Here is a 53796-nt window from a genome sequence, read left to right on the forward strand (position 1 = left end):
TGGTAGGTGTAGTCCGCGTGCGAAGGGCGAAATTTTTCCTTCATCTCCGTGTAGGCCTCGGGACGGTGGTCGGAGTTGGGGACGGTGATGGCGATGGGGGTGCCGAGGGTCCGCCCTTCGTACACGCCCGAGACGATAGTGGCGGTGTCGGTTTCCTTGCGCGGCGTGGTGATCTCGCTCTGGCCGGGACGGCGGCGGTCCAGTGCGGGCTGGATGTCGTCCTGCGCGCTCAGGGGCAGGTTGGGCGGGCATCCGTCGATGACGACGCCGATGCCGCCTCCGTGGCTTTCACCCCAGGTGCTGATGCGGAAAAAGTTACCGAAGCTGTTACCCATGCCGCCACAATGACGATGCCCCCCGGCGGGTAAAAGTCTAAAATCACCGCCGGATGAGGCGGTCGAGTTCGCCCTGAAGTTTTTCCAGCTCGGGGCGCGAGCGGTGGCGAAGCAACCCGGCCACGCGCTGGAGGAAGTCCTCAGGGGCGTAATTAGCCGTCTCCAGCAGGAAAAGCAGGACACCGTCGCGGTGTATCTGGTAGGTTTTGCGCCGGACCAGGACGGAACGGGCGTTGGAGGCGTGGCCGAGGATGCGCTGGTTGTCGAAGGCGTCCCGGACGTATTGGTCGGATTTGCCGATGATGGCGGCGACTTCTTTGGGGGAGAACCACTCCTGGTTTTCAGGCAGGAGAAAGGAGAAATGGGCGTTGGCTTTCATCGTAGCAAGGGAGGGCTCAGCGCAGGCCGGCCGGGCGCCGGGAGGCGGAAAAACGCATGGCCAGTTTGATGGCATGCGAGCGTTTCTCCACGTCGCGCAACTGGCGCGCCTGCTCCCGCAGTTGGCAAGCCATGGCTTCACTGGGAAGAAACTCGGCCAAATCCTCGTAAAGATCTGCCCGGCTGGCGACGGGTTCTGTTTCAAGTTTACTCAGTATATAATCTACGAGTCTGTTCGCGGCTGTGCGGTTCATGACGGACTCAGAGCCACGGCTCTGGAATTGGGCTTCGAGTTTGTAATATGACGTGTTATGAATACGTTTTTTGTTGTCTTGGAATGATTGAAGACGATACTGAAATGAATTGTGTTGTAAATGAAAAAAGTGGAAAAATTCTACTTTGTGATAGAAAAAATCCATAGTTATGTCGCGAACATCCTCCACTCCCAGCGTTGACGCGCAACAGTTCAGCCTGCGCTTTCGGCTCCTCATGAGCTACCATGACCTGACTCTCAAGGACATTGCCAATCATACTGACAGCGCCGTTTCCACGGTAGGGACCTGGAAAAATGGCCGCGTCCCACCCTCGCCGGAAACCCATGAGAGTCTGGCCGCTCTTTTTGGTGTTAGTGTGGAATATTTATTGTACGGCTCCCCCGATAGTGGAAAAAATACATACACAGATCCGGCTGGTAATATCCTGAGTGAAATTGAACTGGTCATGGAAGAAATCGATATTCCTTCCGGGATGAGGGAACCTGAGGAACGCTTCCTGGGCCCTGTGCGGCCCGAATCCGTCGAAGATAGCGGGGCGCCTTTCCGCCGGTCACGGATCGAGGGGTACCTGCGCCAGTTCCTTGACCGTGCGGAGGCCGAGCCGGGTGGATTGGCCCATACCTGGTACCACCTGAAACGGGAATTCCCGCTCGATTTATTTTCACGGCTGGGATGAAAGAGCGCTTTATCGGCTGTCAACGGTCCGTGACTTCCCGCTTGTTTTTTAGGGAGCGGGTGGCATAGGGTAGATGCATGCCCCGAGAAGGAATGGATACGCCCCTGAGCATGATCCGCCGGAATATGTCCGGCGGGGCGAAGGGGGCGCTCTATAAGGCGGTTAGACCAGCCTTTGAGAGTTTTTTCAGGCTCGGGGGACTTGATGATGCGTATTTGCGAGTCGTTGACGACCAGAGTACGCCGAATTTCTTCCAGCGGGCGATGCGTTCGATGGATATTTCCTATGAAATCTCGGACGAGGACCTGGAGCGTATCCCGCGAGAAGGCCCATTGCTGGTCGTCAGCAACCACCCTTACGGCGGGCTGGATGGCGTGGTCCTGGGGGCGCTGCTGACCTCGGTGCGCGAGGACGCCAAGCTTCTGGCCAACTACCTGCTGGAGGTAATGAATGAGATCAAACCCTGGCTGATCCCGGTGGATCCCTTTGACCGGCCGGAGTCGGCTCGGTTCAACGTTAAGGCGATGAAGGAGACCATTCGCTACCTCTGCAACGGCGGCTGCGTGGGGACGTTTCCCTCGGGGACGGTTTCGCATTTCCGCTGGAAGGAGCGGCAGATCACGGACCCGGCCTGGTCCCCGAATACCGCCCGCCTGGTCCACAAGGCGAAGGCAACGGTCGTGCCCTGCTACTTCGAGGGGGGAAACGGCATGCTTTTCCACTTGGGGGGGCTTGTCCACCCGCGCCTGCGCACGCTTATGTTGCCACGCGAAATGATCCGGATGATCGGCAGCACGCTGCGCCTGCGGGTCGGTAACCCGATCCCGTACCGGAAGCTGGCCGAGTTCGGCACGAATGAGGAACTGATCCAGTACCTGCGGCTGAACACCTATATCCTGGCCAAGCGCGCGCAGGATGATGTACCCCGGCGGCGATTCCACTTCCCCCGCGTGCCGCGCAAGCCCGGGGTCGAGCGTCCGCTGGCCAAGGCGGTCCCGCCGGAGGTGCTGCAGGAGGAGATTTCCCGTGTGCCGGAGGACCAACTTCTGCTGGAGCATGGCAGTTTTCAGGTGTACTACGGTTTTGCTTCCCAAATCCCGAACATCCTCGACGAGTTGGGGCGGCTACGTGAAAAAACCTTTCGCGAAGTGGGAGAGGGGACGGGCGAGCCTTCCGATACCGACCGGTTCGACCTGTACTACCGGCACCTCTTCATGTGGGACCGCAAGGAGCAGAAAATCGTCGGCGCCTACCGTGTCGGTCTGACGGACGAGATCTTGCTCACCCACGGCAAAAATGGTCTTTACACCTCGACACTCTTTAAATTCAAGGCGGGCTTTTTAGAAAAGCTCGATCCGGCGCTGGAACTGGGGCGCTCGTTCATTGTCTCGGAGTACCAGAAAAAGCACGCATCCCTCTCGCTTATCTGGCGGGGCATCGGCCGCTTCGTTTGCCGCCACCCGCAGTACAAGACGCTTTTCGGCCCGGTCAGCATTAGCCAGGAGTACAATTCCATTTCCAAGGACTTGATGGTTAAGTTCCTTCGAAAGAACAAGCTGGACACCTCGCTGGCTCAGTTCGTGAAGGCCAAGAACCCCCCGCGTGGCGGTTCGAAAATCCGGGGTACTGAGAAGCAGGCGCTGTTAGAAGCAGTTAAGGACATCGACGATGTGTCAGCGCTGATTTCCGAGATCGAGACCGACCACAAGGGGGTACCGGTGCTCCTGCGGCATTACCTGAAAATGAACGGCAACCTGCTGTCGTTCAATGTGGATACAGACTTTGGGCACTGCATGGACGGGCTGATCGTGGTCGATCTTACCCAGGCTGATCCCCGCTTGCTGCGCTCTTACATGGGGGAGGAGTCTTACCGCGAGTTTATGGAGTTTCACCAGGGTAAGGTAGGTGCGGGCGGACTGGAAGAGTAGGCTGGAGTCGGCATGCTAATGCAGCCTGTTTGGTACTGAAGGATAAAAACGCAATTAAAAGCTCCAACCGCGGTCTGGAAAACAAGGTCGCGACTGGTCGGTATTCCTCGTTTGCCGCTTGGTTTCGATCAGTCTTAGCTGTCGAATAAATCGTCCGCAGGCCGTTGGCATGCAGGAGGATGCGCATTATTAAAATGGCAGGCCCGCAGGGATTCGAACCCCGACAAACAGAACCAGAATCTGTCGTGCTACCGTTACACTACGGGCCTAAGTTGAAGCAAAGACAGCGCATGCTTGTTCGTCAAGGAGTATAATCCAAAAAAATCAAAGGAGTGAGCTCGGCGCTATGATTGAGGGGAATTGTGGAGTCCTCTGTCTTTTTATTTGAGTGGCTGGTTGCTAATTCTTGATTTTTCTCGCTTGAAAATACAACCCGAATGGCCGACAATGAGCCTTTGTTCTTTGAGAATGCCCTTAGGCGTGCTCTGCGTGATTACTATCGCAGATTTGCCTTTTCCCGCATTTCTCAAATGCTGAATTGTGGGGGTGTTCCGGATTCGACCCGGAGCCGTAGGGCCTGGCTGCATGCCGGAGATGATGGTTGGCTCCGTTATCAAATCCATCACACATATAAATGGCGAAACTGAATACGCCATGGCTGCCTAATTAACGCAGTCACGCAGAAGGGCTGATACCTGTTAGGCCTGGAAGCGATCATCTAGCAGGCATAGTCTGATCCGGGGATCCGGGATCGGGCCGTACTCCAACAGGGTTCTCGCGACTGGAAAGCGCGCTTCATCGCGTTCCTGCCGTTAAATCAAACATGAGGCTATGTATGTAGACGCCTTGCTTGAAACCTCCGGACACGCGGGTTCGACTCCCGCCACCTCCACTTTTTATTTGTCCTAAATGTCTAACATTACGCAACTTGCGTAATTTAAACGCCTTAATTCGCGACAGAAACCCTGTCCGAATACCCCTCAATACGACTCAAATCCCCCGTTTTGCCTTAACTGGCTTTAACTGAGGGTTGACCGGGGACAGGTTTTGAACCGGTGTATATTTGTTGACCGGTTTCAGTATTTTACAAAGCTACTAGATACTGATTTAAATCATGCAATGAAGGGGGCTTTGTGAGCATCTCAAGACCAACCATCAAGCGGCTATTCGCAAAGTCTAATAATCAATGCGCATTCCCAAAGTGCGCTGCACCGATAATTGTAAACGGCGTTGTCGTAGGGGAAATATGTCATATCCGTGCTCGCCGAAAAAATGGCCCAAGGTATGATTCGAGTCTCTCCCTGAAAGATAAGGATGATTACCCAAATCTTTTGCTTCTCTGTAGAACCTGCCATAAGCGGATTGATTCAGATGAGGCTACGTTCACGCCTGAACTGCTGGCTGAGATAAAGGCTCTCCACGAAGCAAACGGGATTTGTGAGATAACTCCAGAGGTTGCCCGTGATGCACTTTTGCTAATCGATTCAAAGCAGAATTCTCAACGCGTTACTGCAAAATCTAGCGGAAATGGTGTTTCGATCGCAGTGAATGGTGACGTAAATGCACCAATCAGCGTAAAGCCAACTCGCGAGCGTCGTGCGCCAAAGTCAAAATATCCAAGCAATGCTATCGGGGCAGACGCCAACTTGGCGGGGTATGTGGACTATTTGTTTGGCTTAGCTGTTGATTACTGGAAAGGCGTAGAATCAATGACCCCGGGGCGCTTGGGCAGGAAAATTAAAACAAAGTTCCGGTTGAAGACGCGAACTCGTCACCATCTACCGGTGGAACGTTTCAACGAATTGGTTGATTTTATTATTCAGGATATTCTTATTCCATCACCAGTGGGTAAGAAGCATGTTCGTGATGGGACGAAGCTGTGCAGTAGCTTCAATGAATGGCGGGGACTCTGAGATGTTTATTCTTAACGATTTAAAAGTCAACGTCTTGCGATTCTTTGACTTAGACCTATGATTGTCCGCTCACTCTGGTAGAGTTAGAGTGAGATGGAAATACGAACAGCCTACCAATCGTATCGCAAGAAACCCTACGTCGCCCGTTGGTCGGAAAATGGCAAGAGCCGTAACCGCTTCTTTGCCACAGTGAAAGACCGGGCGCAATTCATCGAGAGCTTCCAGCAGAACGCCACTCGCCAGGATACCTCGATCCCGCTCATCGAACCGCGCAAACTGATTCGCTGGCAGGAAGCGGTCAAACTCGATCCTGCCGCCGACCCTGTGGAGGTTTACCGCTTCTGGCTCCAACGCAAACCTGCCCAAGCCCGGCAGATACTGCTCTCGGATGCCAGCCAAGCCTACCTGCGAATGATGGTGGAAGTCGGTCGGGACGTGAACTACACCGGCCACGCCCGCAAGGCACTTGAAGATTTCCGGGGCGGGGCAGGGGACAAGCCGATTCACACCTATGATGCCGAAGCGCTCCGGGAACACCTTTACGGTCTGCCCTACGCCGCCGTGACGATTCGCCACCGGCGTAGCCACCTTCTCTGCGCCTTTGCCTGGTGGGTGGAACAGGGATGGCTTGCGGAGAACCCGGTTGAAAAGGTGAAACGCCCACAGGTCGTCACTGATGAGCCGGGCATTTTGAGCGTGGACGACATGGCCCGTCTCTTTCGAATCAACCAAAGGGTCGATCCGGAGATATGCGGACTGCTGGCCCTCGGGGCTTTTGCAGGGATGCGAACCTCAGCCATTGCCAAGGTGGACTACGAGGAAATCGACTTTGCCCAGCGCGGCATCCTAACCCCGGCCAGTAAGACCAAGAAACGCCGCCGCCAGTGGATCGAGGGACTGCCGGATAATCTCTGGAAATGGCTGAAACGCACGCCTAAAGAGGCTTTTGATATGGACCAACGTCAAATCCTGCATCGCCGGGCCGAAGCCTACAAGCGGGCGGGCCTACTGGTGGAGTCTGACGACATCGCCTATGAAAATCGTAAACGGCAGGAACAGAGCAAGCCTCTGGTGAACTGGAAGCCCAAGTTTCCTCCGAAAAACTGCCTGCGCCACAGCTTTGCCACCTACCACGTCGCCCTGCACCGCGACCCCGGCAAAACCGCTCTCATCCTCAGTCACCGCAACCAGGAAGTCCTCTACCAGCACTACCTCGGCATCGCCACGCAGGAACAGGCAGAACGCTACTTCTACATTGTACCTAGGCGCTGATAAGTGTTTTAGAGGGATACGAATCTTTTGATTCGACGAGCAATGGCATCTTCATTCCTCAATTTGCATTCCCACACCGTAAGGACACTGTAGCCGCGCTCTCTGAGCTGTCTGGCATCGCGTCGATCTTTCTTTTTGTTGTATGCGATTTTCTCGCGCCAAAAACGTTTGTTGGTCTTTGGGGGCTTATAACAGTGGGGACATCCATGCCAAAAACAACCATGAACAAAGATGCAAACACGTTGCTTGGGGAATGTGAAGTCGGGTTTTCCTGGAAGGCTGTGCAGGTGACGCCTCCAGCCAGAAATGCCGTTTTTTACCAGAAGCTTCCTCAGCCGTTCCTCCGTTGACAGATTGCCGCGCCCCTTGATCGCTGACATAATTTGAGAGCGCTTTGCTCTGTCATATATATCAGCCATGCTCCAAATTTGGCTCGCTGCTGCCTAATGGGCAACGACAAACAATCCCGGCTTTATGCCTGGATGATTTCAGTTCAACGAATTGATTACATCTGTTGCAATGGCCTTCCCCATTTTGTAGGGGACGCAGTTCCCTATCTGCCGTGCACATTGGTAGATCGTTCCGGTGAAGTGGAATCCGTCCGGTACGCTTTGCAGGCGAGCAGCTTCTCTAATCGAAATCAAGCGGTCATATTCCGGATGCGCGTAGCGTCCTTTTGACAAATGTGGGAAGCTGGCTTTGACAGTTTTGGAAGGCCCCTCCCAGCTTAGCCGTCCCCAAATGTCGATGATTTTGCTCCTTACTTTCCACCATGACTTAGGAACCAACTCGGGCGCTTTCTCTGCGATATTTCTGATGTCCCCGCCTGGTGGCACATGGGATAAGCGTTCAAGAGCCAGTGGCGTTGGCTGAAACCATACATGCTGCATCTCCGGCTTTTCTCTGGCGCCTAACCCATCGAAGGCATCCCTCACTGTCTTTCGTTTGAAGCGCCTGGGGCGTGCGAGGTTGGGGATATCGTTCTTCGAGCAAATTGTAATCGACCTGGCACGGTTCTGGGGCACACCAAAATCAAGTGCGTTAACTAGAAATGCCTCAACGTGATATCCCATTCGTTCAAAGGTGTTACGGTTTTCCTCCCATACGGCTGACTTTAGGTACGGTGCAACATTCTCAATGACGATAACCTGCGGCTGGAGCTTTTCGGCCCATATGGGAACGATACGGCTTAGTTGGTTGCGCGGATCGTCAGCCGAACGCTTGCCACTGGTCGAGAATCCCTGGCATGGGGGCCCAGCAATAAGAATGTCGCATCTGCCTTCCGGGTGAGCGGCCTTTACGTCGCCAACGACTATGTGATCTCCCAGGTTTCTTCGATAAGTGTTCGCCGCAGCTTCGTCGAGTTCGTAAGCCCGGACCAGCTGCGCCCCTGCATCCTGAAATGCGAGGCTGAACACGCCTGCCCCCGAGAACAAATCAACCACGGTAGGATTTGATAGAACGCCACTCATAAATTACTAAAATCATAATATTTTTTTGACTTTGCAAGATAAATTATGTTTTACGTAATTTAATGGCCATGAAAAGCAAAAATCGATTACGTGCGGTCAAGCTGGTCAACGCACTGATCGGTCAGGTACGAGCGTCGGAAGGTCGCAACATTACAGGCAAAGAAATCGCCGAAAGAATCGGAGTTCAGGCTGCGACAATATCCCGTTGGGTGAACGGGAAAACATCGTTAGATCAAATCGAGTATCTGCTAACACTACTCGAAAGTGTCCCTCCTGAGAGGTGGCAGAGCGAACTTAGAAGTGCGCTATCAAGCAAATCTCGTAAAAAGTAAATCGCTATTCAGAGTCATCGGCACTCTCGGCTTTGCTGTATATGTCGACGAGTTCTCGGTGCGCATTTTCTGATCGTTCCAACACGTCAAAAATATCGTAAACCACCCAGTCGGCCCCGTCCGTGCGATCTTCTTCTTCCTGTTGGAGTCGTTGTATCTTAAGTGCTTTGGACTCGGGGTTTCTGCAACCAATTAGCATGCCAGTTACGTTATAGCTACTTTCTGACTTGTGAGCTTTTAGCCAGGTTCTGCTCATTCTGATATAATCTTTAAGTTGCATCAGATGGTCGTGATTTAAGCTTACATTAGGAGCTTTTAACTCAACTATGACTATTCTTTTTAATGAGTCATTATTGAGAAGGAACACTAAATCGGGCCTCCGGTTTTCGCCGCCGTCTTTTACTTCGTCATCTGAATCCGGATCGTATCCTGCTTCAACGTAATCGCCTATTTTCAGGGACTGAGCCAACTTTTGGTTAACCAAGTCTTGACGTTGGTCGGCTGACATAAACTGGAAAAACGTCGGATCAATTAGCCATGGATTATCCTCAAATAATTTTTGAAGCTCTTTTTCTTTCTTTGACTTTTTGAAGTCCTGAGCCTTGCAGATTTTTTTCAGGGCGACAATCCCATCTATACGCCCCTGTGCAAACGAAAGAAAATCCCCGAATTCTTGTTTTGTCAGCTCAGTGATTTCCTTCACCACGGGAGATAGGTCGGGTAATTCGAGTGCCGCCAAACTTGAGATTGTGTCAAGAATGTCCCCCTTTCCGAGGCCTTTAACTACCAATGGCAGGGCCTGCTTGTAATACTTAGCTTGTGTCCTTTCACCAGTCGCTTTAGCTAATATTACAGCAATCTTGTAGGCTAAAGTTTCTCGATGCTTTGGTAAATTCGCAGAATCTATCGTTTCTTTTGTGAACAAATCCTTTCGGACTTCTCTGGCGGCGGATTCGTCACGGCTCTTGGCAAACTCGTTCAATGCATTGAGAATTTGTGTTTGTAATACAGAATGGAGGGGCTTTAAAAACTGAGTTTCCCATCGTAATCCTTGCCTGTCGGTTGCTATATAATCAATCGGCTGTTCGTCGATAAAGTCGGCGATACAAACTCCGTCCATGTAGCTTGTGTATTGATACCCATTGGCACTGCTTTTTACTTCAAACAATGACGGAGCGGCAGCTAATCTACCATGGGCATAGATTCTTATGCCGCGTTCGTTTTCCCGGAGTTGCCCTTTCGGTGGAGTAAAGCGTATCCTGTATTTGATCGTATATTTTTTCTCGTCACCAAGCTCGACTTCCAAGGAAACCATTTCTTCAAAGTCGTCATTCTCATTATCTCGTTCGGGAAACCCATAGACATAATCCCTCTTTCCTGCTTCGACTAAATCTTCAGAATTTCTATCCTTCTTCCATATGGAGAAATCGTTAACATCAACCATCCTGAAATACTCAGCAACAGTATTGATGGCAGCACTCTGAGCGCCAGTAGTCCCGGAAAATGTTAAGTTGTTTAAGGTGATGATTGTTCCTGAATCCCCCCCTGCCCATTCTTGATTATCTAGAGTGCGTATCGGAATACGTATGTCACCAGTTGAGTCGGCTGATAGCATTTGTTCATAGTCAAGGACTATCTCACGCGCGCAATTGTCCTTCTTTGACTTAGATGCGACGGTCATCTTATGAGCAATCCCAAATCCGGCTAGCTTACCAAGACCCTTCCGTCCCATAATAACACGTTTGCCTGGTGATCTCTGAGCCAAATCATTTCCCCTTCGCCTACGGCCTATTTCTAGAAATTTTTCCTGTAATTCTTGTCGTGTCATGCCATGGCCATCATCTTCGATCACTATCTTTATGGATTCGTCCAAGCTTGCTCGTTCTAAGGAGTTTCTAACATCCCCGTTTTTTGACTCCGCGTTTTTGAGTTCCCACTTCTTCCGAGCAACTTTTCGACCTTCCAGGATTTGGTTTGAGTCCATGTAGATCTTTGCATATGTTGCGTCTGCATCGTGTGAATTAGCTACAAATTCTACGAGGGCTTTGGATAGGCTTGTGTACAGATTTACACCCAAATCTTCAATCAAGTGGGGTTTTACGTTAAGATTGAGATAGTCTTGATCCATGGTATTGATCTGTCGGTTAGACGGCTGAAGGTGAGGTGTATCATTTATTGACCAAATTGTTTCGCAAAGTCAATGCCCCCAATACAGAAGGAGGTAATCCGATATCGCATCCTGTTTGACATGACCTGTTCTCTGTATGCAGGTCAAAGCACACTACCGAGAGGGGCGTCGGAGCCCTTGGGAGGCGCGTTGGTGGATCAACGGCAGGATGAAAACGCGTTTTTTCGGCTCGGAGCGGGAGCGGGACCGCTTCATCCGGACGTTTTCCCGGCAATTGGCTGAGCACGGTACGGATGTGTTCTCGATCGACAAGGCGCGGGTTCGGCGCTGGCAGGAGGCTGACGAGTTGACCGGCTTGGCGGACCCGGTGGAGATGGCCCAGTTGTGGGTCCGGGTGCAGGGGAGGCCTCGGCAGCGTACCCTCCATGAAGGCGTTGTCGCTTATCTGGAGCACTTGCGGTTGGCCGGACGCACGTCGGAATACATCGCTCACGCACAAAAGTCCCTCTACCGTTTCGCCGCCCAGTACGGTGGTCACGGACTGGACGCCATCACCGCCGAGCAAATCAGCGGGTATTTGGGGCAATTGCCGTTCCAGCCGATCACCCTCCGGCACGAGCGCAGCTATCTGGCGTCAGCCTTTAAGTGGTTTTATCGGCAGGAATGGATTGCCCGCAGCCCCGGGGATGCGGTGGCGGTGCCTGCTGTTGTCGGCGAGGAGCCGGGTATCTTGACGGTGGAGGAGACCGAACGCCTCCTGCGGGCCAGTGAGGGCGTTGATCCGGCCATTTGCGGTCTCTTGGCCCTCGGGGCCTTCGCGGGGATGCGTTCCTCGGCCATTGAGCGTGTGCGCTGGGAGGAAATCGACTTTGCCAACCGGGGCATCCTGATCCCGGCCGACAAGGCCAAGAAGCGCCGCCGTCATTACATTGAGGGCTTGCCCGACAACCTGTGGACCTGGCTGGAACGCACCCCGAAGGCGGCTTTTAGGCTGACACCCCGGCAGATCGCCAAAGCGCGTGAACAGGCCTACGAGAGGGCAGGGCTCCTCGTTTCCCGAGCCACCGCCCGCAAACAGGGCGTCTCGGCGAAGTTCCCTCCGAAAAACTGCCTGCGCCACAGCTTCGTCAGCTACCATGTCGCCCTTTACCAGGACCCGGGTAAGACGGCCTTGCTGGTCAGCCACCGCAATCAGGACATCCTCTGGCGGCATTACCTGGGGGTGGCCCACCGGCAGGCAGCCGAGCGGTATTTCTCGATTATGCCGGTTTGATAGAGCTGTGACCCCAGAAAAGCCCTTCCGCAGGCGCGGAGGGGCTTTTTTGTGCCCCAATCCGGGGCATCCGAAGGACAACGGAAGGACAAGGTACCTTGTCCTTTTTACTTTTTTCAAAGTTTTTTCGGCGGTCCTATCCCTGTGTTGATGCGGGCTGGCGGGCGTTTTGACGAGGGACAATCCGAAGGACAAGGGACATGTCCTCCATAGGGGGCGTGAGCAACGACACACAAACCCGAATCGAGGCCAAGCTCGATCATCTGAGCCGTCAGGTGGCCACCCTGAGCGAGCTTGTCTCTTCCCAACACACCCCGGCAACCAAATGCACCCTCATGGTGGAGGAACTGGCCGAGCGCTGGAGCCTGTGCCCGGAGGCCGTCCGCCGCCTGGTGCGTGACAAGCAGTTACGCTCCCTGCGCGATTTTCGGCCCTACCGCTTCACGCTGAAGGAGGTGCTGGATTTCGAGAACAATGACGCGCCCCGGATGCGGGGGCTCGGCTCAAAACGGAAAGGGGGCCGTAAGTGAACCGCCGCAACGAGGAACACCGGCTCCAGGTGGCTCTGTTCAAGTGGGCGAAGTACGCCAGCGCCCGGCATCCCGGCCTGAAACTGATGTTCGCCATCCCCAATGGCGGGGCCCGTGACGCCATCACCGGGGCCATGCTGAAGGCCGAAGGCGTCAAGGCGGGCGTCCCGGACATTTTCCTGCCGCTGTCGGCGGGCGGCTTTCACGGCCTGTTCATCGAGCTGAAGACGGCTCGGGGCCACCCCACACCCGAACAGCGCGAATGGCTGATGCGCCTGCGCCATCGCGGTTACGCCACCGTCCTGTGCCGGGGCCTCGATGAGGCACTTGACACCATCACCCGGTATCTGGGCGGCCAGTTGTCGCCCGAGAACACCGGATACGACCGGAACTTTAACAACCAGTAACATTATGCCAAAGAATACTGCAACGGGCCTGCCGCTCATTTCCGGCAAGGTCGAAAAACCTCAGCGGGTCGTCATCTACGGCCCCGAAGGCATCGGCAAGAGCACGCTCGCCGCTGCCTTCCCTGAACCGGTCTTCCTCGACACCGAAGGCGGCACCATCCACCTGAACGTCACCCGGTTTGCCCAGCCCGAGAATTGGGAGGATATCCTGGCCCTCGTCGCCCAACTGGGGCAGAGCGCCCACAGCTTCCACACACTGGTTATCGACACGGTGGACTGGCTGGAACGCCTGCTCATCGAGCATATCTGCCGCAAAGCCCACAAGGACGGAATCGAGGACTTCGGGTATGGCAAGGGGTACACTTACCTCTCAGAGGAGTTCTCGCGCTTCTTGCAGTCGCTCGAAGGGCTCCGTGGCCAGGGGATGCACCTGGTCATGGTGGCGCACTCCACCATCCGCAAGTTTGAGCAGCCCGATGCTGGCGGGGCCTACGACCGCTACGAATTAAAGCTCTCCAAGCAATGCGCCCCGCTGCTCAAGGAATGGTGCGACCTGCTTTTGTTCGTGAACTATTTCACGAAGGTGACGGAAACCGATGGCCGAAAAAAGGCGGTCGGGGGGAAGGAACGCCGGATCTACACCGCTCATTGCGCGGCCTTCGACGCGAAGAACCGCCACGGCCTCGACGATGTGCTCCCGATGGAGTTCGCGGCCATCGCTCATGTCTTCCCGGCCACGAGTCAGCAACCTGCCACCCAGCCGCCCGCATCGTTGCCTGCGAAATCTGAGGAACCTGCGAAATCAACGCCCGCTGACACTGGCAAGCCCGCCACCGGCCAGCAGATCAAGAACATCCAGGCCCTTTGGAAGACACTCGGCTACGGGCAGGAACAGATGGCGAAGCTCTTCCAGTGGCTCGATGCCGAGGTCCTGGCCGGTGCGGAAAGCTGGGACGATCTCACCATGGAACAGGCCGCCCGGGCCATCGGTTTCCTCAGCAAGAAGGCTTCGGACGGGGGGGCGTCATGATGGAGGAAGACTTTTACGCCTATGAGCAGCGGGCCGAGCGCCTCCGTGATTACGACCCTGACCTCAGTGAGTCCAGTGCGCTGATGCAGGCCCGCTTCGAAGCCCACGGCTCCGGTGCATCCCGAATGGGAGCCAAGGAAAGCGAACCGGCGACCCCGCCTCACGACACCGACAACAACCCTTCTTTAAAATCATGAAATACACCTCTCAAAACGCAGACAATCTGCCCCGCTTCGTGCCCAACGGCGATTATCTTGTCACTGTGATCGAGGCTTCTGAGACCCTCTCGAAAGCCGGTGACGACATGATCAAGCTCAAGCTTGAGGTCGAGGGGCATGGCGTCCACCTCTACGACTACCTCGTCGCCACCGAAGCGAGCTTTTGGAAGATCGACACCTTCCGCAAAGCCATCGGCGATCGGGTGGTTGAGGGCGAGGAAGTCGAACTCGCCGCCGCCGCTCTCGAAGGGCGTCAGGGCCATGCCCGGCTCCGCATCGAAGAGTACCAGGGTAAAAAGAGCAACAAGGTGGAACTGTGGATCACGGACCGTGTGCCGACTGCCACCCTCAAGGCAACCCCGCCCGCTACCGCGCAGGCACAACCGGAGGTTGACGACGATGTCCCGTTTTGACCTTCGCCCCTACCAGCAGGAGTTCCTGTCGGCGGTGCGCCGCGATTTCCGGGAGCATGACCACATCCTTGGCGTCGCCGCCACCGGCGCGGGAAAGACCATTCTCGCCTCGGACCTGATGCGCGACTGGAAGGGCAACTGCCTGTTTCTGGCCGACGCGCAGGAGCTGGTCCGCCAAAACGCCGAGAAGTATTTCGGGTACGCCGGGGAATTTGCCGGAATCGAAATGGCCGACTCAAAAGCCCTTGTCGGGGATCGGGTGGTGGTCGCTACCACCCAGAGCATCTGCCGCAGGCTGGACAAGTGGCCACGGGATTACTTCGGCCTGGTTATCGTTGATGAAGCCCATCGCAACACGCTTGGGGCGATGGCGGCGCAGGTGCTTCTGCACTTCGACTCTGCCAAAGTGCTCGGGGTGACGGCCACCCCGTTCCGCTCCGACCGCCGCCAACTCGGCAGCTTCTACGAAAAGATTTCCGTCGAGATCGGGCTGGCCCGCCTCATCAAGGAAGGCTGGCTTTCGCGCATCGTCATCAAAAGCGTGCCACTGCCGGTGGACTTGTCGCAGGTGCGCACCACGGCGGGTGATTACAACGAGGGCGACCTGGGCGATGTGATCCAGCCGCACCTGCGTCAGGCGGCGCGGCTGATTGCCGAACATGCTCATGGGCGTCGCACCGTGGCCTTCCTGCCCCTGATTGCCAGCAGCAAGGCCTTTGCCGATGCTTGCCGTGAGGAAGGCATCCGCGCCGTCCATGTGGACGGCAACGACCGTGAGGGCCTGCGGGCTTACGAGCGGGGCGAGTATGACCTTGTGTCCAATGCCTCTCTTTTAACGACTGGCTGGGACCATCCGCAGACCGATTGCGTCTTCATCCTGCGCCCCACGAAAAGCCTGTCCCTGTTTCAGCAGATGGTGGGGCGCGGCACACGCATTGCCGAGGGGAAGGAAAACCTGCTCTTGCTGGACCCCTTGTTCCTGACCGACGATCATTCCCTCATCCGTCCGGCCCGTTTGATTGCCCGTTCGGAAGCGGAGACGACCGAATTGAGCGAACGCCTCTCCGGCGGCGGCGAAGTCGATTTGCTGGAAGCCGAGGAAGATGTAGAGGAAGTGCGCCAGTCGCATCTGGAGGAACGCCTCGTGAAGGCCGCTAGCCGGAAGGCCCGCACTATCGACGCCATCGAGTTTTGTCTCAGCCTCAAGGCGGTGGAGTTGGCCGATTACGAGCCGGAACTGCCCTGGGAGGGCAAGCCACCCAGCGACCGTCAGTTGATCACGCTGGCCAAGGCCGGGTTCGACACCGACTGCGTGAGCTGCCGGGGACACGCCTCGAAGATCCTCGACCTGCTGTTCATGCGCCGGGAGCACGGATTGGCCACCCCCAAGCAACTGAACTGGCTACGGAAGTTCAACTACCCCGAGCCGGAACTGGCCACCTTCGAGGAGGCGCAGGTTTTCCTCGACGAACACTTTAACTGGAAGGCGATGTAATGGCTTTTCGCTACACATCGAAAGGCGTTCTCGAAGTGCCATCCGATTTTCGGCAGGTGGCCGAGGACGTGGTGGGGCCGGTAGACTGGACCGATGAACACTCCGGCTATTGCCAGTGCCCCGGTGCCCATAAGCACACCACGCCGAGCCGGGAACGTGACTGCCGGGTCTATCTGGACGCCGACAATGGCTACGCCCCGACGATCCACTGCTTCCACGACAGTTGTAAGGAAGAAATCGCTGCCGCCAATTTCGCCCTGCGCTCGACTATCGGAAAAGTGGCGTTTCGGGCGGGCGAGCATTATGATTTTTCCCGTCGTCAAAACGGTTTTGACAGCGAAAGGCACCCCTTTGAGTCCTTTCTCAAGGCGTGCTTTAAGGCCGATGACATTCTCTCGCTTGCGCCGGGCACGTTGCCCGATGGGGAGACCCGCGCCATCCCCGAGCACGGCGGTATCAACGTCTTTACCCGCGACCAGTGGCTGGAGCGGGCTGCGGTCAAGGGCGGCATCGAACGCCTGTTCTCCACCCGGCACGGCCTCTACATTCGCATCAACCCCGTCACGCAAAAATCCAATGGCACGGACAAGGATGTGACGGCGTTCCGGCACACCCTGATCGAGAGCGACCGCATCCCGAAGTCCGAACAAGAGCGCATCCTGCGCGACAGTGGGCTCCCTATCGCCGCCCTGATCGACTCGGGCGGTCACAGTATTCATGCTTGGGTGCGGGTAGACGCGAAGACCCGCGACGAATACCACGTCCGGCGTGAACGCCTGTGGCAGTCACTCCCCGAGGGCTTTGTCATCGACAGCCAGAACCGTAATCCCTCGCGCTTCTCCCGCTGTCCCGGCGGGCGTCGCGGGGATGCCGTCCAGCGCTTGCTCGCCGTCAACCTCGGTCCAGCGTCCTTCGAGGCATGGGAACGTGAGGGCGACGGCCTGGGCCTGGCCGAACCCCTACGGGTGTCCCAACTCGGGGACTACGATACCGGCAACGACCCTAACAACGTGCTGGGCAACCGCTGGCTCTGCCGGGGCGGGAGCCTCGTCATTGTCGGCCAGTCTGGTATCGGCAAATCGTCCTTCTCCATGCAACTCGCCGTCATGTGGGCGCTGGGTCTGCCCGTGTTCAACATCCGGCCCGTGCGCCCGCTCAGGAGCCTCATCATACAGGCCGAGAACGATATTGGAGACCTCGCGGAGATGTACCAGGGCGTTCGCATCGGGATGGGCCTGAAAGACGATCATCGCCCGCTGATGGAGGAGAACATCATCTTCTACCGCGATACGATCCACAGCGGCGCGGACTTCGCCAAGGCCGCTGACGTGCTCATCCAGCGCCACAAACCCGACCTCGTGTGGGGCGACCCCTTGCTCAACTACATCGGAGACGACGCCAGCCAGCAGAAAGTGATTTCCGAATTCTGCGGGCGGCAACTCAACCCCATCTCCGAGCGCACCGGCATCATCTGGTGCTTCATGCACCATACCGGCAAGCCGCCGTCCGACTCGAAGGCCCGCAGTCATTGGACCGGCTCGGACTACGCTTATAGCGGCCTGGGCTCATCGGCGCTGACCAACTGGGCGCGGGAAGTAGCCGTGCTCATGAGGGCGAAGACGCCCGATGGCCAGCCGCCCACCTTCCGCTTCGAGTTGTGCAAACGCCGTCGCCGGGCCGGGATGACCGACACGCAGGGCAATGCGACCGAAGCCATCTTCGTTCGTCACGGCCAGACCGGTATCTGCTGGCAGCAGTGCGCAGAGCCACAGCAGGAAGAGTCGTCAGGGAGGTATACCGTCGGTGGCAAATCGTCCCTTGGAGGCCGCCCCAAGGCCCTTACGCCCATTGTCGAGTTTGAGCGCATGACCCGACTGACCCGGGAACGGGAAACGGTGCTGGCAGCGAAGTACGACATCTCCACTTCCACCGTTCGCCGTCGCTGGCGTGAACATCAAAAGGCTGAAAGTCAGTCTCGCAACCAGGCAAAATCGGGCTGCTGTCAAAACCCGTCGTCAAAACCCGACTCTATTTCGACACCGCCGCCGTCAAAACCCAATACTCCCCCTAGGGGGGAGAGTATTGGGGGTGATTTTGACGGCAGGCTAACCCCTAACCCCACCGTGACAGCAGCGGGAGGTTTTGACAGCGGGAAAAAATCGAAAGCGGAGGTGCGCGATGAGCCGTGGTGATTACGCCGAGCGTCAGCGCGACCGTGACCGCGAGTACGCCGAGGCCTGGGCCAAGCTCTCGGCCAAGGAACGCAGGCAGCTTGCCAAGGCTGGGATCGAGGGGCCGGACCTGCCCGTGTACCACACCGGTAAGCGCGACAGCGAAGAGTTCATCGAGCACCAGGCCGCCCCGGTGGAGATCCGCGATGAGGCCCCGCCTTCCGATTCCGGGCACAGCCTGATCGATGTGGCGCGCCGGGTCATTGCCGAGCTCATCTCGCAGGACAACATCCAGCTCACGACCGATTGCCTGGCGGTGGCGACCGGGATCATTTACGACGGCAACTCGATGACCGAGATCGCCCGGCGTCACGGCATCAGTCGGGCGGCGGTGAGCAAGCGCTGCGTGGAGATTTCCAACGCGTTGGACCTGCCTCCGACGCGTGCCATGCGCCAGTTGACAGCGCGCAGCGTGTATGAACGACGCGCCCGAAACTGCCATTCTCGCAATGCCCACTGATTCTCCAGCGTTTCGGCTCAGTCCTGTTGGTATCGAGTTCCTGGGTGACCTCGACCAGCAGGAGTGGACCGAACTGGGGACGAAGCTCGGCGAGGCCGGTCGTTCCATCGGTTTCCTGATTGGTGACTGGCTCAACTACGGCAACGGTCGGGGAGAGTGGGGCAACACTTACGAGAACGCGATGACGATCACGGGGCTCGATTACAACACGCTGGCGATGTACGCCCGAGTCGCGCTGAAAGTCCAATTTAGTATGCGCGTACTAAATTTGAGTTTCGAGCACCACCGCAAGGTCGCGTCCTTGAAAACAGACGAGGAAAAGAAGAAGTGGCTTAAGGTCGCGCAGAAGGAACGCGACAAGCAAAACGGCAAACCGATGTCCGCTCGTCGTCTGGCCAAGTCCATCCTGCTCGGACGCGTGGCCAAGCCCGAAGACATGTCGGTGCCGGAGACGGACCGGAAAAAGGAAAACATGACTTTCTTCGTCACGCGCATCGTCGTGCTCTGGGGAAAGTTCAAGCGCAAGGGCGTGGTCAGCCTCGATGACGTTGACACCATGCGCGATGTTATAGACGAGCTTCAGCCGGTCATCGATATCGTGCAGGAACTGCGCGAGGCCATCGCTGAGGCCGAGGGGCGATAAGGAATCTTTTAGCAGCGGCCACGGAGAGTAGGGTCCCTCAGCAGACCGGTCCGTTTGAGAGACACCTCGATTTTTTCATTTCCCACAAATTACAACCCTTCACCGCTCGCCAATCCGCATGGCCATTGAGGGGTGGTTGGAAAACAGATGGGAAATCGCTGTGGGAAATTTCCCACCTGTTTCCCGCCCGATTTCTGTCCTCTCGGTGGGTAAGTCGTTCCGAGCGAACGACCGAAAGATTACGATTACCCTAGACGTGATTTGTCACCCTGTCAGAGTGTTTATAGAATCGGAAACCTATGGACTCCAATGAATAACGAAGAATCAAACACGGAAGGGGAAGCCATGCGTCAGCAGATGCAGACGGCGCTGGACGCCATACACGCCATCGCGGAAACCATTCGCGAGTTGGGCGAAATTCCCTCGGGCGAACTCTATGCCCGTCTGATGGGAAAGATAGAATTACGGGATTACGACCTGATTCTCGACACCCTCAAACGGGCCGGTCTGGTGACGGAAACCTCCGGCCATCTTTTGAAATGGAACCACCCTGAACGCCATAAGCTATGAAGATCGACCTGTCCCAAGTCCCCGAACCGATCATGGAAACCGTGCGCCTCTTCGCCGAAGTCGAGGGCGTCACGCTCAACACGCCGGAGGACTATGTCCGCTATCTCCATGAGGACGAGGACGCGCTGGAAATTGTCCTGCCCTACATCGACCACGACTTTTGAACCTCACGACTCATAACCACCAACCCACATCAGACCATGAACAAACTATACTGGATCGTCTGCGAAGAAAATGACAAGACCCTGTATGAAGGCCGCTTCCTCGGACGCACGCGAGGAGCCGCCCTCAAGCACTTGAAGGAACAGCTTGGTCGGTCGAACCTGACCGGCCTTGTTTTTGCCATCACCGAGATCCCCGTCACGCTGATCCGCGAGCTCGTCGCCGAGTGCGTGTCCGCACGGGACACTGAGGGGCAGAGCCCCTACGGCACTTCGTGCCTACCCCAGCAACGGGCGAGCGAACCAAAGCCGAAGGCTGACAATATAGTCAGCGGCGACTTCGGCAGGAACGGCAGTCAGGGCGAACTGGAGATCACGCACGATGACCCGCCGCCGTCCGGGGCGACCACACGCAATCACAGCGACTACGACTGGACCTCGATCAAAGCCTGCTACATGGAAGGGCGCGGCCCCAAGGATGTCGCGGCGATCATGAACGTGCCGCTGAACACCCTGCGCGGACGCATCACCCGCGAAGGCTGGGCGCGGGAACGCCGGGAGGCATGAAAGGACGGGGAACCGTCCCCATGCCCACCCGCCGCCGAGGGCAGTCGGAGCCATTTCCGGCAAGTCCTGCGGCGGATGATCGAAACCGCCTCTGACTGGCCGAGAAAACCGGACCGCCAGTTGGAGATCGCGCCCCCCGGTCACGGCTGGCTCCTGCCGATCCTCCTGGAAGTGGAGAGCCGCTGTTGGGGCCGGTGGGACCACTGGACGCGCACGATGGAAGCCGGACACATCTTGGAGGATCCCATCCCCCGTATCGAATTTGAGCCGATGGCACCGCTGCCGCGCAAGATGCACGAGAAGTCCCTCGACTGCGTCTCCAGCTACGGCGGATGGCAGGGATGGGACAGTTGGCGACTGTTCGACTACTATCTGAACTGGCTGCTCTACGGCTTCGGAGACAGCCGCCAGAAAGAGCCGCCGCCTGAACCTGCCCCCGGCGCATTCAGCCGACTCTATCAGGTGTTTTGCCTCGAAGCCATGGTCGCCTGGCCCTGCGACACTTTCGGGGAATTAATGGCCGAAAACCGCTACGGGCGTGGGGCTGGGTTCTTTCCCACGCCCGAGCATGTGGTGGAAATGATGGTCCAGATGACGTTTCCTGAGGGAGACGATTACCGCCTCAAAACCGTCTGCGATCCCTGCGTCGGCACCGGGCGTATGATCCTTCACGCCAGTAATCACTCTTACCGGCTCTACGCCCAGGACATCAACCCGACCGTCATCAAAGCCTGCCTAGTGAACGGCTACTGCTTCGCCCCGTGGTTGGTTCGACCGTTCCCGTTCCTGGGAGATAGCTCCGCACAGGCCGTCAGCGAGCCGGAGACTAAGTTGCAGTCTCCAGAGGCATCCATGCCCCGTCCTGATTGAAACGTCCCCTCACATTGCCTCTCAAGCTATGTTGTTCGATGAGAATTGACACCGTTGCCGCAGGCATGAGCAAAGCGGCAATGCCCAAGGCGAAAGGACTGGCAGACGGGATCGAAGTGTGGTGCAGCTTCGACAAGCTGGTTTCGGTTGAGGATTTGAAGCCCAATCCGCGTAACCCCAATACGCACCCGGCACGCCAGGTTGAATTGCTGGCAAAGAACGTTCGTTACTTTGGCTGGCGTCATCCCATCACGGTCTCGAAACGTTCCGGCTTCATCGTGGCCGGGCATGGCCGATTGGAAGCGGCCCGCGAGCTTGGTGTCCAACTGGTGCCTGTGGATTACCAGGACTTTGCTTCGGACAACGACGAGATGGCCGTGCTGGTGGCAGACAACCGCCTGGCGGAACTGGCCAGTCTCGATCTGAATTCACTCGAAGGCATTATCGAGGAATTACGTGTGGCCGACTTCGACACCCTCCTGACCGGTTTCGATGAAACCGACCTGGACAGCCTCTTGCAGGGTGATGACACCGCGCCGGGCGACGACGATGGCGATGACGAACTGGACAAGGGCGACGTGACGATTGCTCTCGGCCTTTATCGCTTCAAGCTGACACAGGAAGATTACCTCACGTGGATCGACAGCGTGAAGCAGAACGTCGGCTTCGACAAGGAAGCTGTCGTCAAGGAACTACGCCGGAGACTGGGAGCATGAGCAACGTGACGCTGGAATCCATAGACGCGGTTCAGCCCAGCGCGTACAATCCGCGCAGTGCCGATGCCGAGCGGTTGGACCTGATTGAATTATCCCTTCGCAAGCTCGGCTTCCTTGCGCCCATCTTTGCCGACAGTAACGGGGAAATCCTCTCCGGGCACCAGCGCCACCTGGTAGCCTCGCGCATGGGGGCAACGCAGATCCCGGTTTTCCGCACCAAGTCGATGCCGATTGCCCAGCGCAAGGCGCTCAACATCGTCTTCAACCGGGCCACAAACGATTTTGACTGGCACACCACGCCGGAGAAAGCCACCCGTGAACTGGCCTCGCTCGATGTTCACCAGTTCGCCGAATCCATCCCGGACAAAGCGGTGGACTCGCCGGAATTCATTCGTTGCCTGCGTCCGAGTCTGGTCAGCGTGAAGGAACTGTGCCGGGCCAACGCCAACTGCTGGCTCCAGTACGCCCGCAACCTTGCCCGCACGCTTCATCGCCAGGGTATCCTGATGCCGCTGGTTTGTCGCCGCGATGGCACCGTGGTCAACGGCATCGGACGGTTGGAGATGATGGCGGAAAAGAAGTTCGAGACCGCCCCGGTGGTCTATGTCTCCGACGAGGAAGCCGACTTCGCCCGCGCCATGATGAACCTGCTCTCGATGGATTTTGACGTGCATACCCGTTACGCGGATTTGCTCCGCTACAATTCCTTCCGGCGTGCCCGCCGCGTGCGGGAGGAGTTGGGCAACGGCTTCATCTTCGCCGTCCACGGTTCGAAGCCCTGCCACAGCTTTGACATTTTTAATCCGAAGCAGCGTGCCGCCTGGGTGCGTGAGCACGGCACGAGCATCCTCGACTTCGGGGCCGGCCACTTGACCGAAACAAAGATGCTGCGCCGGGCAGGGCTGTCCGTGACGCCCTTCGAGCCCTACCACATCACCCGGACGGAAATAGACAAGGCCCGCAGCCTCGAACTGGTGCGGGAATTCTTGCAGGCCGTAGGGGAGGGGACCGAGTGGACTTCGATCTTTTTGGCCAGCGTGCTCAACTCCGTGCCGTTCCAGTCCGACCGCGAGCACATCGCCGTTCTGTTGACCGCCCTGTGCAAACCCCACACCAAGGTGTACGCCTGTGCTTCCAGCGTGGGTGAAACTGGCTGGCGACAGGTCAACGGCAAAGCGTTCCTCAACAAGTCGAACTCGGGCAATATCGCCTTTCGGCTCGACTACGAACCGGGCGTGCGCATCGGGGATTTTCAGGAAAAACCGAAGGTCCAGAAGTACCACACGCAAAAAGAATTCCATCAGCTATGGACTCCCTTCTACCGCTCTGTTAGCATCCGGGAGTTGAGCAACAACATCACCGCCAAATGCGAACACGCCCGCCCGGTCGATATCGACCGGCTCCTGGAAGCGATTACGTTCGAGTTCGATCTTCCCTATCCCGATGGCTCCCGTATGGGACTGGTGGACTTGGCCCGGGAAGCCTTTTCCAAACGACTGGGGGTGGCGATATGATCTATCTCTTGGACCTCAATTACACGCTGGTGGCGAATTCTCCGCAACGGGGTACGCCGCCCACGCGTCCCTTCATCCGCCAGATTGAACAGGAGGAATACCGACAATGGCTGGTGGACCTGCTCCGGCCCCATCAGGTCATCCTCATCACGGCCCGCCCGAATCGCTACCGTGAGGTTACGCTGGCCCGGATCAAGGAAAAGTGCGGGTGGGAGCCGATGGACGCCTACTTCGCGGAAATCTCCGCCTACCCGAACCTGATCAAAGAGCACCTTTTGAAGACTCACATCTTCCCCCAATACGGCGCAGAGGGCTCTGGTTACTTCGGTCTGGAAAGCAACCCCCGCACCCGCGCCATGTATGCCCGCTACGGGATCAGGGCTATCCGCGTCACTGATGCGGAGTTGACGGAGATCCCGGTTTGACGCGTGAGGACTTTGTAATTTTCCAGTTCTTCTCGATGGCATCCATTTTCGCCTTAGCAGCGATCCAAGTCGTCTTTCACTCAAAGCTCCTTCTTCAGTTTCTTGTCGAAGGTTTCCAGTTTTGCGCCGATTGACTCGGAGTGACCGAGTATCAGGTAGTCATCGAAGTCCGCCTTGCCTTTGCGGTACCTGTCCAACGCTTTCCACAAGCGCCCACTGTCATCAAACGAAAACACCGGGTCTTGCAGCAGGTTATCAAGAACATGGCACCAGCCCTCCCGGTCAAAGTCCATACCGCTTTGCAGCACCCAGCAGGTTTCCATCAGGACCAGATCGAGAAGATGGATTTGCTCGTCCGCGGATTCCGCCGATTCGATCAAAGAATGGACGTGAGCGCACTGCTTGGTGTCGTCGTCGAGGACGTGACGAAGCAGGTGGTTGGTATCGAACGCGATCATTCGCTTTTGAGCAGATCAGAATATTTCTTCTTCATGTGGCCCCGGATCGCCTCATCCATCTGCTTACCGGTAAGCGGCTTTTGTCCGGGCTTGATCAGATGCTTGGCGCAACCGGCTGAAGAGCCTGGCCGCCGTTTCTTCCGGATCGAAATCTTGTTGGAAGGCTCCAGTGAGAACTCAAGCCGGTCTCCAGTCCTGATCGAAAGGGATTCCCTGATCTGCTTGGGCAGTGTGACTTGCCCCTTGGAGGTGACTTTTGCCTGCATCATGGTCATTCCTTACTTTTGCATCGATTTTGTAGAAAATCAAGCAAATCCCTTTGACACGTCCCTGTCGGCATGAGCGCCGACATTGAAGCCGACACCGGGATCACGACCGAAGCGAGCAACTGGGTCTTTGACGAGCACGTCGCCCCGCATTTCGATGAACACGTCCGCAAAAGCGTCCCCGTGTATGACCGGGTGCAGGAACTCGCCGCCACCTTTTCGGACTGGTTCACGCACCCGGATTGCACCGTGCTGGACTTTGGCGCGGCCACCGGCGAGACCTTGCGTCTTATCCGTGAACGCCATCGCAAGGCTCTTACGCTGATCGGCTACGATAACTCGCAGGCCATGATCGCACAGGCGGCCAGCAAGGGCATTGAGGTTACGTTCACCGACCTTGAGCGTTTTTCCGATATCCCGCCCTTCGCCTACGGGGTCGCGCTGTACACCCTGCAATTCCTGCGCCCCCAGGCCCGCCAGCAACTCGTGTATCAAATTGCCAATACGATTGAGCGCGGCGGTGGCCTGTTCGTGGTGGAAAAGGTGCTCGGCAGTTATCCGACCACGCAGGACATCATCCAGCAGCTTTATTGGGACATGAAGATCAGCAACGGCTTGACCCCCGCCCAGGTCATCAACAAGGCCCATGCCTTGCGTGGGTGCATGTTCCCGAAAACCATTGCCGAAAACGAAACCGAGTTCCGTGCCGCCGGTTTCTCGCAAATCGAACTTGTCTTCAAGGATCTCCAGTTCTGCGGCTGGCTCCTGATCCGCTGATCCCCGATGAGCATCAACAGCGAGGCGGCGGAAAAGGTTCTCCAGAAGGATTTGGAGAACGTCATCAAGAAGGTTGCCGGTGGCAAAACGCTGACTTCGGCGGAACGGGCGCGGGTCGAAGCACTGGCAGCAGGCTCTCAGGACTCGACTACTTACGCCAAGAACCTTGTCCAGCTTGCGGAAATCCTCGGAGTCACGCGCCGGACCCTGAGTTCCTGGAGAAAAATGGAAGGCGCTCCCGAGCCCCTGCCCAACGGCGAACACGAAGTGGCCCGTTGGCGTGAGTTCATCCGAATCCGGGGCTTGAAGGGCTCGAACGACGTTGGCCACCCGACTGAGGCCCTGAAAGCCCGCCGTCTGCTGGTGGACATTGAGGAGCGCGAACTGCGGCTGTCGATCAAGCGTGGCGATTACCTGCACCGCGAAGATGTGCGCCGGGCGGTGCTCGAAGGATTGGCTCGTCTGTTCGCCATCTTGCACAAACGCCTGGAGGACGAGTTGCCGCCGCTGTCCTGCGGCAAGGATGCAGTCGGCATCCGCGAGGAAAACGCCAGGGCCATCGACGAGGCCCGGCGCGAAGCCTACGAATTCTTTCAGGGCTGGACAGGCTCATGAATGCGGACATCGCCAGCATGTTTGCCGAAGGCGTGCGCCCCCCGGATCGCCGCCCCCCGTGGCAGTGGTGCGAGGATCACATCCCCGCCATCCCGTATTCGCCCATGCCGGGACGTTTTCGCTCGGACAATTCCCCGTGGGTAAGGGAAGTGATGGAGGTCATCGTCGATCCCCGCGTGAAGTTGGTTTCGATTCTGGCCAGCGTCCAGTCCTCGAAGACCACTATCCCCGAGCTGACTCTGTGCTACATCGTCAAGAATTTGCCGGGGCCATGCCTGTGGCTCGACCAGACCGACGAGGACGCCAAGGACCAGTCCGAGTCACGCTTGCAGAAGCTCTTTGAGGAGTGCGAACCGGTGAGGGATCTCTTTCCCCGCGACCGCCACAAGCGGCGCAACCACACGGTTCATTTTTCAAACGGCATGACGCTGTGGATTCTGGGGGCGCACAACAAGACGAACCTCCAGCGCCGTTCCATCCGCTGGCTCTTTGGGGACGAAACCTGGCGTTGGCCTGCCGGGAACATGGCAGAAGCCGAGGCCCGCGTGACCGCATTCGGCTGGCTGGGTAAGTGCGTGTTCATGAGCCAAGGTGGCGAGGAGAACGACGACACCCACCGTAAGTTTGAGACGACCGACATGCGCGAGTGGACTTTCGAGTGTCCCCACTGCGGCAAGCGCCAGCCCTTTGCCTGGGAAAATGTCGAGTGGTCGAAGTCGGCCCGCGACGCCGAGGGGAACTGGGATTTTTCCGCTGTGCGCGATTCGACCATCCTGCGCTGCACGCACTGTAACCACTACTTCACCGACTCGGACGCCACCCGCCGCCAGTTGAACGCCACCGGCAAATACATCCGCACCAACACCAATGCCTCCCCGGAGAATGTCGGCTTTCATTGGAACGCGCTGTGCGCCATGAGTTGGGGCAAGCTGGCCGAACTCTACCTGCGGGCGAAAGCCGCCGCCCGTCAGGGCGACACGTCGCTCTTGCAGCAGTTTTATCAGAAGCGTCTCGCGCTTCCCTGGCGCGAATACGTCGAAGATTACAAAATGGAAATCGCCACCTGCGGCTATCGCAAGGGTGAGTCCTGGGAAGAAGAAGGCGGCATCACTCGCCAGGGGAAGGTAGTTGCGCCACCGTTCGAGGGCGTAGTCATACCACTGCGCATCCTCACGGTGGATTGCCAGATGGACCACCTGTTCGCCGTCGTGCGCTCGTGGAGTCCGAACGGTTCCTCCCGGCTGGTCTGGAATGAGCGCCTCTTGACCTTCGATGACATCGAACTCTTGCAGGAGAGGTATGATATCCACCCGAACCTGGTGTTTGTCGATGCAGGGCACGCCACCTATGACGTATACCGACAGTGTTCGAAAAAAGGCTGGGTGGCACTGATCGGGGACCGGCGACTGACCTTCCCTCATAAAAGCAAAGAGAAAGGCGGTGTGCAGCGTTTCTATTCCCCTCGACGCAAAGTCGTACTCGGCACCCGGCAGTCTTGCTACGTCCATTACTGGTCGAACCTCAACATCAAGGACACACTGGCCCGCCTGCGGCGCAACCAGGACCCGGCCAAGGGCCCGACGTGGGAAGTCCCCGACGACATCGACGAGGAATACCTTTCCCAGATGGAATCCGAACATCGCACCAAAGAAAAAAACACCTGGATGTGGAAGCAGATCGGCAAGCGACCGAATCACTACTGGGACTGTGAGTCCATGCAGGCCGCCGCAGCCACCATGCTCAAGATCATCGGGCGGGAGAGCATTGTTGACACGCCTGCCAGCGGTAATGGCGGACGTGATTGATTACAGCATCGGCTTCACCGTGCCGGAAATCGAGGAGATTTTGGCGGTGCAGAAAGCAGAACTGAAAAAGACGCAGGCTGCTTACGCCAACGACGGTTCCAGCGTGAGCAAGCGTCGCCTGGATGAAATCCATGTCATTATCCGGGCTTGCCAGGACGCCCTCGTGAAACTGGCCCCCGAGACCTACGCCCGTCCCCGGCGAACTGCCGTACAATCCGCCGTCATTGGCCACCTGCCCAAGTGATGTTGAAGCGATTCTTCAAGTTCCTCGGCCTTTCCTCCTATGAAGGGGCCAACACGTCTCTCCGTCGCGGGCGTGTGCCCGGCGCGGCTCCCGCCGACGCGAAGAAAGAACTGACCTCGGCAGTCCGGCGCGAGTTGGTGCGCAAAAGCCGCTACCTGCACAAGAACTCCGGCTTCGTTCGGGAGATGGTCAGCGATATGGCCATCTACTCGGTGAGCGACGGCATCAAGCCACAGGCCCAGACGGCTGACGCGGCCTGGAACAAAGCAGCCGAAGACCTTTTCTCGCGCTGGGCACAGCGGGCCGACATCACGGGGCGGTTCAGCTTTGAGCAGTGCCAGAGTCTGGTTTGCCGGGGTGTCGATGTGGACGGGGAGTATTTCGTCGTCAAGGTGCGGGACCGCTTCGGGCGTCCGCGTATCCAATTGGTGGAGACGCACCGGGTGGGGCAGGGGAGCGCGACTGCCGAAACCATCGACGGTATCGGCTTTGACCGCTTTGGCGCGCCCGCCTTTTACCGTGTCCGGCAGGATGATGACAGCACGCGGGATGTTCCGGCGAGCGCGGTCATGCACGTCTTTGAGCCGGAGTCGGCCAGTGGTGCCCGCAGCGCCCCCACGCTCCAACACTCAATCAATCATTTGCTCGATGAAATCGAATTGCTGGCGCTGGAAAAGCACGCGGTGAAAGACAACGCGGATATTTCCCGCGTGCTCAAAAGCGAAAGTGGTGAAATCGACGAGTCGGGCGATTTTATGGTGCAGGCCGATGGCGAAGCCGAGGACGGCAGTGATCCGCAACAGGTGCAGCGCATTGTCGGCGGCAAGGTCGTCTCCCTCAAGCCTAACGAATCGCTGGAAAGCTATCAGTCGGATCGGCCCAGCCCGGTATTCACGGGTTTCCTCGAACACTTGAAACGCGATTCCGCCGCTGGGATGTTGCCCTACGAGTTCGTGCTCGATTCGGCTAAGATCGGCGGGGCAGGGGTGCGCCTGGTGGTGGCCAAGGCTGACCGGCGTTTTTCTTTCCGGCAGATGATCCTGATTCAACGTTTTCTCAAGCCGACGTGGGGTTACGTGATCGGGGACGCCATCGACCGGGGAGAACTAGCAGCCGTGAAGGGCTGGCACCGGGTGCGCTTCGTCACGCCCCGGCGCATCACCGTGGATGCCGGGCGCGAGGCCCAGCAGAACCGGGCCGACGTGGAAACCGGCCTCAAAACTCTTTCCGAGCACTACGCCGAACTCGGGCAGGACTTTGACGAGCAACTGGAGATCCGCGCCCAGAATGCCCGGCGTATCCTCGATGCGGCTGAGAAATACGGTGTTCCCGTCGAAATGCTTTACCGCCCGCAGGGCACGCAGCTTTCCAGCCTGGTTGACACGAATGCGCAGGTGTCACGCGAGGGTGAATGAGGCACTCGGTCGGGTTCATCCCCCGGAGCTTGCAGGTTCGACTCCTGCCCCTCGCCCCATCTTTTCGTTATGCGCTTCGCCCACATCCTTCATGCCGTCTACCGCGAACCCTGGAATATTTCCGCTTCCGGTTGGCTGAGTGTTCATGAAGTTCTCCAGAACCGTTTGTCGGGGGAAGCGCAAAACCTCGATCTGTCGGCCTTCGTCAATCCCCGGCCCGATCTGGAAATCGACGCTCAAGGCATCGGCCATGTCCACGTCACTGGCGTCCTCGGCAAAAACTTGAGCCAGATCGAACGCGCCTGCGGCAACACCGGCTACGAGCAGATTGAAGCCGAAATTGCCGATGCGGTGGAATCTGGCGCACGCGGAATTCTCCTGCATGTGAACTCCCCCGGCGGCGCGGCCAGCGGCAACGTCGAGACCTCCCGCTTCGTGGCCGACTGCGGCGTGCCCACCGTGGCTTGGGTGGATGAACTGGCCGCATCCGCCGCCTATGCTATTGCTGCCGGAACCTCCCGTATTGTCGCCGCGCCCTCTGCGCAGGTGGGCAGCATCGGCACGATCCTACCGCTGGTGGATACGTCCGGGCAGTGGGAGCAGCGCGGCTGGAAACCGGCCTACATCACGCACACGGGCGGCGATTTGAAAGACGCCACCTGGCCCCCGAACTTTTCCGAAGCGCATCGGGCGCACCTTCAGGAAATGGTGGACGATTACTTCGGGCAGTTCCGCGAGCATGTGCTTGCTCACCGCTCTGTGCAGCAGTCGGCCATGCGCGGGCAGACCTTTTTGAGCGAACGGGCGAAAGCTGCCAACCTCATTGACCGCATCGGTTCGTACGCCGGTGCCTACGAGGAACTGCTTGGCATGGTTGGATGAATTGGCTGGAAATTCTTAATTCCACCAACGAATATTCAGATGTGTTTCGTCTACTTGGAATCGCATTGATCGGGATGCTTGGGCTTTGCCTCTTCATCTGCCTTGCCGTATGCGTCTTCTCCGGTATGTTGCCCATTGGGCTCGCCTTGTTCTTTTGTGCGGCAATGCTTATGATGTGTACTTGGGTAGGTTTTAAAATAGTCGGAACCAGAAAGCCTGCCGAACCCGTGGACCTCGAAAAGCTTGAAGCGGAGGGTAAGGTTATCACTGAGGAGTTCCGAGTAAAGCGGGCCTTTGAAGTGGAAGAATTCGAAGACGAAGGCATGCATTTATTTTTGGAATTGGAGCCAGGGCGCATTCTCTACCTTTCGGGGCAATACCTCTATGATTACGTAGAGATATTGGATGACCCGGATATGAGCCAACCGGCATCGTTTCCTTGTGAGCACTTCAAAGTTAAACGGAATACGAAGCACGGATGGGTTTACGAGATTGAGAGTCTATCCCCTTTTATGGCCCCGGATGAAAAGCTTCCGTGTTTTTCAAAAAGCTTCTTCGATAAATATGATTTTCCCGATGACGGGAGAATCTTCGATATCGATTACGATCAGTTGAAACAAGAAATCCGAGGCTAGCCCTATTCCAGTTGACACGGGGGCGTTCAGTAAATGAACGACTTCCCCGCACCGGAAACCCTCGGAACGCTCGCGCTTGCCCGCGAGACTTACGGCAAACTCCTGGCTGCCTTCCACGAGAAGGACGGCCAGACCTCGCAACTGAAGGCCGACTTGGAAGCGGCCAACGAACTGGTGGACGAAAGCGCCACCGCACTTGCTCAGGCGCAGACTGACCTGAAAGCGAAAGCCGCCGAAACGGACCAGGCCAAGCGCGACCTCAGCACGGCCAAACAGACCATCCAGTCGCTGGAGACTCAGGTCGGTTCGCTCGAAACGACCGTCAGCGATCTGAAGGCCGCCGCCAAGTCGGCGGAAGAAGAGGCTGCCGAAATCTGCGCCAGCGTCGGCGTCGATCCCCTCCAGATCAAGCCCGACGACACACCGGAGCAGCCGGACCTGATGGCGCAGTACCGGGCCATCGAAGATCCCGGCCAGCGCACCGCGTTTTTCCGTAAGCACAAAGACAAACTCCTTTCCCGCCGCTAAGCCATGCCCAACCAACTCAACAACATTCAGGACATCCGCATCGCGGATGTGTTTCTCGAAGCCTTCGTGGCGGCGCTCATGCCGCTGCGGGCCTTCTCCACCGACTTTTCTGCCGAGTTTACCGAACGGGGGAAGACGGTGCATGTGCCGCTGATCGGCGCTGCCGGTAAGTCCTACGACTTCAAGGGCAGCTACTCGCAGAACGCCGACAGTTCCGTGGACACCGTGCCCGTGCAACTGACCCGGCACAAGGTCCAGTCGCTCCATCTCACCGACAAGGAATACTCCGAGGCGAGCATCATCAGCCTCGAACGCCTGGCCAAAAGCAAGGCCCGCCAGCTCGCCCAGGACGTGTTGCAGGACATCTGGAGCGCGATCACGGAGGCCAACTACGGTGCCGCTGCCATTGCGGCGGTGGCCGCGACCGCCTTCGACGCGGCTAAGGTCCTGAAGATGCGCGAAGCCTGCGCGGGCGTGAATATGCCGGTGACAGAGCGTTCGCTCGTGCTCGACGACTCTTATTACTCCGCGCTGCTGGGTGATTCGAAAATCTCCCAGAGCTACCTCATTCAGGTCAGCCAGCCCGCCTTTCAGGAGGCCCGCATCCCGCGCATCTACGGCTTCGATATCTTTGAGACGACCATCCTGCCGGAGAACGAAGAGAAGCTGGTCGGCTTCGCTGCTCACCCGCGTGGGCTGGCTATCGCCAACCGCTACCTGATGCCCCTGCGTCCCGAGTCCTACCTAGAGGCCGGTCCCGTCACCGACCCATCCACCGGGGTCACGCTCGGCTACCGCCGCTACTACGACAACGACTCGGGCAAGGAAATCGCCGCCTTCGAGTGTGTGTACGGTTTCACCCGTGCTATCAAGGAAGGCATCCTCCGCATCGTAAGGCCATAGGGCCTTAACTGCCGATGCTGGCGCATCGTGAAGGGCTTCGCCCTTACGCTCCTTGTCGTCGCTATCCCATTACAACCTCAACTCATAATTCCCATGACTGACGAAGAACTTCAATCGCTAGGGGCCAAGGCTGCCGCCATGCCCGATGGCCGCAATGAGCTTTCGCCCAAGCCGCTGTGCGCGGTGACGGCGCAGGCCGTGGTCGATCCAGAGGGCCGAATCCGTGTTTATAATTCGGAGACAGGGGAGGTGGTCACTATCCGGCAGGCTGACGGTGCTGCCATCGCCGCCGCCAACGACATCGCTGGACTCAAGGCTGCCTTGCAGACCGTGCTCTCCGAGGCAGGTATCGCCACTTTCGACTAAAGCCTTGCTTTTGTTTACGGTTATCGCACAGGCCCCGGCGTCATGCCGGGGCTTGTTTTTATCCCTGAAAACAGCCGTGGGCATCTTCGCAAAGCAGGCGTATCCATGCTTCCAGTGTTGGAACCGTCTTGCACGGCTCGTAACGCTCCCACTTCCCGCTGGCACGCTTCCAATAGACGCTCCACGTGCCTGTGCTTTTCACGAACGTGACCTTGGCGAATTCGCTCTCCGTGAATTCTTTGGGGTCTCTCCAGTAGGGGCGTTTCTCGATCAGGACAATGCTCTGCCCCTCTATCCGGTAGATGACATCGACCTGGTCGCGCATTTCGACCGGGGGACGAACCGTTTTCAGCAAGCTTACGAGCTCTTGCTCTACCTTGGCGTGCTCAAATTCTGACAGGGCCATTCCCGTATCCTTAATCATCGACCGCGCTTGACAAGCTCATGCTTCCATCAAGCGCATCGTCGGCCCGGCGGGGTAATTTGGGAATACTGCCCGTCGTTCATGACTCGGAGGCCTCATCGGGGGATGGGGTTTCCGGGTCGTGTTCTGTGGGGAACGTAATATCTGAACTACAGACTAAATGAGAAGGAAATAGGTTTTCATAATGGAACAAGCGCGGTTCAACATCTAAATGAATGCGCTGGCTAGGTTCAGCGTAGAGATATATCAAGGATGCGAATAGAGCAGCAATAGCATCCACGACGTTCCTCTGGTTTGCTTGTTCGTATGACGTTTGACGACTGTGCTTTGTTGCAGTATAGGCATGCCACCATGGTGGATTCGTGTTATTGCCCCAACTTTCCCACGGTGAAATGCTCATAGAATACCTTGGTATTTCCACCGTTATTCTATGGAAGGCTGGATAAATGCCTAATATACTTCTCCGCAAACCATTGATATTATCTGGAGACACTGAAATAGAACTCCGATTACTAATTGCTTTAAGGACAGACTCTACTTCGATGCAAGCAGCGAAAAGCATCTTTAAATACGAAGTCGAAAACGTGCTTGAGTTTCTGTTGTCGAGCTCGGCAAAACGAATGGATTCTTCAAATTCCTGCTCAAGAGCTAGAAAATATTGATAGTGTGGTGTTCTCATCGAAAAATGTTAGGCGTAGACCGTATTATTGATGGCACGAAAGAACGAACGTCCGAAGCGAACTATAATTGTTCCGAATCCCTCCGTTGGTCAAGATTTGTGATGACTCGTTTGGGTTGATAGATTTGCGCGGATACCGTTGACAAGCCTCTGTTTGGGGATGACTTCCAAACAGCACGACCAGGCCGAGGGCTTTGCCGAATTACTCGAAATTGCCGGTTCCTCTCTGGTCTGGAATGACCACCCCTTTACAGCCCTGATCCGCACGCTTCAGCCGAAAGCGGAAGGCTTTGATCTTACGCCCGGTGATGACAACGCTGTTGGCGTTCGGGCTTTCGTCTCGGCCTTTCCCGATGGCCTGCCCGTTGTCGGGGACGGCTTCGAGGACGAATTGGGGGCCCGCTATCGGGTGACGCGTATCATCCGCACACCGGGTGATCTCACCGTAAACTTCGAGTGCGAGATATCCTACGTATGAACGAGCACGAAGAAATCTTCACCCGCCTACGTGATATCGAAAAGCGCCTGACGGTGCTGGAGGTGACGCTGTGGGGGCAGACTGGCGAGAACGGACTGCGTTCGGACATCCGCGACCTCAAGGGAAAAATGGATATGCTCCTGAAATTCTTCTGGGTAACGACGGCGATTCCGCCGTTGGTGGTGGCTGTGCTTGGGGTGCTACGCTTCTTGGGCAAGCTGTGAGTTGTTTTGACACCGCGCCAGCGGCATGAACAAAACCTTCCTCATTGCCCTTCTCGCCGCCTGCGCTCTGTGCGTGGGGGCCTGTGTCCACGCACGTGCCTCCGAGCGCGTTACCCGTGACGAACTCCACGCCTTTGTCGAAGACGCCAAGGCGCAGTACGGCGACAACGAACGCGACTGGCCCATCGAGGTCCGCGCCGAGTTTGTGAGCCTGTCCACCCGTTACTTCGAGGGGCGCTGATGGCCGAGGCGGCATCCAGTCAGTCCCTGCGTCAGTTTGACCGGACCTTGCGCGAGTACCTGCGGTACAATCAGCGCGAGGCCGGACCCCTGATCGAGAACCGGGCCAAGAAGGTGCAGTGGGAACTGTACCGGCAGTTCAAGGCCATTGCCCCGACCCGCGACAAGATTGAGCAGGAAGCCGCCGCTCGGGGCTACGCCATCCGCCGCCGTCAGGGCGCGGACGGCAAGTCGCTTTCCGTGAAGCAGGAACTGGCCCTGCGCAAGCGTTCCATTCGCTACTTGTCCGTGAGCTACCTGTTCCGCGCCTGGCGGGCGAACCGCGACGGGCAGAACGCCCGCCACAGCTCGACCTCCCGGCGCAACCGCAAGATCGGTGAAGCGCTCATCCGCACGGTCAAGGGGCAGCGTCATCCCTCCGTGCGCATTAGCAGCTTTCTTGAAGGGGTGATGGTGCAGAACCGCCAGCGCGGCCTCGTGGACAAGGCTCTTCGTGCCCAGGCCACTGACATGAAAACCTACGTCCGGCGCAAACAGCAGGAAGCCCTCAAGCGGACGGTGGGCCGCATTTTCGCATGAAACTCTCCGAAGTCATCCCCGCTGTCACGGCTCAACTGCGCACAGATGCGTTTCTGGTCGAGCTGGAAATCATTGCCAACATTTCTGCCGACCACAACCGGCGTTTAGAGTCGGCTCTGAAGGAAAAGGGACTCTGTCTCGTACTGGTGCAGTCCTCCGGTTCCGCGCCCAAGGCCGACAGCCCCCGGCTGCTCTTGCATAATGAGGTGGTGGTGTCCGTCTTGGAAAACCCCACCCAGAACAAGACCGGCGAAAACGCTCTGCAAGTGGCTGAACGGGTCCTGGAGGTACTGCATCAGGCCAGTTGGGCGACCGAGCGAGGCCTGCGCCACGTCCTTCAGGTTGACACGCCCGCGTATGAAGCCGGGCCGCTCGACAGCGGCCTCATCCTATACTTTTGCAATTTCCAGGTAAAAACCATCCAGCCCTAAGCCCATGCCCAACCCGAACCTTCTCCTTATTGGCAGCGGTGATTTTTCGCTCATTACCGGGACCACCGTGGTCCCCGAGAGCGAAGCCGCCTACGACGAAGCCACTGCGATGTTCGGCAACGTCAAGACGTTCTCTTTTCAGAATCAGGCCGAGACGAAAGATCACTTCGGTTCCTACCGGAGCGTCAAAATTCTCGACCGTGTATTCACGACGCAACTACGTCTTGGTTACCTGCTCCAGTTGGAAGAGGTCGATGACCGAGCGGTGGAGGCGCTGTTTTACGGGGTGTCCGGCGAGTTGACCGGGACCGACCCCGATTACCGGAAGATCAACCCGCTTCAGCGCCCGCAGAATTTGAACGGCTTCGCTCGGCTGCGGGTTTGGGACGACAAACACGCCCAGAGCCCGCGTCTCATGCACAAGGATTTCTGGTGCAATGTGCGCCTGAACAATCAGCCCGAAGTGGGAGATGAGTGGTTCGGATACGAGATGAAAGTCGATGTGCTCTCGCCGGTTGGCACGGTCTATCTGCGAAAGGACTCTTGAGCCATGAGCGACTTGAACGAACTCTTTGGCCCGACTTCCGGGTTGCCTGCCAGCACACCGGGCACGCTCGGCACGCTGACAGGCCCGTCCACGGTCCTGCCTACCGGCGAGCCCCAGCGCCTTGTGGAGATGACGGACAGCATTGCCTCCCGTCCCGAAGGCGAACGAGCCCCGCATCTGCGTATGTGGTGCGATCCGGCCATGACGGGCTTTTACCTGGACGGGGTGAGTGTTCGTGAACTGCACTTTGAGAACCTCGTTTACTTGCGCAGCCTCTCTTTTTTCGGATGCCCTCTTGAGCGGTTCCCGGCGATCACACATCTGACCGAAATAACGTCATTGGGATTTTACTATGGGTGCAAATTTCACCGCATCCCCGACCTGAGCCCGTTGGTGAAACTGCAATCTCTTTACCTTGAGGAGGGGGCGCTTGAAGACGTCTCGGGCATTGAGGGATTGCTCAACCTGCAAAGCCTGAGTCTGGCCTACAACGATCTCACGCAGATCCCGCCTCTTGAAAATCTTACGCTGCTAAGAGACCTGTACTTGGCGGGGAACCAACTGACGGGATTGCCCGATCTCAGTGCTCAGTCCCAGTTGCAACAGATCAATTGCGAAAGCAACCAACTGACTGCGCTGCCGCCGCTCAATCACCTCACCGTCTTGGCCTACCTCTACTGCCAGAGCAACCAGCTCACGGCATTACCGGAACTGACCGGGATGGTAGCCCTCAAGAATTTTTACTGTAACGAAAATCAACTGACGGCACTTCCTTCCCTGACGGGCTTGGCTGAACTCTTCTACTTTGTTTGCAACGACAACCAATTGACGGAGCTGCCGGATTTAACCGGCCTGACCAAGCTGCGCTATCTTCGGGCGCATAATAATCAGCTCACCGCTGAGGCTATCGATAATGCCCTGATCCAGTTGGCCGGTTCTACCACCGCCAGCAACGGCCAGTTCAATTACTCCGGGAATCCGGGCTCGGCCAACAACCTGCGCTCGACCGAAGCCGCTGCCGCCAAAACCACCCTGACCGGCAAAGGCTGGACCATCACCGTATAGGTCCGGCTGGACCAGCAGTGAAGAATTATGATCGAAACCATACAGGAGGGTGACCTCACTTTTAACCGCGCCAGCGCTCCCGAGAACGGAAGCACGGTCTGGCGCTGCATCCATGACGGCCAGCGCGTACTCAGCGCGTTCGAGACCGACGGCCAGACCGACTCCGTTCACGAGATCGTGGATTTTGACACGAAGGAAGCACTGGAGACGGGCATCGCCGCCCTCGGCCTCGACAATCCGGTCGATGAATACGACCCCGAACAAGCAGCCAATAATGAACGCGAACAACGCCATCATCAGCGGGGGAATTAACCTCGCCGTAAAAACCAACGACGGTGCCGAGGAAACGGTCACCGTCCGCCTTTTGAAGATTCGGGAGTTTCCCGATTACTTGCGCCTGGTCGATCAGGAGGAGCGCCTGGCCGAATTCCTCTGTGACAAGCCCGAGGGGTGGGCTGAGACGCTCACGGTGGACTCGCTGCTGGACATCTGCGAACAGGGCCACGGGATAAATTTCAAGAATGCCTGCCGTTGGGGCGAGCGGCGGGCGCAGGTCAACGAGGCGCTGCTTCCCATCGCCGCCAGCGGGCAGAAGGTGCGGTCAGTCTTGCCGATCTCTGCGCCGAGTGTGCCTGCATCCTCAGCAAAGGCGTAGCGGAAATCGCCGCCACGCTGTCCCTGCCGGAACTGCTATTATTGATAAAGCAGGATCAACAGCGGCACATGGAGTCCCTGCACTGGCACACCCAGTCCCGCGCCTTGGCCGCATCCGCTATCTGGAGCAAACCCGCCGCACAGGCCCTCGGACGATTCGAGCGTTCCCTGCGTATTGACACGGCCACTACGGAAACCAAGCCCGCCGATCTGCACCGCCTCTACGGCGGCGCGGGTGTGCCCGTTCAACCCTTGGCAGATACCTGAGGGATTTCCGGTCAAGCCTGAGCTTGGCATAGCCGCGTGCATCCTTATTAGAACTCCGGATGGCCCGACGAAAAAACAAATCCCGCAAGAAGAAGAGCCTGCTGTCCCTGCCTTTTCGGTTCGGAAAGATCACGCTCGTGCTCGCTGTGCTGGCGGCGCTGGGCTTTGGCATCTGGTATAGCCAGCAGGATGATGAGACGCAGGAAGCGGTGAACCAGCGGGCGATTGCCGTGCTTGTCTGGTTGCGGGATCGCCGGGAAACCAACCGCAAGGCCGACCGCTGGATCGAGTGGGTGATGGACCGCATCCCTGCCTCGCGGGGCATTGTGGTGGATGCGGATGCACTCGGTGCTGACCGCTACACGTTGGCGGGCCTGCCTGTGGCGGACAGGCGCTTGCAGCTTTTGACCAACAGCGGTTATGTGGTGGGCTACGATGAGCAGATGGAAAATCCGGCCTGGGTTGCCTACAAGCTGACTTACACCCCCGAGGGCGGGACGGAGGATCGCCCGGAGTCCTTTGAGACGGATATGCGCACGCGGGCGCGGGTGAGCCACAACGACTACACCGGCAGCGGATTCGACCGGGGGCACATGGCTCCCAATCACGCGATCGGTGTGGTCTACGGCCCGCAGGCGCAGATGGAAACCTTTCTGATGTCGAACGTCGTACCGCAACAGCCGCAGATCAATCAAGGGATCTGGCGGCTATTGGAGCAACAGGTTGCCCAGTCCTGGCTGCGGCGCTTTCACGAGCTATGGGTCATCACCGGGCCGGTTTACGAGGAGCCGGTACGCCGTTTGCCCTCCGGTGTGACCATCCCCAGCGGCTTTTTCAAAATGGTCGCGGACGTGACGGACCGCGATGAGTTGCGGGTGATCGCCGTCATCATCCCGCAGGGAGCCGGTGAGTCAGATGATTTCAGCCAATACCTGGTATCCGTGGACGAAGTGGAAGCCCGCACCGGTTTTGACTTCTTCAGCCTGCTGGATGACCCGGTTGAGACCCCGCTGGAAGAAGCGGTTCCCGCCCGGCTGTGGTAAGCACTGGCGTTGACACGCGCCCGGCCTATAGATGGCCGATTCCCGTGTTAGTGTCCTGATTGATATCCGTTCCAAGCTGGCCGGACTGGAGCAGGCCACGGCAGGCTTCGGCAAGTTGATCAAAGGGGTGGCCGGTTTCGCCGCCGCCTACCTGTCGGCCCGAACCGTCATTAGCGGTGCCCGTGACATCATCAAACTGGGCGCGGACATGGATCACCTTCACAGCCAGACGGGGGTGGCGGTCAAAGACCTGATCATCCTCCGACAAGCCTTCGAGGACAACGGCATCAGCGCCGATAACTCACGGCTGGCCATCAACAAAATGCAAAAGTCCCTCGTGGAGGCGTCCGAGGGCTTGCAGGAGCCGGTCAAGGCCTTCGACGCGCTCGGCTTGTCCTACGAGGACCTGATGGAGAAAAGCCCCACGGAGCAGTTCAGCGAAATTGGCAACGCCATCCGGGCCATCGAAGACCCGGCTGAACGCTCGGCGGCGGCTATGCGGATTTTCGGACGGGCCGGGGCCGAACTGCAGAGCCTGTTCGTTTCCGGGGACATCGACGATGTGGCCCGTTCGCTGGGGGCGATGCCCGAGGTCATGGAACGCAACGCCCGGCAGTTTGAGCGCATCGACACGCTCATGGGCCGCATCCCCAACAAGTCCCGCCAACTCTTCGCCGGGATCGGGGATATGCTGGCCGACGAGTTGCTTGGCCCACTCGAAGCGCTCAACTCGATTGACCTGACAGCGGCGGGTCAACGTATCGGGGGCTTTCTTGATCTGGCCCTGGAATCGTTCCGCGACGGCACCGCCGCACAGTTTATCGGCCTGTCCATCGAAGCGGGTTTCGAGACGGGCACGGAAGCGGCCCAGCGCATGATCGACGATGCGCTCGGATGGCTGGGCGAGGATGGCGAAGGCTGGAAGGTAGTCTTGAACGGCGTCATGACCTTCGGGACTAAAGCGGCCACCAGCCTGATTGACCTGCTGGAAACGCCGGTTGTGTGGCTTTCGGCGGGGTTTCGGAAAATCGGCTCGGAGGCCCGGGTGATCTTTGAGGAAGCCGTCAATCTTTTGGGCCGCGCTTTCTCCGCTATCCTCAACGCGATCACGGCTGGCTTTGAAAAACTGCTCAACGGTGTGATCGAACGGGTCAACGCCATCACCGCCGCCCTGCCGTTCACGGACGGCACCCAGATCGGAACGGTCAGTTTTGGCCGTGTCGATTGGGGCAATAACGCCGTCAAACCGGCGCGGGAGTTCAATGACCTGCTGGCCGAACAGCGCGAGGGCGTTGCGGAACTCTCCGACCTGATCCGCGACCAGTTGAACGCCAACCTCGATGCCAGCCGGGAAATCCTCGGATTGTCCGCCGATGAATCCGAGCGGGGCCTGACCGCCGCCGAGCGGCTGAATGCGCTGATCGAAGAACGCATCGCACTCCGTGAAAGCCAGGCAACGCCCGATGGAGTGGAACCGGCCACTTCGCCCACGGAAGAAATCGCCACGCAGATGGAGGCACTGGAGTCCACCGCGACCAATACCTTCAGCAACATCAACAGCGCCCTGCAATCGGGCCTGTCCAGCAGCATGGAGGGACTGATTACACGCACGCAGACCTGGCAGGGTGCCCTGCTCAATGTGACCGGCACCATCCGTGGATCGCTGATCCAGTCTTTCACCCAGATGGCAACTAGTTGGATTGCCGAGCGCCTGCGCATGTTCGTCATGGGCGAATCGTTGAAACAGGCCGACACCACCAGCACAGTGGCGCAGGAAGCGGTCAAACAGACCGCGATGACTCCCACCGCCATGCTAGCCTCCATCGGCTCGTGGGGCGCTGCCGCCATCATCGGGGCGGCGGTGCTGACCGCCGTGTTGGCTTCTGTTGGCGGCTTTGCCGAGGGTGGTTATACGGGGCTGGGCGGTAAATACGAACCGGCAGGCATCGTCCACCGGGGCGAGTTCGTCGTTCCCGCCGATGTCGTCGCCCGTCAGGGACCGGCTTACTTTGACAACCTTGTGGGTCAGTTGCGGGTCAATCGGCCCGCACTCCCGAGCCTGCCTCCTGAAAGCTGGTCCAGCCGGACCTTTGCGGAGGGCGGGCTGGCTGACACCGTGTCCGCAACGCGCACCCAATCGCAGGCGGGTGGCCAAGTGAACATCGCCGTCACCGGTACCCGCAACGACCTGCGCCGTTTCCTCGAAACCACCGAAGGCGAAACCGCCGTCCTAGATATCATGAGCCGTAACAAACTCCGACTCGGCATTCCCGGATAGTCCTACTCAGTTGGGGAGCTTGACAGCTGCACGTAATGCACATAATATGTGCATATGAAAAATTTAACCCTTCGCATTGAGGAGCCCAAGCTCAATCGGGCGCGGAAGATTGCCGCCGAGCGTTCCACCTCGGTCAATGCCCTCATCCGTGATTATTTGGACGATCTGATTGCGCGGGAGGACCGGCAGGTGCAGGCTCGGGTTGAGCTGCTGGAGTTGTGCCAGACGTCCAAGGCCAGAGTTGGGAACAAGAACTGGTCACGCGGGGATTTGTATGATCGCTGAATGCCTGCTGGACACGAATATTCTGGTGTATGCGGTGGACGCGTCCCCGGAAAACCGGACCAAGCAGCGGATTGCGCGTGACCTGATTGGTCGGGTTGATTTCGGCACCTCCGCACAGGTCATGCAGGAGTTTTACGTGACCGTCACCCGCAAGCTGGAAACGCCACTGCCCCCCGAAGACGCTCTGGCGTTTCTCGACAAACTCAGCATCTTTGCGAGTGTGCCGACTGATTACGGACTAATCAGCGAGGCGATTCGCAACTCTGTTAAATATCAGGTCTCTTATTGGGATGCGGCGGTGATCGCTGCTGCCGAGCGCTTAAAGGCCCACACGCTTTATTCCGAAGACCTCAATCACGGACAGCAATACGGAAGCGTCACGGTCATTAATCCCTTTCACGATGAAAAAGCCCAAAAGTAAAAAGGCTCTGCGGGGTAGGGCAGAGGTTCGGCTTCAGATGAAGGTAGTCGAGCGGGTTATCAAGCGTTACCGCAACGCCCTACTTAAGTTGACGGGTTGACATTTGTTCCGGTATGCATGCCGGAACAGATCGACAACCACACGCTCATTCCCTTTGCGCCAGACTGGTCGTTCGCGCTCAAGCACCGGCAGGCGCACCGCTCGTCTGTGGCCGAGGGCGTGACCGGACTGGAGGAGAGAGCCTCGTGGTTTACCAAACCGCGCCGGAGCGGTAATTATACCATTGCGATCGACACCGCTGCCCGGACCTTCGCGGTGGAGGCTGTCATTCGGGCAGCGCAGGAATCGGCCAAGGCTGCCGTCCCTCGATGGGGGAGAGAGCAGATCGTTGCCCAAGTAGCCGGGAATACCGTCACGCTGGAACGTGCTGCCGCCAACATGACTGCCGGGCAATGGGTGGGGACGACGAGACCCTTCGGGGACATCACTGCTGCCGCCAAGATCGCTTCCGTGTCCGGTCCCGTGCTCACGTTGGAGGAAGCGCTCCCGTGTGTGGCGGGCGACATACTTCTCCCCATTGATCTTGGTCGTATCGAATCTGTGGATACGGAACTGCTTGGCGGCAGTGGCCGGGCCTTTGAAATCAGATTCAAGGGAGCGACGCAGCTGGAGGCGATCAGCGCTGAATTTGTTTTTACCGAAACTGATACCGAAAGCAACTGGCTCTCGATTTTGGCCAACCTCTACTTCCTATTCTTCATCGACACCTCGGGAAGTATGAACGCGGATGTGCCAAACGTCACCGCCGCCGCCAACAACTTAAAAGTGCTCCTGCGCGATGTGATCTACGGGGGCGACCAGGAGAAGGCCGATCACTTTGTCCGTGTGCAGAACTGGTCGAGTGAGCGCTGGCTGGATCGGCTGGCTTACCATATATCCGGCGAGGAAGCCGCCCGCTACGTCTCACTCGCCTTCATCAACGAGGCCAGCAGCGGTTACCACCGAGTGCCACGCGTTCCGGAGAACGAACCGACCAGTTCCTTCACGACCGATTACAATAATTTTCAAACGGAGTACGCCCGACGCGAGTTTTCCCGCTGCAAGGTGTATTCGGTCGATCCGACTGCCAGCAGTTGGGAAGATGATCATGAGGCGTTCAACGCTCACCTGGCCGCCGCCGTCTCGGGCGCGGCCAGCTACGCCGCTCTCGGCCCGGCGCTGGCCTCGCAGTACGTCCTCTATGAAGTGGGCATACCTTCGGGACGCACGGCCCAGACTTACCTCAACGACATCTTTACCTTGCTCGGCTTGCGATGACCTACCTCGACATCCCCGTCTTCCCTTTGGTGGCCGATTTGGGCGAGTCCATGTGCCGGACCCTGAACTACGAGCCGGAAGTCACCGACATCGGCTTCGGGGCGCAACCCGCTATGCCAGTGCAGGCCAGCACACAGGAGCGCCTGCAAATTGTGACCGTTGCCCCGGACGCCGATGCCCTTGATGTGGTGGAGGCGTTCTTCAATGCCCGTAGCGGGCGCTTTAAGGCGTTCTGGCTGGCGACCGGCTCGGAGGACGTGACCGTGCTGACCATGTCGGCGTTGGCTGCCGTGTTCATCGAAACATCTGCCTTCTCCGACTGGTCGCACCTGAAGGGGAAGCACCTCGCATTCCGCTCGCTGGACGGCCAGTGCTTGCTTCGGAAAGTCCTGCTCGTCGAAGCGACCGCCTTCGCCACGCGCTCGCAGGTCACGCTCGACGCAGCCTTGCCCGCGAACGCCGACTGCTGGCAGGTCTCGCGCCTGCTCTTGGTGCGGCTTTCCAACGACGAGATCGAATACGAATTCGAGGCCGACAACCACGCCCGCATCCGCTTCACCGGCATCGAACTGCCCGAGGAATACGCCGTCCCCAACGCGCTCGCCACCCGTCGCCCGGTCTATCTCTACCGCATCACCCGCCGCTACGGGGTGCGCGACATCTACTCGCTCCACCTGACCAGCCACGATATCCCGGTCAACTGCGGCGTCATCTGGCAGCCGGTGCCCATTGACCATAGCGGTCTGTCCGTCTCCACCGAGGGCGATACCGACAAGCTGAACCTCGAACTGTTCGCCTGGGAAGGGAACCCCTTCGAGGACTGGCTCCCCATCCACATCGGTCAGCCCACGGGCGTCGTCTTGAGCCTCGCCCATGTCGATGAAGTGACCGGCCTCGTGCTGGAGGCCCCGACCATCCTGTTCCGGGGCATCATCGAATCCGTCACCCGACAGGGCTATACATTGAAAGCCAAGGCGGTCAGCCCGCTCTCCTACGGCGAAAAGCGCGTTCCGCGCTTCTACCTCCAAACCCGCTGCAACTACCAGCTCTTCGACGGCTCCACCTGCCGCGTGCCCTCGGCCACCTACCGACTGACCGGCACCATTGAAGCTATAGACACGGACGGCGGCAGTATCGATTTCGAGTCCGCCTCCCTCGCGGACAAAGCCGCCGACTGGCTGGCGGGCGGCTATATCGAAATCGGCACCGCCCCGCAGGTCGAAGTCCGCACCATCCGCTACGCCGAAATCCTCTCCGCGACCCGCCATCGGCTCTACCTGAACGCTTCCCTGCGCATTTCACAAACCGGGGACTCTTGTTCGGCCTGGCCCGGTTGCGACCGAACCCCCGATTCCTGCAAGCAGCGCTTTGACAACTTCGTCAATTACGGCGGCCACCCCTTCATCCCCTACGAAAACCCGACTCTCAAGGCCATGTCCCTCGCCACCCCCGCTTCCGGCGGCGGCAAGAAATAAGGCAGAGCCTTATGATCCTCGGTGCTCACGCACCGTGATGGGGCGGTGCCCCATCGCTCGCGTTGCTCGCTGCCCCCTTTTATAACGATGAGACCCTTCTTTAAAAATCCTGAAAGAGTAAAAATGTTGGACACGGAAGCCCGGCGTTGGATCGGCACGCCCTTTGTGCCGTTCCAAGGCGTGTGCCAGGGCGGCTGCGATTGCGTCCACCTGGTGCATCAACTGGCCACCGCCTGCGGTTTTCCCCACGAGTTGAAGCCGCCCCGCTACACGCTGGACGCCACCGCCCACCGGGAGGATTCGCAACTTCGGGAGTATCTGGAAAGCATTCCCGACTGTGTTCGATTGGATGATGGCACGCGCCTTATGCCCGGCGATCTGGTGACGTTCATCATGGGCCGTGCCCCGCATCATCTCGGGATGCTGGTTACGCCGCCTGTATTCATCCATTCGATACGCGGGCTGGGAACCACGTTTGGCCAGTTGGACGATCCGACCTATGCCCGGCGTCGGGATGCCGTTTACCGCCTGATGGAATCATGAGCTTTCTCTTTCGCAGCACGCAGGCGGTAGCTGCGCCGGTCCAGAGCCTGACCAACGTTCAGGCCGAGCGCGTCGCCACCAACGAGGAGGCCCGACCGCTGCCGTGGGTGGCGGGCACCGTGCGCCTCAGCCTGACGTGGATATCGCCCGCCATCAACCCGCAGGCCATCCCCATCACCACCACCTACCAGAGCGGCAAGGACAGCACGTCCACCACCACCGTGGGCTACACCTATCAGGCGGCGCTCGCCGGGGCGATTTGCAGCGGGCCGGTCGATACCCTCCACGCCATCTACATCGACACCGTGAAGGTCTGGGAAGGCCCCCTTACGGCTGTGGCCGGGCAGTTCGCGTTCATCACGCTGCCCAATTACGGGCAGGCCCGGTTCTATTGGGGCAGCGATAGTCAGTTGGCCGACTCGCTGCTGGAGCCGCTGGGCCATCCGGCTTACCGGGGGCAGTGCTACGTCGTTTTTGACCCCTTGATTTTTGGGCGCGACCGCACATCCGCCCCGCAGGTCGAGTTTGTCGTTTCACGTCGCACGGTTATTCCCGGTTACACCAACCCGGAGCTTTCCGGGGACGTGTGCCCGATTCATGCCGCTATCGAATTGGCCACCCATCCCCGCTACGGACTGGGCATCTACCTGTCCGACTTTGACGGCAGTGGGGAAGAAACATCCGCCAAACTCGTGGAGGCCGACATGGGGATTTCGCCGCTCATCAACAACGCCCAATCGCTCCCGCAATCCCTTGCAGAGATGCTCGGCTACTTCGACGGTTTCCTCTACCAGAAAAACGGCAAGTACCGCTTCGGCTCGGCCTCGCTGCCGGTGGATTTTACCGACGCCCTGATCATTGATACCGCCGACCAGACCGATTTCCCCGAGATCGACAGCGACGCTTTCAGCCAGGTTAGTAGCGAGACCCGGCTCGTCTATACCGACCGGGACCGCGAGTTTAAGGAGTCGGTCGCCATCCACCACGATGCCGCCGCCCACGCGCTCAACGGCACGCAGGAGCCGGTCACGTTCCAGCGACGCTGGATCACCCGGCAAAGCGTCGCCAACGCCCAGGTGTCCAAGGCGGGACGCCGGGCCGCGCTGCCCGAGGTAGGCGGCAAGGTGATGGTGCATTATTCGAAGGGTATCGGGCTCAACCCCGGCGACCCGATACGGCTCCGTCCCTTCCCGCAGGCAAACTACCTGCTCAACTGCCGAGTGACAGGCATTGCCCACCGACGAAGCGACGACGCCGAACTGGAACTTCAGTTCGTGCTCGATGTGGCCAACCAAGTCTCCGGCGTCACGCCCGCTCCCTACACGCCGCCCGAGCAGCCGACCTACGATGCCGACCCGATGCCCTTCGAGGCTGTATTCGTCTTGCCCGTCGAGTTATCCGGTGTGGCTGAGCCCGAGATGGCACTGGCCCATCTCGGCGTGCGGGCGCACAGCCTCATCACGGGCTACAACGTTTTTCATTCCACCGATGACCTCAACTATGCCTTCCTCTCACAGGCTCGGTTCTTTGCTGTCACCGGCACGCTGACGGCCGATCTTCTCGAAGACGGGGCAGATGCCGTGATCGACGCGCACGCCGTTGACCGGGCCACGTTGGCCACCCAGACGCCGTCACAGGCCGACGCCGACACCGTGCTCATGTTCCTCGGTGACGAAATCCTTTCCGTGGAAGGCTACGTGGTGGGCGCGGACGGCACCGTGTCCCTATCCAACTTGCGACGCGGACGCTTTGGTACGCTGGCCGTGGACCACGAAGTGGGGGAGCGGGCGTTTCTCATTCGGCGTGAACACCTGCATGTGCTGCGCAAGGACGCCTTCCAGCAGGACAGCTCCCATTACTTCAAAAGCACCTCTTACACGATCGCCAAGGAACAGGACATCGCCACCGCGCCTGTCCTGCCGCTGGAGATCCCCGAGCCTCTGGTTGACAATCCCACGTAAGAGTAACCTCAACCCAAGGATCATTATGGACCCGGTCATCACGGAAATGGCGGCAAGCGCCGTCGCAGGCGGACTCTTTCAGGGAGTTTCGGAAGTCTTCAAGCTCGGACAGGGCTTCATCACCACGCTACGCGATGTGGCGATTTCCAATAACGAACAGGCCCGCAAGAACGCGGAGCTGAACAACGCGAACGCCAATGCCGCCGCCAAGCGCACTCAGCCCTGGCTCACGGCGACACTGGCCATCATCGTGATCGTGGCGGCTTTTCTGCTGCCGTTCATCGCCGGTTGGATGGACATGCCCACCCAGATCGTCAGCAACGAAGAGCCGTTCTCCATGCTCTGGGGCCTGATCACCTTCGGCGGCGGCAAGATCGTCACCCAAGCTCAGGGCTTTGTCCAGGGACCGGAGTTCTGGAGCACCGTTCGCATGGTCGCAGGCTTTGTCTTCGGCGTGAAAGCCGTCTCCACCGGCAGCCGGTTGTTCTAATCGGTGTCCGTCAGTCCACCTTAATTGTCACGTTTATGAGTTTTTGGTTTGGTGTTAGTCGTTTTTAATGCCCCTACTGCTTACGGAGGAGAGGACTGCTTGCTAATGGCCTTGGGCGTCAGGGGATCGCTTTGCTAAGTTGAGGAGAGGGAGAGATATTCTTCAAGCGGACGGGCAGGGCATATGCCGGATTGTTGAAGTACCACCTGATAGGTGCGGACTGCTTCTTTCGAGGCGATTTATTCGTCGGTGATATGTCACAGGCATTCATGAAAGCCAGCAACAGCCAGACCTTCGCTCGTACGGCGGACGGAAGAAAACCCATCTGGTTTCGCATTTCCCCGAGAGCTATTCATGCGTCTACCTCCGTTTCTGTCGTGTCAGTGAAGCATGCTTTTACAGCTACGAATGCTTCTTTGGGGCGGCGATATTCGTCGAGCGTTCCCTTATTGTTGAATGTGCGGGGTCGCATCAGCGACCTCCCGCCGCTGTATGTTCGCACGTCGCTGAAGTGCCAGAGCAGAATGCCGCTGTAGCGGGGAATGTCGAGGACTGCCTCAATGGCCGCTTTCAGATGACGGGCCTGATAAGACTCCGTGAAAAAATCCCCGTGGGCGTCACGCCACCCGTAGAGCCCTTCGGCTCCGATTTCGGAGATGACCACCGGTTTGTCGGTAAGACCGCGTTCGTCCACCGAGGCGACAATCTCCTCCAGTCGCGTGCGGATAAGGGCCAGCGGTTTGTCTGCCTGTTCACAACCATACCAGCCCGGATAGGTGTTGACGCTGATGAAGTCCACCAGATCAAAGTACTGATCGGTGAATGCATACATCGATGCGAAGGTGATCAGTCGCTGCGGGTCTTCCGCGCGCAGAAGAGCCACGGTTTCCTCCATGACCGGACGCACGTAATCCGAGTCGGTGCCCGCTTCGTTCAGAAACCCCCAGCAGAATACGCAGGGGTGGTTGTAGCTTTCTCGCACCATGGAGAGGAGAGCCTGACGATGGTCTTCGACGAATTTTGCGCTGGCAAAGGTTTTTTCCCGCTGGCCCCAGCCTAGATTTTCCTCCCAGACAAGTAGGCCGAGTTCGTCGCAGAGATCAAGGAAGCGCTGGTCCTGCGGGTAATGCGAACCGCGGACGCAATTGCATCCCATCGCCTTCATCCACTGTATATCCGAGAACATTTGGGAGGGCGGGGTGCACGGGCCGTAGTTGGGGTGCCATTCGTGGCGGTTGACCCCCTTAAGAACCAGTGGCTCGTCGTTAAGCCACAGTCTGCCATCCCGTGCCTGGATTCGCCTTAGGCCAAAGCGGACGAGTCGACTGTCCTGCTCTTTGCCGTCCTTGTCTTGCAGAAGGATTTTTAACTGGTGCAACTCTGGCGCTTGCGGGGACCACAGGCGTGGCGAGGGAACGCGCAGATCGAACCGGAAAGAGCTATCTGAATCGGTGCGCGCGCGCAGGGATGTAAGAAACTGGCGTTCGTGTCTATCAACGATCACCATGAGATCAAACTGCTTTCCACACGGTTCGCCACCGACTAAAATGTCGACCGTGATAGCACCTGAGCGGTAGTTCTCACCAGGTGTCACTCGGATATCTTCCAGCCACGGCCCTTCGGGCGGACGGATGCGGAGTTTTACCTCACGCAGAATGCCGCCGTACTGATAGAAATCGAAGTACGGCTCGTGCATGGGGGTGATCTCGAAGTTGAATCGGTTGTCAACCAGAACCAGCAGTTCGCGTAAGGAGTGGGGCGACGGCGGAATGCTGACCCGCATAGGTTCGTACCCGCAGGCGTTTTCCCGCAGGAGTTGCCCGTCCACATACACACGGCTCCACAACGACAGCGCTCCGAACCACAACTGGGCCGCGCAACCAGGCGGAATTTCCAGCGAGCACCGGTAGCAGGCTAGCCCCCTTCGACCGGGCAGTGTCACCGACGCGTCGAAGGCCGAGGGCACGAGCACCTTTTCCCACGCGTTCTGCGGAAGTTCCGGCAATACATCGGTGGCGGTCTCACCAAGGAATATAAACTCCCAAAGGCCGTTTAGTGAGTATTCTGCATTTGTGGTCGTGTAGCAGGATGTGCTCGTGGGTAATGATGCAGGTATAAAATCAGGTCGATTCGTGGCCGGTTCTTTCATGGATGGTCGATACGGGCGAGAGTTGCGGGACATTGTTTTCAGCGCATAATATACTCATCTCGCTGAAGGTGAAGTACGAAGCATGGCGATGGTGATTTTTAATATCTAAGCTTAGGGGCAGAGTATTTCTTGCGAATACCTCTGGAGGTCAGGAGTAGCATTGCTGAGTTGGGGAAAGGTTGAGGTCTTCTTCAAGCGAACGGACAGCGGGTATGCCGGATTGTTGAAGCACCCCGTGGTAGGCTCGGACGGCCTCGACCGGGGAGATTTCGCCATCGGTGATGCAGCGCAGGAACTCGATGAAGGCCAGTGGATGTTCTGACAGGTTAATCTTGCGTCCGAACAGGGCGACTTTCGCGCCATATTTTTGGGCGTCATGAATAAGCTGAAAGGCGTCGAGGGTTGTCCCGGCGCTGCCACCGAGAATGCCGACTACGAGTGTGGAGTCGTAGGACACGAGTTCCTCCAGTGGTCCTGGGCCGTTGTAGGGAATTTTCAGAAAGAGCGGACGCCCGGCGCGGGTCACGCCGGCCAGACAGCGGATAATTGAATCGTTGAGAAAGCCGCCGACCTTGGCGGGCTCGATGCCGGGATCGACGTTGGGATTGAAGACTTCGAGGAAATAGCGGAAGCGTTTCTTTTCGGCCTCCAGCCGGAAGTCATGAAATTCTTCGAGCGCGCGGTAATCCCATTCCAAGTCGTTGGTAAAGGTGATTGAGTAAAGCCCCAGATCGGCTCCTGTGAACGGCTTGTGGGGATTCGTTTCGAGCTTGCCGTACTTGATGTGCTCAAGGGTCGCCGTGCGAAAGTGACGTGAGGGGAAACGGGCGTATTTGCCACCACGTACCGCCCATACGTCGGTCGTGTCATTGGCACGGGCTGCCGGAGTGATCGGTGAGTTGCGGAAAAGCTTTTCCTCGATAGCCAACTGCTCGACGTTGGAAGCTGACAGCAGCATGATATCAATCAGCCCCTGCTGAACAACCGCGCGGATCTGTTCGCGGTAGTCCGTGAGGGTTTTGTAGCAGCCGTCAATCGCGTTATAGCCGTGGGGACAGGTCCCGGCGCGATTGGGGCCCGGAGCGGTGATGCCGAAGGCCATGTCGGCGTCCTTGGCGTCGGCGAGGATGAAGTCCCGGCGCGTGGCTTTGCCCGCGAGGATGCGCGCAAGTTTCTGGTCGAGTGTTTTGGAAAAGTTGATCATGGTTCCGGTAAATGCGTGGGAGCGAAGCCGCTCAGGGCATCAGTACATTGAACATGCGGGTGCAGGTTTCCCGGACGGCGGCGCGGCGGACTCGGTGGACAAAGCTGCCGCAGGAGGTGTGAATGTTCCCCGTGCCCATCGATGCGCAGGCTTCCTGCAGGCTGAGGCTGGACTGCCAGGCCATGGCGGTGTAGAAGTTGACCTTGCAGATACCGTCTTGCGCTACAGTGGACAGCCTGTCGCCCAGGCTGCTGGTGCCATGTAGCGCCAAGATGGGACCGACTTTTTCTGCGAGCGTCCGCGCTAGTTCGCGCCGGTAGTAAATGTGCTCGCCGGGCTGGCCCCGGTGCTCGGTGCCCAGGCTGGGAACAATCAGGTCAACGCCGGTTTCGGCGACGAAGACGGCGGCGGTTTCCGGGTCGGTGAGAAAGGGCGGCGTGTCCTTTGGCTTGGCGGACAGGTCGGCTTGCGAAAGGATTTTGTCCGGGCAGCCTTCGACCACGACCGCGCCGCCGTGGCGCCGCACGTAGTCGCGGGTCAGCGCGATGTTTTCTTTCAGTTCACAACCGCTGGCGTCGAACATGATGATGCCCGTGCGCTCAATGAATTCGGCGTGCTCCATCAGTTCAATATCGGCCTCAAGGGAAGCCCAGCCGTGGTCGAGAAACGGAATGGCCTGCACTGCCGGGAAAGTGCTGGGGCGGGCGTAGGCGGCGATCCAGTCGAGCCATATCAATGCCCGCTCTACGACCGAGTAGGAAGGGATCGCCTCACAGAAGCCTGACCTTGTGAGTACCGATTTCAGGTCGAGGCGACGTAACTGGGGATGGTCCGGGTAGGAGGCGGTGATGCCGAGGCCGACGCTGATGCGCGGCAAGTCGTGCTGCTCGGCGAACGCCTGCGCGGCGCTCAGGACACCTTCCATTTCGTCAGGGGTTTCCGCGTTCGGGCAAAAAACGGGTGCTCCGGTAGCCCGGGCTTCCTGCAGGCATGCGAGCACGGCTTGGCGTTCGTGGATGATTTTCATACGCTTTCGGGATGGCGAGGACCGCGTTGGATCAATTGCCTGACCGCCTGACGTGTAGGCTCACTCAGGATGGAGGCATCGAAGCGGGCGAGCGCTTCTCGGTCGGGTAGGCGCGTGCGTCCGCCCAGAGCGGTGGCGACTTGGGCGGCAATCCAAGCGCCGTATTCCATGCGCATCGCCAAATCCCAGCCTTCGAGCAGGCCCACGGCGTAACCGCCGTGGTAGGCATCCCCGCAGCCGGTGGTATCGACGGCCTTTATACGGAAGGCAGGCTGATGGAGAACGTCGCCGCCGTTCCAGGCCCAGCTTCCCCGCAGGCCGTCGGTGATGAGCAGATTGCCTCCCGACCATTCGGCCAGGTGTGCCAGCGCAGCCTCGGGGGTAGCGGCGTCAGTGATTCCCCGGGCCGCCTCCCAGGGCATGATGATGTCGGACCCCAGCTTCAGGCAGCGGATCATCGCGTCCCGGTCGCCGTGTTCGAGGTCGAGCACGGTCCGAACCGGGCTGTCCTGGACGGCCTCAAGGATGCTTTCCATTGCCGCTAGTTCGAAGCTGTCGATGATGAGCAGGCGGGCCCGGCGTAACACCGTGAACGGGATGTCTCCCTTTTGCAGCGTTCTGTATTTACTCAGGTTGTAATAAACCGTCCGCTCGGCGGTGTTTGGGTTGATCTCGCACAGCGCGAGTGCGGGGGCGGCGTCCGGGTGGCAATTAAAGAGGTCTCCGTCCACGCCGCGACTCCGGAACTCCTCAATCGCGATGGCCGAGAGGGTGTTGTTTCCGAGATTGGCCAGAAAACCGGAGTGGTAGCCGAGGCGTCCGAGTTGGCTGGTGGTGCTGCCAGCGGGGGCTCCGCCTTGCAGCACCATGTCCGCCACCTCGTTCTTAC

At 58.3% G+C, this 53796-nt stretch carries 65 protein-coding genes, 2 tRNA genes and 1 other RNA gene (2 of these 68 running past the window's edge); 53 read left to right on the forward strand and 15 right to left on the reverse strand.

Translation table 11 applies throughout. From position 1 onward, the window contains the following. The 3 genes in view from aroC to H5P28_RS05650 are tightly spaced (at most 43 nt apart) and all read right to left on the reverse strand, a layout consistent with a single transcriptional unit that may run on beyond the window. Positions 1-335: the start of a chorismate synthase gene (gene aroC, locus H5P28_RS05640; RefSeq protein WP_185674740.1), read on the reverse strand. It extends 781 nt beyond the left edge of the window; only the first 335 of its 1116 coding nucleotides appear in the window; the start codon lies at positions 333-335; the stop codon falls past the left edge of the window. A gap of 43 nt (positions 336-378) precedes the next feature. After that, on the reverse strand, positions 379-714 hold the full coding sequence (locus tag H5P28_RS05645; protein ID WP_185674741.1) for a hypothetical protein: 336 nt from the start codon (positions 712-714) through the stop codon (positions 379-381). 16 nt (positions 715-730) lie between these two features. Next, positions 731-1132 carry a hypothetical protein gene (locus H5P28_RS05650; RefSeq protein ID WP_185674742.1) on the reverse strand — a complete coding sequence of 134 codons (402 nt, stop codon included), beginning with the start codon at positions 1130-1132 and terminating at the stop codon, positions 731-733. A gap of 70 nt (positions 1133-1202) precedes the next feature. Here H5P28_RS05650 and H5P28_RS05655 point away from each other — a divergent pair, with 70 nt between their 5' ends. Further along, positions 1203-1664: a helix-turn-helix domain-containing protein gene (locus H5P28_RS05655; RefSeq protein ID WP_185674743.1), complete on the forward strand. Its 462-nt coding sequence runs from the start codon at positions 1203-1205 to the stop codon at positions 1662-1664. 77 nt (positions 1665-1741) lie between these two features. Next, positions 1742-3592 carry a bifunctional lysophospholipid acyltransferase family protein/GNAT family N-acetyltransferase gene (locus H5P28_RS05660; protein WP_185674744.1) on the forward strand — a complete coding sequence of 617 codons (1851 nt, stop codon included), beginning with the start codon at positions 1742-1744 and terminating at the stop codon, positions 3590-3592. 195 nt (positions 3593-3787) lie between these two features. Here H5P28_RS05660 and H5P28_RS05665 read toward each other — a convergent pair. Continuing rightward, positions 3788-3861: transfer RNA gene (locus H5P28_RS05665), tRNA-Gln, on the reverse strand. Positions 3862-4134: 273 nt separating this feature from the next. On the opposite strand from H5P28_RS05665, the gene ssrA reads away from it, so the two are divergent. The 3 genes from ssrA (at position 4135) to H5P28_RS05680 (ending at position 6777) form a co-directional block, all read left to right on the forward strand. Beyond that, positions 4135-4487, forward strand: a transfer-messenger RNA (tmRNA) gene (gene ssrA / locus H5P28_RS05670). A gap of 238 nt (positions 4488-4725) precedes the next feature. After that, on the forward strand, positions 4726-5505 hold the full coding sequence (locus H5P28_RS05675; protein WP_185674745.1) for an HNH endonuclease signature motif containing protein: 780 nt from the start codon (positions 4726-4728) through the stop codon (positions 5503-5505). Positions 5506-5598: 93 nt separating this feature from the next. Continuing rightward, entirely contained in the window at positions 5599-6777 is a 1179-nt protein-coding gene (locus H5P28_RS05680; protein ID WP_185674746.1) for a site-specific integrase, read from the forward strand. Between the two features lie 8 nt (positions 6778-6785). Here H5P28_RS05680 and H5P28_RS19985 read toward each other — a convergent pair whose 3' ends face one another. Both H5P28_RS19985 and H5P28_RS05690 read right to left on the reverse strand, forming a co-directional pair. Beyond that, the gene (locus tag H5P28_RS19985; protein WP_185674747.1) at positions 6786-7196 is read right to left on the reverse strand and encodes a DNA mismatch endonuclease Vsr; all 411 of its coding nucleotides are present in this window, start codon (positions 7194-7196) and stop codon (positions 6786-6788) included. A 69-nt stretch (positions 7197-7265) separates the two neighbouring features. Next, a complete protein-coding gene (locus H5P28_RS05690; RefSeq protein WP_185674748.1) occupies positions 7266-8249 on the reverse strand; it encodes a DNA cytosine methyltransferase in 984 nt (327 codons plus the stop codon). Positions 8250-8317: 68 nt separating this feature from the next. Between H5P28_RS05690 and H5P28_RS05695 the strand changes: the two genes are divergently transcribed. Continuing rightward, positions 8318-8581, forward strand: coding sequence for a helix-turn-helix domain-containing protein (locus tag H5P28_RS05695; protein ID WP_185674749.1), 264 nt, complete (start codon positions 8318-8320; stop codon positions 8579-8581). 4 nt (positions 8582-8585) lie between these two features. Here the strand turns inward: H5P28_RS05695 and H5P28_RS05700 are convergent, their stop codons facing one another. Continuing rightward, positions 8586-10709 (reverse strand): ATP-binding protein, encoded by a 2124-nt coding sequence (locus H5P28_RS05700; protein ID WP_185674750.1) that lies wholly within the window; start codon positions 10707-10709, stop codon positions 8586-8588. Between the two features lie 208 nt (positions 10710-10917). On the opposite strand from H5P28_RS05700, the gene H5P28_RS05705 reads away from it, so the two are divergent. From H5P28_RS05705 to H5P28_RS05785, 17 genes are all read left to right on the forward strand, one after another. Next, positions 10918-11982 (forward strand): site-specific integrase, encoded by a 1065-nt coding sequence (locus tag H5P28_RS05705; RefSeq protein WP_185674751.1) that lies wholly within the window; start codon positions 10918-10920, stop codon positions 11980-11982. Positions 11983-12182: 200 nt separating this feature from the next. Continuing rightward, complete coding sequence (locus H5P28_RS05710; RefSeq protein ID WP_185674752.1) at positions 12183-12512, forward strand: helix-turn-helix domain-containing protein; 330 nt, start codon at positions 12183-12185, stop codon at positions 12510-12512. Next, complete coding sequence (locus H5P28_RS05715; RefSeq protein WP_185674753.1) at positions 12509-12919, forward strand: VRR-NUC domain-containing protein; 411 nt, start codon at positions 12509-12511, stop codon at positions 12917-12919. The genes H5P28_RS05710 and H5P28_RS05715 overlap by 4 nt, the downstream gene beginning before the upstream one ends. A 4-nt stretch (positions 12920-12923) precedes the next feature. Then, positions 12924-13949, forward strand: a complete 1026-nt coding sequence (locus tag H5P28_RS05720) for an AAA family ATPase (protein WP_185674754.1) — start codon at positions 12924-12926, stop codon at positions 13947-13949. After that, positions 13946-14146: a hypothetical protein gene (locus tag H5P28_RS05725; protein WP_185674755.1), complete on the forward strand. Its 201-nt coding sequence runs from the start codon at positions 13946-13948 to the stop codon at positions 14144-14146. Before H5P28_RS05720 ends, H5P28_RS05725 begins: the two co-directional genes overlap by 4 nt. Next, complete coding sequence (locus tag H5P28_RS05730) at positions 14143-14580, forward strand: DUF669 domain-containing protein (RefSeq protein ID WP_185674756.1); 438 nt, start codon at positions 14143-14145, stop codon at positions 14578-14580. The genes H5P28_RS05725 and H5P28_RS05730 overlap by 4 nt, the downstream gene beginning before the upstream one ends. Continuing rightward, positions 14567-16075 carry a DEAD/DEAH box helicase gene (locus H5P28_RS05735; protein WP_185674757.1) on the forward strand — a complete coding sequence of 503 codons (1509 nt, stop codon included), beginning with the start codon at positions 14567-14569 and terminating at the stop codon, positions 16073-16075. The genes H5P28_RS05730 and H5P28_RS05735 overlap by 14 nt, the downstream gene beginning before the upstream one ends. Then, entirely contained in the window at positions 16075-18267 is a 2193-nt protein-coding gene (locus H5P28_RS05740; RefSeq protein ID WP_185674758.1) for an AAA family ATPase, read from the forward strand. Before H5P28_RS05735 ends, H5P28_RS05740 begins: the two co-directional genes overlap by 1 nt. Then, positions 18254-18766 (forward strand): hypothetical protein, encoded by a 513-nt coding sequence (locus tag H5P28_RS05745; protein ID WP_185674759.1) that lies wholly within the window; start codon positions 18254-18256, stop codon positions 18764-18766. The genes H5P28_RS05740 and H5P28_RS05745 overlap by 14 nt, the downstream gene beginning before the upstream one ends. Continuing rightward, positions 18756-19409 (forward strand): hypothetical protein, encoded by a 654-nt coding sequence (locus tag H5P28_RS05750; RefSeq protein ID WP_185674760.1) that lies wholly within the window; start codon positions 18756-18758, stop codon positions 19407-19409. Before H5P28_RS05745 ends, H5P28_RS05750 begins: the two co-directional genes overlap by 11 nt. Before the next feature lie 309 nt (positions 19410-19718). Then, a complete protein-coding gene (locus H5P28_RS05755; protein WP_185674761.1) occupies positions 19719-19979 on the forward strand; it encodes a hypothetical protein in 261 nt (86 codons plus the stop codon). Next, on the forward strand, positions 19976-20143 hold the full coding sequence (locus H5P28_RS05760; protein WP_185674762.1) for a hypothetical protein: 168 nt from the start codon (positions 19976-19978) through the stop codon (positions 20141-20143). The genes H5P28_RS05755 and H5P28_RS05760 overlap by 4 nt, the downstream gene beginning before the upstream one ends. A 36-nt stretch (positions 20144-20179) precedes the next feature. Beyond that, positions 20180-20707, forward strand: a complete 528-nt coding sequence (locus tag H5P28_RS05765) for a hypothetical protein (RefSeq protein ID WP_185674763.1) — start codon at positions 20180-20182, stop codon at positions 20705-20707. A 75-nt stretch (positions 20708-20782) separates the two neighbouring features. Further along, positions 20783-21577 carry an N-6 DNA methylase gene (locus H5P28_RS05770; RefSeq protein ID WP_185674764.1) on the forward strand — a complete coding sequence of 265 codons (795 nt, stop codon included), beginning with the start codon at positions 20783-20785 and terminating at the stop codon, positions 21575-21577. Between the two features lie 65 nt (positions 21578-21642). Next, positions 21643-22293: a ParB/Srx family N-terminal domain-containing protein gene (locus H5P28_RS05775; RefSeq protein ID WP_221773366.1), complete on the forward strand. Its 651-nt coding sequence runs from the start codon at positions 21643-21645 to the stop codon at positions 22291-22293. Further along, positions 22290-23807 carry a ParB N-terminal domain-containing protein gene (locus tag H5P28_RS05780; RefSeq protein WP_185674766.1) on the forward strand — a complete coding sequence of 506 codons (1518 nt, stop codon included), beginning with the start codon at positions 22290-22292 and terminating at the stop codon, positions 23805-23807. The genes H5P28_RS05775 and H5P28_RS05780 overlap by 4 nt, the downstream gene beginning before the upstream one ends. Continuing rightward, positions 23804-24232, forward strand: a complete 429-nt coding sequence (locus tag H5P28_RS05785) for a hypothetical protein (RefSeq protein WP_185674767.1) — start codon at positions 23804-23806, stop codon at positions 24230-24232. The genes H5P28_RS05780 and H5P28_RS05785 overlap by 4 nt, the downstream gene beginning before the upstream one ends. 80 nt (positions 24233-24312) lie before the next feature. Here the strand turns inward: H5P28_RS05785 and H5P28_RS05790 are convergent, their stop codons facing one another. Both H5P28_RS05790 and H5P28_RS05795 read right to left on the reverse strand, forming a co-directional pair. Then, a complete protein-coding gene (locus H5P28_RS05790) occupies positions 24313-24690 on the reverse strand; it encodes a type II toxin-antitoxin system VapC family toxin (protein WP_185674768.1) in 378 nt (125 codons plus the stop codon). Continuing rightward, a complete protein-coding gene (locus tag H5P28_RS05795; protein ID WP_185674769.1) occupies positions 24687-24965 on the reverse strand; it encodes an AbrB/MazE/SpoVT family DNA-binding domain-containing protein in 279 nt (92 codons plus the stop codon). Before H5P28_RS05795 ends, H5P28_RS05790 begins: the two co-directional genes overlap by 4 nt. Before the next feature lie 63 nt (positions 24966-25028). Here H5P28_RS05795 and H5P28_RS05800 point away from each other — a divergent pair, with 63 nt between their 5' ends. The 11 genes from H5P28_RS05800 (at position 25029) to H5P28_RS05850 (ending at position 33126) form a co-directional block, all read left to right on the forward strand. Further along, a complete protein-coding gene (locus tag H5P28_RS05800) occupies positions 25029-25733 on the forward strand; it encodes a methyltransferase domain-containing protein (protein ID WP_185674770.1) in 705 nt (234 codons plus the stop codon). Between the two features lie 6 nt (positions 25734-25739). Continuing rightward, a complete protein-coding gene (locus H5P28_RS05805) occupies positions 25740-26348 on the forward strand; it encodes a hypothetical protein (protein ID WP_185674771.1) in 609 nt (202 codons plus the stop codon). Beyond that, complete coding sequence (locus H5P28_RS05810; RefSeq protein WP_185674772.1) at positions 26345-28153, forward strand: terminase gpA endonuclease subunit; 1809 nt, start codon at positions 26345-26347, stop codon at positions 28151-28153. The genes H5P28_RS05805 and H5P28_RS05810 overlap by 4 nt, the downstream gene beginning before the upstream one ends. After that, positions 28137-28397 carry a hypothetical protein gene (locus H5P28_RS05815; protein WP_185674773.1) on the forward strand — a complete coding sequence of 87 codons (261 nt, stop codon included), beginning with the start codon at positions 28137-28139 and terminating at the stop codon, positions 28395-28397. Before H5P28_RS05810 ends, H5P28_RS05815 begins: the two co-directional genes overlap by 17 nt. Next, the gene (locus H5P28_RS05820) at positions 28397-29812 is read left to right on the forward strand and encodes a phage portal protein (protein WP_185674774.1); all 1416 of its coding nucleotides are present in this window, start codon (positions 28397-28399) and stop codon (positions 29810-29812) included. Before H5P28_RS05815 ends, H5P28_RS05820 begins: the two co-directional genes overlap by 1 nt. Further along, positions 29799-29871: transfer RNA gene (locus H5P28_RS05825), tRNA-OTHER, on the forward strand. The genes H5P28_RS05820 and H5P28_RS05825 overlap by 14 nt, the downstream gene beginning before the upstream one ends. A 10-nt stretch (positions 29872-29881) precedes the next feature. Beyond that, on the forward strand, positions 29882-30694 hold the full coding sequence (locus H5P28_RS05830) for a S49 family peptidase (protein ID WP_185674775.1): 813 nt from the start codon (positions 29882-29884) through the stop codon (positions 30692-30694). Further along, a complete protein-coding gene (locus H5P28_RS05835; protein ID WP_185674776.1) occupies positions 30691-31329 on the forward strand; it encodes a hypothetical protein in 639 nt (212 codons plus the stop codon). The genes H5P28_RS05830 and H5P28_RS05835 overlap by 4 nt, the downstream gene beginning before the upstream one ends. A gap of 33 nt (positions 31330-31362) precedes the next feature. Next, a complete protein-coding gene (locus H5P28_RS05840; RefSeq protein WP_185674777.1) occupies positions 31363-31857 on the forward strand; it encodes a hypothetical protein in 495 nt (164 codons plus the stop codon). A 3-nt stretch (positions 31858-31860) separates the two neighbouring features. Beyond that, positions 31861-32760 carry a hypothetical protein gene (locus H5P28_RS05845; RefSeq protein WP_185674778.1) on the forward strand — a complete coding sequence of 300 codons (900 nt, stop codon included), beginning with the start codon at positions 31861-31863 and terminating at the stop codon, positions 32758-32760. A 93-nt stretch (positions 32761-32853) separates the two neighbouring features. After that, on the forward strand, positions 32854-33126 hold the full coding sequence (locus tag H5P28_RS05850) for a hypothetical protein (protein ID WP_185674779.1): 273 nt from the start codon (positions 32854-32856) through the stop codon (positions 33124-33126). Between the two features lie 58 nt (positions 33127-33184). Here the strand turns inward: H5P28_RS05850 and H5P28_RS05855 are convergent, their stop codons facing one another. Continuing rightward, positions 33185-33532 (reverse strand): DUF3024 domain-containing protein, encoded by a 348-nt coding sequence (locus H5P28_RS05855; RefSeq protein ID WP_185674780.1) that lies wholly within the window; start codon positions 33530-33532, stop codon positions 33185-33187. 97 nt (positions 33533-33629) lie between these two features. Continuing rightward, positions 33630-34229 carry a hypothetical protein gene (locus tag H5P28_RS05860; protein ID WP_185674781.1) on the reverse strand — a complete coding sequence of 200 codons (600 nt, stop codon included), beginning with the start codon at positions 34227-34229 and terminating at the stop codon, positions 33630-33632. A gap of 160 nt (positions 34230-34389) precedes the next feature. On the opposite strand from H5P28_RS05860, the gene H5P28_RS05865 reads away from it, so the two are divergent. The 19 genes from H5P28_RS05865 to H5P28_RS05955 all read left to right on the forward strand — a co-directional run bounded on the left by H5P28_RS05865 (position 34390) and on the right by H5P28_RS05955 (position 48527). Beyond that, a complete protein-coding gene (locus tag H5P28_RS05865; RefSeq protein ID WP_185674782.1) occupies positions 34390-34707 on the forward strand; it encodes a hypothetical protein in 318 nt (105 codons plus the stop codon). Next, the gene (locus H5P28_RS05870) at positions 34704-34931 is read left to right on the forward strand and encodes a hypothetical protein (protein WP_185674783.1); all 228 of its coding nucleotides are present in this window, start codon (positions 34704-34706) and stop codon (positions 34929-34931) included. Before H5P28_RS05865 ends, H5P28_RS05870 begins: the two co-directional genes overlap by 4 nt. A gap of 25 nt (positions 34932-34956) precedes the next feature. Beyond that, the gene (locus tag H5P28_RS05875; RefSeq protein ID WP_185674784.1) at positions 34957-35172 is read left to right on the forward strand and encodes a hypothetical protein; all 216 of its coding nucleotides are present in this window, start codon (positions 34957-34959) and stop codon (positions 35170-35172) included. After that, on the forward strand, positions 35172-35750 hold the full coding sequence (locus H5P28_RS05880) for a hypothetical protein (RefSeq protein ID WP_185674785.1): 579 nt from the start codon (positions 35172-35174) through the stop codon (positions 35748-35750). The genes H5P28_RS05875 and H5P28_RS05880 overlap by 1 nt, the downstream gene beginning before the upstream one ends. Then, positions 35747-36181: a hypothetical protein gene (locus H5P28_RS05885; RefSeq protein ID WP_185674786.1), complete on the forward strand. Its 435-nt coding sequence runs from the start codon at positions 35747-35749 to the stop codon at positions 36179-36181. Before H5P28_RS05880 ends, H5P28_RS05885 begins: the two co-directional genes overlap by 4 nt. A 4-nt stretch (positions 36182-36185) precedes the next feature. Further along, entirely contained in the window at positions 36186-36728 is a 543-nt protein-coding gene (locus H5P28_RS05890) for a hypothetical protein (protein ID WP_185674787.1), read from the forward strand. Between the two features lie 3 nt (positions 36729-36731). Beyond that, complete coding sequence (locus tag H5P28_RS05895; RefSeq protein WP_185674788.1) at positions 36732-37793, forward strand: leucine-rich repeat domain-containing protein; 1062 nt, start codon at positions 36732-36734, stop codon at positions 37791-37793. A gap of 27 nt (positions 37794-37820) precedes the next feature. Continuing rightward, entirely contained in the window at positions 37821-38105 is a 285-nt protein-coding gene (locus H5P28_RS05900; RefSeq protein WP_185674789.1) for a hypothetical protein, read from the forward strand. Next, positions 38068-38448, forward strand: a complete 381-nt coding sequence (locus H5P28_RS05905; RefSeq protein WP_185674790.1) for a hypothetical protein — start codon at positions 38068-38070, stop codon at positions 38446-38448. Before H5P28_RS05900 ends, H5P28_RS05905 begins: the two co-directional genes overlap by 38 nt. Positions 38449-38516: 68 nt before the next feature. After that, positions 38517-38714, forward strand: a complete 198-nt coding sequence (locus H5P28_RS05910; RefSeq protein ID WP_185674791.1) for a hypothetical protein — start codon at positions 38517-38519, stop codon at positions 38712-38714. Positions 38715-38773: 59 nt separating this feature from the next. After that, a complete protein-coding gene (locus H5P28_RS05915; protein WP_185674792.1) occupies positions 38774-39757 on the forward strand; it encodes a DNA/RNA non-specific endonuclease in 984 nt (327 codons plus the stop codon). A gap of 31 nt (positions 39758-39788) precedes the next feature. Then, positions 39789-42035 (forward strand): phage tail tape measure protein, encoded by a 2247-nt coding sequence (locus tag H5P28_RS19570; RefSeq protein WP_221773367.1) that lies wholly within the window; start codon positions 39789-39791, stop codon positions 42033-42035. 54 nt (positions 42036-42089) lie between these two features. Continuing rightward, positions 42090-42320: a DUF6364 family protein gene (locus H5P28_RS05925; RefSeq protein ID WP_185674793.1), complete on the forward strand. Its 231-nt coding sequence runs from the start codon at positions 42090-42092 to the stop codon at positions 42318-42320. Then, positions 42310-42741, forward strand: a complete 432-nt coding sequence (locus tag H5P28_RS05930) for a PIN domain-containing protein (protein WP_185674794.1) — start codon at positions 42310-42312, stop codon at positions 42739-42741. Before H5P28_RS05925 ends, H5P28_RS05930 begins: the two co-directional genes overlap by 11 nt. 117 nt (positions 42742-42858) lie before the next feature. Further along, the gene (locus tag H5P28_RS05935) at positions 42859-44058 is read left to right on the forward strand and encodes a hypothetical protein (RefSeq protein ID WP_185674795.1); all 1200 of its coding nucleotides are present in this window, start codon (positions 42859-42861) and stop codon (positions 44056-44058) included. Then, a complete protein-coding gene (locus tag H5P28_RS05940) occupies positions 44055-45533 on the forward strand; it encodes a phage BR0599 family protein (protein WP_185674796.1) in 1479 nt (492 codons plus the stop codon). Before H5P28_RS05935 ends, H5P28_RS05940 begins: the two co-directional genes overlap by 4 nt. Before the next feature lie 123 nt (positions 45534-45656). Then, positions 45657-46076, forward strand: a complete 420-nt coding sequence (locus H5P28_RS05945; RefSeq protein WP_185674797.1) for an NlpC/P60 family protein — start codon at positions 45657-45659, stop codon at positions 46074-46076. Continuing rightward, positions 46073-48037, forward strand: coding sequence for a hypothetical protein (locus H5P28_RS05950; RefSeq protein WP_185674798.1), 1965 nt, complete (start codon positions 46073-46075; stop codon positions 48035-48037). The genes H5P28_RS05945 and H5P28_RS05950 overlap by 4 nt, the downstream gene beginning before the upstream one ends. A gap of 25 nt (positions 48038-48062) precedes the next feature. Continuing rightward, positions 48063-48527 (forward strand): hypothetical protein, encoded by a 465-nt coding sequence (locus tag H5P28_RS05955; protein WP_185674799.1) that lies wholly within the window; start codon positions 48063-48065, stop codon positions 48525-48527. 352 nt (positions 48528-48879) lie between these two features. Here H5P28_RS05955 and H5P28_RS05960 read toward each other — a convergent pair whose 3' ends face one another. The 4 genes from H5P28_RS05960 to H5P28_RS05975 all read right to left on the reverse strand — a co-directional run. Beyond that, complete coding sequence (locus H5P28_RS05960; RefSeq protein WP_185674800.1) at positions 48880-50676, reverse strand: glycoside hydrolase family 2 protein; 1797 nt, start codon at positions 50674-50676, stop codon at positions 48880-48882. Between the two features lie 148 nt (positions 50677-50824). Beyond that, on the reverse strand, positions 50825-51880 hold the full coding sequence (locus H5P28_RS05965) for a beta/alpha barrel domain-containing protein (RefSeq protein WP_185674801.1): 1056 nt from the start codon (positions 51878-51880) through the stop codon (positions 50825-50827). A 31-nt stretch (positions 51881-51911) separates the two neighbouring features. After that, positions 51912-52907, reverse strand: coding sequence for a class II fructose-bisphosphate aldolase (locus H5P28_RS05970; protein ID WP_185674802.1), 996 nt, complete (start codon positions 52905-52907; stop codon positions 51912-51914). Next, on the reverse strand, positions 52904-53796 hold the 3' portion of the coding sequence (locus H5P28_RS05975) for a carbohydrate kinase family protein (protein WP_185674803.1). The gene runs 91 nt beyond the window's last position; 893 of the gene's 984 nt are visible here — the last part of the coding sequence; its start codon lies beyond the right edge, outside the window; its stop codon occupies positions 52904-52906. The genes H5P28_RS05970 and H5P28_RS05975 overlap by 4 nt, the downstream gene beginning before the upstream one ends.

Origin of the sequence: Ruficoccus amylovorans (assembly GCF_014230085.1) — a bacterium.
Classification (GTDB): domain Bacteria; phylum Verrucomicrobiota; class Verrucomicrobiia; order Opitutales; family Cerasicoccaceae; genus Ruficoccus; species Ruficoccus amylovorans.

What these genes read in the sequence shown, in the direction of transcription:
- H5P28_RS05645 (WP_185674741.1), bottom strand. Translation starts at nt 714, where the DNA reads ATGAAAGCCAACGCCCATTTCTCCTTTCTCCTGCCTGAAAACCAGGAG.
- H5P28_RS05650 (WP_185674742.1), bottom strand. Translation starts at nt 1,132, where the DNA reads ATGGATTTTTTCTATCACAAAGTAGAATTTTTCCACTTTTTTCATTTA.
- H5P28_RS05655 (WP_185674743.1), top strand. Translation starts at nt 1,203, where the DNA reads ATGAGCTACCATGACCTGACTCTCAAGGACATTGCCAATCATACTGAC.
- H5P28_RS05660 (WP_185674744.1), top strand. Translation starts at nt 1,742, where the DNA reads ATGCCCCGAGAAGGAATGGATACGCCCCTGAGCATGATCCGCCGGAAT.
- H5P28_RS05680 (WP_185674746.1), top strand. Translation starts at nt 5,599, where the DNA reads ATGGAAATACGAACAGCCTACCAATCGTATCGCAAGAAACCCTACGTC.
- H5P28_RS19985 (WP_185674747.1), bottom strand. Translation starts at nt 7,196, where the DNA reads ATGGCTGATATATATGACAGAGCAAAGCGCTCTCAAATTATGTCAGCG.
- H5P28_RS05690 (WP_185674748.1), bottom strand. Translation starts at nt 8,249, where the DNA reads ATGAGTGGCGTTCTATCAAATCCTACCGTGGTTGATTTGTTCTCGGGG.
- H5P28_RS05695 (WP_185674749.1), top strand. Translation starts at nt 8,318, where the DNA reads ATGAAAAGCAAAAATCGATTACGTGCGGTCAAGCTGGTCAACGCACTG.
- H5P28_RS05700 (WP_185674750.1), bottom strand. Translation starts at nt 10,709, where the DNA reads ATGGATCAAGACTATCTCAATCTTAACGTAAAACCCCACTTGATTGAA.
- H5P28_RS05705 (WP_185674751.1), top strand. Translation starts at nt 10,918, where the DNA reads ATGAAAACGCGTTTTTTCGGCTCGGAGCGGGAGCGGGACCGCTTCATC.
- H5P28_RS05710 (WP_185674752.1), top strand. Translation starts at nt 12,183, where the DNA reads ATGTCCTCCATAGGGGGCGTGAGCAACGACACACAAACCCGAATCGAG.
- H5P28_RS05720 (WP_185674754.1), top strand. Translation starts at nt 12,924, where the DNA reads ATGCCAAAGAATACTGCAACGGGCCTGCCGCTCATTTCCGGCAAGGTC.
- H5P28_RS05725 (WP_185674755.1), top strand. Translation starts at nt 13,946, where the DNA reads ATGATGGAGGAAGACTTTTACGCCTATGAGCAGCGGGCCGAGCGCCTC.
- H5P28_RS05730 (WP_185674756.1), top strand. Translation starts at nt 14,143, where the DNA reads ATGAAATACACCTCTCAAAACGCAGACAATCTGCCCCGCTTCGTGCCC.
- H5P28_RS05735 (WP_185674757.1), top strand. Translation starts at nt 14,567, where the DNA reads ATGTCCCGTTTTGACCTTCGCCCCTACCAGCAGGAGTTCCTGTCGGCG.
- H5P28_RS05740 (WP_185674758.1), top strand. Translation starts at nt 16,075, where the DNA reads ATGGCTTTTCGCTACACATCGAAAGGCGTTCTCGAAGTGCCATCCGAT.
- H5P28_RS05745 (WP_185674759.1), top strand. Translation starts at nt 18,254, where the DNA reads ATGAGCCGTGGTGATTACGCCGAGCGTCAGCGCGACCGTGACCGCGAG.
- H5P28_RS05750 (WP_185674760.1), top strand. Translation starts at nt 18,756, where the DNA reads ATGCCCACTGATTCTCCAGCGTTTCGGCTCAGTCCTGTTGGTATCGAG.
- H5P28_RS05755 (WP_185674761.1), top strand. Translation starts at nt 19,719, where the DNA reads ATGAATAACGAAGAATCAAACACGGAAGGGGAAGCCATGCGTCAGCAG.
- H5P28_RS05760 (WP_185674762.1), top strand. Translation starts at nt 19,976, where the DNA reads ATGAAGATCGACCTGTCCCAAGTCCCCGAACCGATCATGGAAACCGTG.
- H5P28_RS05765 (WP_185674763.1), top strand. Translation starts at nt 20,180, where the DNA reads ATGAACAAACTATACTGGATCGTCTGCGAAGAAAATGACAAGACCCTG.
- H5P28_RS05770 (WP_185674764.1), top strand. Translation starts at nt 20,783, where the DNA reads ATGATCGAAACCGCCTCTGACTGGCCGAGAAAACCGGACCGCCAGTTG.
- H5P28_RS05775 (WP_221773366.1), top strand. Translation starts at nt 21,643, where the DNA reads ATGAGCAAAGCGGCAATGCCCAAGGCGAAAGGACTGGCAGACGGGATC.
- H5P28_RS05780 (WP_185674766.1), top strand. Translation starts at nt 22,290, where the DNA reads ATGAGCAACGTGACGCTGGAATCCATAGACGCGGTTCAGCCCAGCGCG.
- H5P28_RS05785 (WP_185674767.1), top strand. Translation starts at nt 23,804, where the DNA reads ATGATCTATCTCTTGGACCTCAATTACACGCTGGTGGCGAATTCTCCG.
- H5P28_RS05790 (WP_185674768.1), bottom strand. Translation starts at nt 24,690, where the DNA reads ATGATCGCGTTCGATACCAACCACCTGCTTCGTCACGTCCTCGACGAC.
- H5P28_RS05795 (WP_185674769.1), bottom strand. Translation starts at nt 24,965, where the DNA reads ATGACCATGATGCAGGCAAAAGTCACCTCCAAGGGGCAAGTCACACTG.
- H5P28_RS05800 (WP_185674770.1), top strand. Translation starts at nt 25,029, where the DNA reads ATGAGCGCCGACATTGAAGCCGACACCGGGATCACGACCGAAGCGAGC.
- H5P28_RS05805 (WP_185674771.1), top strand. Translation starts at nt 25,740, where the DNA reads ATGAGCATCAACAGCGAGGCGGCGGAAAAGGTTCTCCAGAAGGATTTG.
- H5P28_RS05810 (WP_185674772.1), top strand. Translation starts at nt 26,345, where the DNA reads ATGAATGCGGACATCGCCAGCATGTTTGCCGAAGGCGTGCGCCCCCCG.
- H5P28_RS05815 (WP_185674773.1), top strand. Translation starts at nt 28,137, where the DNA reads ATGGCGGACGTGATTGATTACAGCATCGGCTTCACCGTGCCGGAAATC.
- H5P28_RS05820 (WP_185674774.1), top strand. Translation starts at nt 28,397, where the DNA reads ATGTTGAAGCGATTCTTCAAGTTCCTCGGCCTTTCCTCCTATGAAGGG.
- H5P28_RS05830 (WP_185674775.1), top strand. Translation starts at nt 29,882, where the DNA reads ATGCGCTTCGCCCACATCCTTCATGCCGTCTACCGCGAACCCTGGAAT.
- H5P28_RS05835 (WP_185674776.1), top strand. Translation starts at nt 30,691, where the DNA reads ATGAATTGGCTGGAAATTCTTAATTCCACCAACGAATATTCAGATGTG.
- H5P28_RS05840 (WP_185674777.1), top strand. Translation starts at nt 31,363, where the DNA reads ATGAACGACTTCCCCGCACCGGAAACCCTCGGAACGCTCGCGCTTGCC.
- H5P28_RS05845 (WP_185674778.1), top strand. Translation starts at nt 31,861, where the DNA reads ATGCCCAACCAACTCAACAACATTCAGGACATCCGCATCGCGGATGTG.
- H5P28_RS05850 (WP_185674779.1), top strand. Translation starts at nt 32,854, where the DNA reads ATGACTGACGAAGAACTTCAATCGCTAGGGGCCAAGGCTGCCGCCATG.
- H5P28_RS05855 (WP_185674780.1), bottom strand. Translation starts at nt 33,532, where the DNA reads ATGGCCCTGTCAGAATTTGAGCACGCCAAGGTAGAGCAAGAGCTCGTA.
- H5P28_RS05860 (WP_185674781.1), bottom strand. Translation starts at nt 34,229, where the DNA reads ATGAGAACACCACACTATCAATATTTTCTAGCTCTTGAGCAGGAATTT.
- H5P28_RS05865 (WP_185674782.1), top strand. Translation starts at nt 34,390, where the DNA reads ATGACTTCCAAACAGCACGACCAGGCCGAGGGCTTTGCCGAATTACTC.
- H5P28_RS05870 (WP_185674783.1), top strand. Translation starts at nt 34,704, where the DNA reads ATGAACGAGCACGAAGAAATCTTCACCCGCCTACGTGATATCGAAAAG.
- H5P28_RS05875 (WP_185674784.1), top strand. Translation starts at nt 34,957, where the DNA reads ATGAACAAAACCTTCCTCATTGCCCTTCTCGCCGCCTGCGCTCTGTGC.
- H5P28_RS05880 (WP_185674785.1), top strand. Translation starts at nt 35,172, where the DNA reads ATGGCCGAGGCGGCATCCAGTCAGTCCCTGCGTCAGTTTGACCGGACC.
- H5P28_RS05885 (WP_185674786.1), top strand. Translation starts at nt 35,747, where the DNA reads ATGAAACTCTCCGAAGTCATCCCCGCTGTCACGGCTCAACTGCGCACA.
- H5P28_RS05890 (WP_185674787.1), top strand. Translation starts at nt 36,186, where the DNA reads ATGCCCAACCCGAACCTTCTCCTTATTGGCAGCGGTGATTTTTCGCTC.
- H5P28_RS05895 (WP_185674788.1), top strand. Translation starts at nt 36,732, where the DNA reads ATGAGCGACTTGAACGAACTCTTTGGCCCGACTTCCGGGTTGCCTGCC.
- H5P28_RS05900 (WP_185674789.1), top strand. Translation starts at nt 37,821, where the DNA reads ATGATCGAAACCATACAGGAGGGTGACCTCACTTTTAACCGCGCCAGC.
- H5P28_RS05905 (WP_185674790.1), top strand. Translation starts at nt 38,068, where the DNA reads ATGAACGCGAACAACGCCATCATCAGCGGGGGAATTAACCTCGCCGTA.
- H5P28_RS05910 (WP_185674791.1), top strand. Translation starts at nt 38,517, where the DNA reads ATGGAGTCCCTGCACTGGCACACCCAGTCCCGCGCCTTGGCCGCATCC.
- H5P28_RS05915 (WP_185674792.1), top strand. Translation starts at nt 38,774, where the DNA reads ATGGCCCGACGAAAAAACAAATCCCGCAAGAAGAAGAGCCTGCTGTCC.
- H5P28_RS19570 (WP_221773367.1), top strand. Translation starts at nt 39,789, where the DNA reads ATGGCCGATTCCCGTGTTAGTGTCCTGATTGATATCCGTTCCAAGCTG.
- H5P28_RS05925 (WP_185674793.1), top strand. Translation starts at nt 42,090, where the DNA reads ATGAAAAATTTAACCCTTCGCATTGAGGAGCCCAAGCTCAATCGGGCG.
- H5P28_RS05930 (WP_185674794.1), top strand. Translation starts at nt 42,310, where the DNA reads ATGATCGCTGAATGCCTGCTGGACACGAATATTCTGGTGTATGCGGTG.
- H5P28_RS05935 (WP_185674795.1), top strand. Translation starts at nt 42,859, where the DNA reads ATGCCGGAACAGATCGACAACCACACGCTCATTCCCTTTGCGCCAGAC.
- H5P28_RS05940 (WP_185674796.1), top strand. Translation starts at nt 44,055, where the DNA reads ATGACCTACCTCGACATCCCCGTCTTCCCTTTGGTGGCCGATTTGGGC.
- H5P28_RS05945 (WP_185674797.1), top strand. Translation starts at nt 45,657, where the DNA reads ATGTTGGACACGGAAGCCCGGCGTTGGATCGGCACGCCCTTTGTGCCG.
- H5P28_RS05950 (WP_185674798.1), top strand. Translation starts at nt 46,073, where the DNA reads ATGAGCTTTCTCTTTCGCAGCACGCAGGCGGTAGCTGCGCCGGTCCAG.
- H5P28_RS05955 (WP_185674799.1), top strand. Translation starts at nt 48,063, where the DNA reads ATGGACCCGGTCATCACGGAAATGGCGGCAAGCGCCGTCGCAGGCGGA.
- H5P28_RS05960 (WP_185674800.1), bottom strand. Translation starts at nt 50,676, where the DNA reads ATGAAAGAACCGGCCACGAATCGACCTGATTTTATACCTGCATCATTA.
- H5P28_RS05965 (WP_185674801.1), bottom strand. Translation starts at nt 51,880, where the DNA reads ATGATCAACTTTTCCAAAACACTCGACCAGAAACTTGCGCGCATCCTC.
- H5P28_RS05970 (WP_185674802.1), bottom strand. Translation starts at nt 52,907, where the DNA reads ATGAAAATCATCCACGAACGCCAAGCCGTGCTCGCATGCCTGCAGGAA.